General features: G+C 68.5%; 57 protein-coding genes and 1 tRNA gene (1 of these 58 running past the window's edge). 32 read left to right on the forward strand and 26 right to left on the reverse strand.

All coding sequences use genetic code 11. From position 1 onward, the window contains the following. The coding region (locus G531_RS0111940; RefSeq protein ID WP_026927433.1) for a heavy-metal-associated domain-containing protein at positions 1-267 on the reverse strand (267 nt) is incomplete at its 3' end. Between the two features lie 571 nt (positions 268-838). Continuing rightward, on the reverse strand, positions 839-1,759 hold the full coding sequence (locus G531_RS0111945; RefSeq protein ID WP_026927434.1) for a hypothetical protein: 921 nt from the start codon (positions 1,757-1,759) through the stop codon (positions 839-841). Positions 1,760-2,212: 453 nt separating this feature from the next. Between G531_RS0111945 and G531_RS22215 the strand changes: the two genes are divergently transcribed. From G531_RS22215 to G531_RS0111965, 3 genes are read left to right on the forward strand one after another with little or no spacing between them, the layout of a single operon-like run. Next, the gene (locus G531_RS22215; RefSeq protein WP_051215414.1) at positions 2,213-2,470 is read left to right on the forward strand and encodes a hypothetical protein; all 258 of its coding nucleotides are present in this window, start codon (positions 2,213-2,215) and stop codon (positions 2,468-2,470) included. A 13-nt stretch (positions 2,471-2,483) separates the two neighbouring features. Beyond that, positions 2,484-2,639, forward strand: coding sequence for a hypothetical protein (locus G531_RS26135; protein ID WP_162143174.1), 156 nt, complete (start codon positions 2,484-2,486; stop codon positions 2,637-2,639). Next, complete coding sequence (locus tag G531_RS0111965; RefSeq protein ID WP_051215415.1) at positions 2,608-3,012, forward strand: type II toxin-antitoxin system death-on-curing family toxin; 405 nt, start codon at positions 2,608-2,610, stop codon at positions 3,010-3,012. Before G531_RS26135 ends, G531_RS0111965 begins: the two co-directional genes overlap by 32 nt. 204 nt (positions 3,013-3,216) lie before the next feature. Here G531_RS0111965 and G531_RS0111970 read toward each other — a convergent pair. After that, a tRNA-Pro gene (locus tag G531_RS0111970) sits at positions 3,217-3,293 on the reverse strand. A gap of 401 nt (positions 3,294-3,694) precedes the next feature. Here G531_RS0111970 and G531_RS25235 point away from each other — a divergent pair. Both G531_RS25235 and G531_RS0111980 read left to right on the forward strand, forming a co-directional pair. After that, positions 3,695-3,910, forward strand: a complete 216-nt coding sequence (locus tag G531_RS25235) for a DUF6767 domain-containing protein (protein WP_081684077.1) — start codon at positions 3,695-3,697, stop codon at positions 3,908-3,910. Positions 3,911-3,936: 26 nt separating this feature from the next. After that, positions 3,937-5,268 (forward strand): hypothetical protein, encoded by a 1,332-nt coding sequence (locus G531_RS0111980; protein WP_145978684.1) that lies wholly within the window; start codon positions 3,937-3,939, stop codon positions 5,266-5,268. Here G531_RS0111980 and G531_RS0111985 read toward each other — a convergent pair. Both G531_RS0111985 and G531_RS0111990 read right to left on the reverse strand, forming a co-directional pair. Further along, positions 5,258-5,821 (reverse strand): hypothetical protein, encoded by a 564-nt coding sequence (locus tag G531_RS0111985; protein ID WP_026927436.1) that lies wholly within the window; start codon positions 5,819-5,821, stop codon positions 5,258-5,260. The two genes, G531_RS0111980 and G531_RS0111985, sit on opposite strands and share 11 nt — an antisense overlap. Next, positions 5,818-6,054: a hypothetical protein gene (locus tag G531_RS0111990; RefSeq protein WP_051215416.1), complete on the reverse strand. Its 237-nt coding sequence runs from the start codon at positions 6,052-6,054 to the stop codon at positions 5,818-5,820. The genes G531_RS0111985 and G531_RS0111990 overlap by 4 nt, the downstream gene beginning before the upstream one ends. Positions 6,055-6,212: 158 nt before the next feature. Here G531_RS0111990 and G531_RS26140 point away from each other — a divergent pair, with 158 nt between their 5' ends. Both G531_RS26140 and G531_RS0112000 read left to right on the forward strand, forming a co-directional pair. Next, positions 6,213-6,728, forward strand: a complete 516-nt coding sequence (locus tag G531_RS26140) for a DUF1269 domain-containing protein (protein ID WP_051215426.1) — start codon at positions 6,213-6,215, stop codon at positions 6,726-6,728. Positions 6,729-6,733: 5 nt separating this feature from the next. Next, complete coding sequence (locus G531_RS0112000) at positions 6,734-9,232, forward strand: P-type ATPase actuator domain-containing protein (protein ID WP_026927438.1); 2,499 nt, start codon at positions 6,734-6,736, stop codon at positions 9,230-9,232. Here the strand turns inward: G531_RS0112000 and G531_RS22225 are convergent. The 4 genes from G531_RS22225 to G531_RS0112020 form a co-directional block, all read right to left on the reverse strand. Next, a complete protein-coding gene (locus G531_RS22225; RefSeq protein WP_026927439.1) occupies positions 9,177-9,596 on the reverse strand; it encodes an META domain-containing protein in 420 nt (139 codons plus the stop codon). The two genes, G531_RS0112000 and G531_RS22225, sit on opposite strands and share 56 nt — an antisense overlap. 20 nt (positions 9,597-9,616) lie before the next feature. Beyond that, positions 9,617-10,171 (reverse strand): hypothetical protein, encoded by a 555-nt coding sequence (locus tag G531_RS0112010; protein WP_026927440.1) that lies wholly within the window; start codon positions 10,169-10,171, stop codon positions 9,617-9,619. Continuing rightward, complete coding sequence (locus G531_RS0112015; protein WP_026927441.1) at positions 10,168-10,785, reverse strand: hypothetical protein; 618 nt, start codon at positions 10,783-10,785, stop codon at positions 10,168-10,170. The genes G531_RS0112010 and G531_RS0112015 overlap by 4 nt, the downstream gene beginning before the upstream one ends. Before the next feature lie 838 nt (positions 10,786-11,623). Further along, positions 11,624-13,672 (reverse strand): glycoside hydrolase family 3 protein, encoded by a 2,049-nt coding sequence (locus G531_RS0112020; RefSeq protein ID WP_026927442.1) that lies wholly within the window; start codon positions 13,670-13,672, stop codon positions 11,624-11,626. A 213-nt stretch (positions 13,673-13,885) separates the two neighbouring features. Here G531_RS0112020 and thpR point away from each other — a divergent pair, with 213 nt between their 5' ends. The 4 genes from thpR to metW are packed head-to-tail and all read left to right on the forward strand — an operon-like array spanning position 13,886 to position 17,714. Further along, the gene (thpR, locus tag G531_RS22230) at positions 13,886-14,476 is read left to right on the forward strand and encodes an RNA 2',3'-cyclic phosphodiesterase (RefSeq protein WP_035758712.1); all 591 of its coding nucleotides are present in this window, start codon (positions 13,886-13,888) and stop codon (positions 14,474-14,476) included. 43 nt (positions 14,477-14,519) lie between these two features. Further along, positions 14,520-15,830 (forward strand): O-acetylhomoserine aminocarboxypropyltransferase/cysteine synthase family protein, encoded by a 1,311-nt coding sequence (locus tag G531_RS0112030; protein WP_026927443.1) that lies wholly within the window; start codon positions 14,520-14,522, stop codon positions 15,828-15,830. 22 nt (positions 15,831-15,852) lie between these two features. Next, complete coding sequence (gene metX, locus G531_RS0112035) at positions 15,853-17,070, forward strand: homoserine O-acetyltransferase MetX (RefSeq protein WP_081684079.1); 1,218 nt, start codon at positions 15,853-15,855, stop codon at positions 17,068-17,070. After that, a complete protein-coding gene (gene metW / locus G531_RS0112040) occupies positions 17,067-17,714 on the forward strand; it encodes a methionine biosynthesis protein MetW (RefSeq protein ID WP_026927445.1) in 648 nt (215 codons plus the stop codon). The genes metX and metW overlap by 4 nt, the downstream gene beginning before the upstream one ends. 36 nt (positions 17,715-17,750) lie before the next feature. Here metW and G531_RS0112045 read toward each other — a convergent pair whose 3' ends face one another. The 4 genes from G531_RS0112045 to G531_RS0112060 form a co-directional block, all read right to left on the reverse strand. Beyond that, on the reverse strand, positions 17,751-18,197 hold the full coding sequence (locus G531_RS0112045; RefSeq protein WP_026927446.1) for an HNH endonuclease: 447 nt from the start codon (positions 18,195-18,197) through the stop codon (positions 17,751-17,753). 447 nt (positions 18,198-18,644) lie between these two features. Next, positions 18,645-19,622, reverse strand: a complete 978-nt coding sequence (locus G531_RS0112050; protein WP_245630481.1) for a 5'-3' exonuclease — start codon at positions 19,620-19,622, stop codon at positions 18,645-18,647. Between the two features lie 92 nt (positions 19,623-19,714). After that, positions 19,715-20,062, reverse strand: coding sequence for a type II toxin-antitoxin system PemK/MazF family toxin (locus G531_RS0112055; RefSeq protein WP_211221840.1), 348 nt, complete (start codon positions 20,060-20,062; stop codon positions 19,715-19,717). Beyond that, complete coding sequence (locus tag G531_RS0112060) at positions 20,056-20,301, reverse strand: ribbon-helix-helix domain-containing protein (RefSeq protein WP_026927449.1); 246 nt, start codon at positions 20,299-20,301, stop codon at positions 20,056-20,058. Before G531_RS0112060 ends, G531_RS0112055 begins: the two co-directional genes overlap by 7 nt. Positions 20,302-20,428: 127 nt before the next feature. Between G531_RS0112060 and lnt the strand changes: the two genes are divergently transcribed. The 3 genes from lnt to G531_RS24675 are packed head-to-tail and all read left to right on the forward strand — an operon-like array spanning position 20,429 to position 23,490. Further along, on the forward strand, positions 20,429-22,063 hold the full coding sequence (gene lnt, locus G531_RS22235; protein ID WP_051215418.1) for an apolipoprotein N-acyltransferase: 1,635 nt from the start codon (positions 20,429-20,431) through the stop codon (positions 22,061-22,063). Between the two features lie 39 nt (positions 22,064-22,102). Beyond that, a complete protein-coding gene (locus G531_RS22240; protein WP_051215419.1) occupies positions 22,103-22,906 on the forward strand; it encodes a polyprenol monophosphomannose synthase in 804 nt (267 codons plus the stop codon). Beyond that, positions 22,906-23,490 carry an FxsA family protein gene (locus G531_RS24675; RefSeq protein ID WP_051215420.1) on the forward strand — a complete coding sequence of 195 codons (585 nt, stop codon included), beginning with the start codon at positions 22,906-22,908 and terminating at the stop codon, positions 23,488-23,490. The genes G531_RS22240 and G531_RS24675 overlap by 1 nt, the downstream gene beginning before the upstream one ends. Positions 23,491-23,618: 128 nt before the next feature. Here the strand turns inward: G531_RS24675 and G531_RS0112080 are convergent, their stop codons facing one another. From G531_RS0112080 to G531_RS24680, 3 genes are all read right to left on the reverse strand, one after another. Next, positions 23,619-23,951 (reverse strand): RNA polymerase-binding protein RbpA, encoded by a 333-nt coding sequence (locus tag G531_RS0112080; protein WP_026927450.1) that lies wholly within the window; start codon positions 23,949-23,951, stop codon positions 23,619-23,621. A 167-nt stretch (positions 23,952-24,118) separates the two neighbouring features. Then, positions 24,119-24,913: a glycerophosphodiester phosphodiesterase family protein gene (locus tag G531_RS0112085; RefSeq protein ID WP_245630482.1), complete on the reverse strand. Its 795-nt coding sequence runs from the start codon at positions 24,911-24,913 to the stop codon at positions 24,119-24,121. A 36-nt stretch (positions 24,914-24,949) separates the two neighbouring features. Then, a complete protein-coding gene (locus G531_RS24680) occupies positions 24,950-25,501 on the reverse strand; it encodes a PGPGW domain-containing protein (RefSeq protein WP_245630483.1) in 552 nt (183 codons plus the stop codon). Positions 25,502-25,639: 138 nt separating this feature from the next. Here G531_RS24680 and pdxY point away from each other — a divergent pair, with 138 nt between their 5' ends. After that, positions 25,640-26,500, forward strand: a complete 861-nt coding sequence (gene pdxY / locus G531_RS0112095; protein WP_026927452.1) for a pyridoxal kinase PdxY — start codon at positions 25,640-25,642, stop codon at positions 26,498-26,500. Positions 26,501-26,652: 152 nt separating this feature from the next. Here pdxY and G531_RS0112100 read toward each other — a convergent pair whose 3' ends face one another. Then, positions 26,653-28,206, reverse strand: a complete 1,554-nt coding sequence (locus G531_RS0112100; RefSeq protein ID WP_081684080.1) for a helix-turn-helix domain-containing protein — start codon at positions 28,204-28,206, stop codon at positions 26,653-26,655. A 67-nt stretch (positions 28,207-28,273) separates the two neighbouring features. On the opposite strand from G531_RS0112100, the gene lpdA reads away from it, so the two are divergent. The 6 genes from lpdA (at position 28,274) to adhP (ending at position 38,088) form a co-directional block, all read left to right on the forward strand. Next, on the forward strand, positions 28,274-29,674 hold the full coding sequence (gene lpdA / locus G531_RS0112105; RefSeq protein WP_026927454.1) for a dihydrolipoyl dehydrogenase: 1,401 nt from the start codon (positions 28,274-28,276) through the stop codon (positions 29,672-29,674). A 197-nt stretch (positions 29,675-29,871) separates the two neighbouring features. Then, positions 29,872-31,935, forward strand: coding sequence for a cytochrome c oxidase assembly protein (locus G531_RS22255; protein ID WP_051215422.1), 2,064 nt, complete (start codon positions 29,872-29,874; stop codon positions 31,933-31,935). Next, positions 31,932-34,154 carry a heavy metal translocating P-type ATPase gene (locus G531_RS0112115; protein WP_035758715.1) on the forward strand — a complete coding sequence of 741 codons (2,223 nt, stop codon included), beginning with the start codon at positions 31,932-31,934 and terminating at the stop codon, positions 34,152-34,154. Before G531_RS22255 ends, G531_RS0112115 begins: the two co-directional genes overlap by 4 nt. A gap of 46 nt (positions 34,155-34,200) precedes the next feature. Further along, positions 34,201-35,409 carry a GAF domain-containing protein gene (locus tag G531_RS22260; RefSeq protein ID WP_035758716.1) on the forward strand — a complete coding sequence of 403 codons (1,209 nt, stop codon included), beginning with the start codon at positions 34,201-34,203 and terminating at the stop codon, positions 35,407-35,409. 88 nt (positions 35,410-35,497) lie between these two features. Beyond that, entirely contained in the window at positions 35,498-37,021 is a 1,524-nt protein-coding gene (exaC, locus tag G531_RS0112125) for an acetaldehyde dehydrogenase ExaC (protein ID WP_026927456.1), read from the forward strand. Positions 37,022-37,065: 44 nt separating this feature from the next. Next, positions 37,066-38,088: an alcohol dehydrogenase AdhP gene (gene adhP, locus G531_RS0112130; protein WP_026927457.1), complete on the forward strand. Its 1,023-nt coding sequence runs from the start codon at positions 37,066-37,068 to the stop codon at positions 38,086-38,088. A gap of 99 nt (positions 38,089-38,187) precedes the next feature. Here adhP and G531_RS0112135 read toward each other — a convergent pair whose 3' ends face one another. Both G531_RS0112135 and G531_RS22265 read right to left on the reverse strand, forming a co-directional pair. Further along, positions 38,188-38,754 (reverse strand): hypothetical protein, encoded by a 567-nt coding sequence (locus G531_RS0112135; RefSeq protein ID WP_026927458.1) that lies wholly within the window; start codon positions 38,752-38,754, stop codon positions 38,188-38,190. 147 nt (positions 38,755-38,901) lie between these two features. Then, positions 38,902-40,215: an aromatic acid exporter family protein gene (locus G531_RS22265; protein ID WP_081684081.1), complete on the reverse strand. Its 1,314-nt coding sequence runs from the start codon at positions 40,213-40,215 to the stop codon at positions 38,902-38,904. A gap of 174 nt (positions 40,216-40,389) precedes the next feature. On the opposite strand from G531_RS22265, the gene G531_RS26145 reads away from it, so the two are divergent. The 7 genes from G531_RS26145 (at position 40,390) to G531_RS0112175 (ending at position 45,985) form a co-directional block, all read left to right on the forward strand. After that, a complete protein-coding gene (locus tag G531_RS26145) occupies positions 40,390-40,686 on the forward strand; it encodes a DUF4333 domain-containing protein (RefSeq protein ID WP_162143176.1) in 297 nt (98 codons plus the stop codon). A gap of 160 nt (positions 40,687-40,846) precedes the next feature. Further along, positions 40,847-42,238 carry a glucose-6-phosphate dehydrogenase gene (locus G531_RS0112150; protein WP_051215425.1) on the forward strand — a complete coding sequence of 464 codons (1,392 nt, stop codon included), beginning with the start codon at positions 40,847-40,849 and terminating at the stop codon, positions 42,236-42,238. 204 nt (positions 42,239-42,442) lie between these two features. After that, positions 42,443-43,330: a restriction endonuclease gene (locus tag G531_RS0112160; protein WP_035758744.1), complete on the forward strand. Its 888-nt coding sequence runs from the start codon at positions 42,443-42,445 to the stop codon at positions 43,328-43,330. Continuing rightward, positions 43,327-44,418 carry a hypothetical protein gene (locus G531_RS0112165; protein WP_145978685.1) on the forward strand — a complete coding sequence of 364 codons (1,092 nt, stop codon included), beginning with the start codon at positions 43,327-43,329 and terminating at the stop codon, positions 44,416-44,418. The genes G531_RS0112160 and G531_RS0112165 overlap by 4 nt, the downstream gene beginning before the upstream one ends. Further along, positions 44,415-44,543 carry a hypothetical protein gene (locus G531_RS26925; protein WP_281177507.1) on the forward strand — a complete coding sequence of 43 codons (129 nt, stop codon included), beginning with the start codon at positions 44,415-44,417 and terminating at the stop codon, positions 44,541-44,543. The genes G531_RS0112165 and G531_RS26925 overlap by 4 nt, the downstream gene beginning before the upstream one ends. Next, entirely contained in the window at positions 44,543-44,779 is a 237-nt protein-coding gene (locus G531_RS0112170; protein ID WP_026927463.1) for a type I restriction-modification enzyme R subunit C-terminal domain-containing protein, read from the forward strand. Before G531_RS26925 ends, G531_RS0112170 begins: the two co-directional genes overlap by 1 nt. Positions 44,780-44,839: 60 nt before the next feature. Next, positions 44,840-45,985: a PQQ-dependent sugar dehydrogenase gene (locus tag G531_RS0112175; RefSeq protein ID WP_026927464.1), complete on the forward strand. Its 1,146-nt coding sequence runs from the start codon at positions 44,840-44,842 to the stop codon at positions 45,983-45,985. Positions 45,986-45,987: 2 nt separating this feature from the next. On the opposite strand, the gene G531_RS0112180 is transcribed toward G531_RS0112175, so the two are convergent. Beyond that, complete coding sequence (locus tag G531_RS0112180; protein ID WP_026927465.1) at positions 45,988-46,626, reverse strand: alpha-ketoglutarate-dependent dioxygenase AlkB; 639 nt, start codon at positions 46,624-46,626, stop codon at positions 45,988-45,990. A gap of 143 nt (positions 46,627-46,769) precedes the next feature. On the opposite strand from G531_RS0112180, the gene G531_RS0112185 reads away from it, so the two are divergent. After that, positions 46,770-47,975: a MarP family serine protease gene (locus G531_RS0112185; RefSeq protein WP_026927466.1), complete on the forward strand. Its 1,206-nt coding sequence runs from the start codon at positions 46,770-46,772 to the stop codon at positions 47,973-47,975. Positions 47,976-48,029: 54 nt separating this feature from the next. On the opposite strand, the gene G531_RS22270 is transcribed toward G531_RS0112185, so the two are convergent. The 5 genes from G531_RS22270 to G531_RS0112210 all read right to left on the reverse strand — a co-directional run bounded on the left by G531_RS22270 (position 48,030) and on the right by G531_RS0112210 (position 52,399). Further along, positions 48,030-49,433: an MDR family MFS transporter gene (locus G531_RS22270; RefSeq protein ID WP_035758719.1), complete on the reverse strand. Its 1,404-nt coding sequence runs from the start codon at positions 49,431-49,433 to the stop codon at positions 48,030-48,032. A 143-nt stretch (positions 49,434-49,576) separates the two neighbouring features. Beyond that, complete coding sequence (locus G531_RS0112195) at positions 49,577-50,803, reverse strand: RNA polymerase sigma factor (RefSeq protein ID WP_026927467.1); 1,227 nt, start codon at positions 50,801-50,803, stop codon at positions 49,577-49,579. A gap of 4 nt (positions 50,804-50,807) precedes the next feature. Next, a complete protein-coding gene (locus G531_RS0112200) occupies positions 50,808-51,152 on the reverse strand; it encodes a YciI family protein (protein WP_026927468.1) in 345 nt (114 codons plus the stop codon). Between the two features lie 109 nt (positions 51,153-51,261). Beyond that, complete coding sequence (locus G531_RS0112205; RefSeq protein ID WP_026927469.1) at positions 51,262-51,867, reverse strand: M23 family metallopeptidase; 606 nt, start codon at positions 51,865-51,867, stop codon at positions 51,262-51,264. Between the two features lie 109 nt (positions 51,868-51,976). Beyond that, a complete protein-coding gene (locus G531_RS0112210) occupies positions 51,977-52,399 on the reverse strand; it encodes a DUF1622 domain-containing protein (protein WP_026927470.1) in 423 nt (140 codons plus the stop codon). A gap of 147 nt (positions 52,400-52,546) precedes the next feature. Between G531_RS0112210 and G531_RS0112220 the strand changes: the two genes are divergently transcribed. From G531_RS0112220 to G531_RS0112230, 3 genes are read left to right on the forward strand one after another with little or no spacing between them, the layout of a single operon-like run. Then, positions 52,547-53,338 carry an SDR family NAD(P)-dependent oxidoreductase gene (locus tag G531_RS0112220; protein ID WP_026927471.1) on the forward strand — a complete coding sequence of 264 codons (792 nt, stop codon included), beginning with the start codon at positions 52,547-52,549 and terminating at the stop codon, positions 53,336-53,338. 17 nt (positions 53,339-53,355) lie between these two features. Next, a complete protein-coding gene (locus tag G531_RS0112225) occupies positions 53,356-54,351 on the forward strand; it encodes a PLP-dependent cysteine synthase family protein (RefSeq protein ID WP_026927472.1) in 996 nt (331 codons plus the stop codon). Positions 54,352-54,356: 5 nt separating this feature from the next. Then, positions 54,357-55,760 (forward strand): lanthionine synthetase LanC family protein, encoded by a 1,404-nt coding sequence (locus G531_RS0112230; protein WP_026927473.1) that lies wholly within the window; start codon positions 54,357-54,359, stop codon positions 55,758-55,760. Positions 55,761-55,990: 230 nt separating this feature from the next. On the opposite strand, the gene G531_RS0112235 is transcribed toward G531_RS0112230, so the two are convergent. Continuing rightward, on the reverse strand, positions 55,991-56,276 hold the final stretch of the coding sequence (locus G531_RS0112235; RefSeq protein WP_026927474.1) for an IS481 family transposase. It continues 680 nt past the right edge of the window; only the last 286 of its 966 coding nucleotides appear in the window; its start codon lies beyond the right edge, outside the window; its stop codon occupies positions 55,991-55,993.

The raw sequence follows: 56,276 nt of genomic DNA on the forward strand, positions 1-56,276 counted from the left end.
CTTCGTGATGGCGGCACGGACCTCGTCGGGATCCACCGGACCGGTCACGGTGACCGTGGAGACGCCGCCGGAGGTCAGGTCGACCTCCACCGCCGTGGCCCCGTGTACGGCCGCTACCTGCTTCGTCACCGAGGCAACACAGTGCCCGCAGGTCAGCCCTCCCACCCGGTACGTCGTGGTGCCGGTCGCGGGCGTGGTGGTGCTTCGGATTTCCTGCAGACCGGTGGCGCGATCGGGGGTGCAGCAGGCGCAGCCTCCGGTAGCCATCGGTAGCAGTGTGCGCGTGGTGTTCGTCATAGGTGGTCTCCTTGATGAATCGGTGAGGGCGGTTCTTTCGCTAAGAGCATACCCCTTAGGGGTATATCACGTTTCGATGGCGGCGGACCCCAGATGGCCGTGCCTGCCCCGATCCCGGCCCTGATCCTCCCGGGAGGTCCGCGAGATCCGGCTCGTCATGGGCCTGAGCACCCTGCGGCTGGCACAGATCCTGGGGACACTCCGGCGGGGGAGCGGGTGGCCACCGACCGGTCCACGTCCCACCGGCCGGCGAGCCGGCGGCAGGTGCGCCTGGACGACTGGATCGACTGCGAGAACCTGGGTATGCCGGGCTGCTGGCCGGTCCTGGTGCAGCCCGGGCCGAGAGTGACGCGTGGCGCGTAGCTCGGGCGGAGGCGGTGGAGGCAGCGCGGGTGGAGCGCAGCCCTTCGTGTGGGTCGCTGCGGCAGCTTTGACCACCACAGATTGCGGGGCCCGGGTCAGCGGTGCGCCTGACGGCTCCTCTCCGGAAGATGGACGCCTCTATCCGGAAATGGAAGTGCACAAAAAGCCTGATGCCCCGTCATGCATTGGGCAGCAGGGGCCACTGGAACAGCCGCACCAGGAGATCGAAGGGATGTATCCAGTGGAAGGCTGTGCCTTCGAGTTGCACGTCGAACCGCACTTCCAACTCGGCCCAGATGGGAAGGCCCCCGAGGATGCTGGGAAGCACGACCGCCGGCATGGCTTGAAAGCCCGGCAACGTGAATTCCACGAAACGATGCGAATTCTCCTCATTGAAAACCGGTTGAACGTCGGTCGCCTCCCCGATAACGGTCGGTACCGGACCCGGGGACCCAAAAGCGTTCTGGACCAGTGTCTGCCTACGAATCATCCAACATTTGCTCCAGTAGTCACCATCGAACACACCAGAGTCACCGGTGTAACCCCCGAGCCGTCCGAATAGCTCGACGTGGGGGGCGGACACCCATCGCCCGGTGGAACTGGGTGGAATCCGGTCGTGGGAAATACTGTAGAGGCTTTTCACGCCGTAATGAAAAAACTGCAAAGAGCCGCTGTCGGATGTCTTCTTACCGGTGTAGTGAAGGCCGTCCGCCTGTTCGCTTACGCCATAAGGAGAGGTGCAGGATGTGGTGTAGGACGCAAACCAGAAGGTGGTGTCCACCGGTGCCGGAGGGCCGAAGTCAAGCGGGAATCGATGAAAGGAGGGGATGAACTCGGAGGCCTTATGGGTCCGTATCCGCTGCATCTCCGCCCGCCTGAGTCGGGCAGCCCTTTCCCTCAGTTCACGCGCATCAGAATCCGATCGGGTGAAGATCTGGAACTGGATATCTCGATCACCTTCAGTGGGCCGGGTGAGCCTGGTCAACTCCTGGGTCTCAGTGATCGCGGCCGTGCGTTCCGCCTCGATCCGGGCGAATGTTTCCGCCACCTCTGGCGGAACCGATTGGTGTGGATTGATGTGGATCTGCTGATCGGTCATGGATCCCCCGAGGCTCGCTCACGCCGATTTGTCAGCGTTTCCCGCCCGCCGTCAAGCTGGCGATCCGCGCAACAGTGAGCCTACGCTCGGCGCCGATCACGGGCAACAGTGCAATAGATATTCGGCCTATTCGGCATATTCGGCCCAGGCCATTACGGTTTCCGCTGGATGTCGTGCGGGCCTCCACCATCTTGGTGCATCCGCCCAGCCGGCCGGCCCGGTGCCGGAGCCCGGGTTTCAGCGGCCGCCGATGGGGAGGGCACTGCGGTCACAGGCCCATGCCCTGGTGCGCGCGATCGGCCTCCGGGTGGAGACGCCCGCCGATTTCGACCGGCGCGGCACGGAGAGTGACCCCCGGCGTCATGGGACGACGAGAACGGAGGCAGGTTCGATCCGTGGCCCGTGCCCGCCTCCCCGGGGTAGCGTGGTCTGTACCCGTGCAAAGGAGCACCGATGGCTGAGCAACTCGATTTTCTCAACGGCGTGAGCAAGCTGCACGCCATGTACACCGAGCAGGTCCGGATGCTCGCCCATGCCCACGGCATGTCGAATGAGCAGGCCGCGATCCTGTTGGACCAGTTCGGCTACTACAACGTGGCCCGGCAGATTCTGGTCGAGCCGCGGCACGACGTGACCAGGGACGGACTGGCCGAGATCGTCCGGGACGAGACTGTGCACAACCCGAAAGCGCACGACGAGGGCACTGCCTAGGGCGGGAGAAGGCGTGGATCCGTCCGACGTATCCCGCTCCATGCAAGATGTCGCGCGGCAGGCAGTCCGCGAGTACATCGAGAACCACAGCCGGGCCGATCTGCTTGATCAGGTGCTGGACCAGGAGTTGCCGCGCTATGCCGAAGCGCTGGAGCGACTCGGCCAGTGATCTACCTGACCTGTCCGAGTTGATGCATGTCGCTCACCGGATGCTGGGCCCCGAGGTGCCGGTGAGAGATCCAGGCTTGTTGCAGTCAGCGCTGGCGCGTCCGCAGACCACCGCCTTCGGAGCAGATGCCTACAGCACCTTGGAGGACAAGGCGGCGGCGTTCCTGCACTCCCTTGCGCGCAACCGTGCCCTGGTAGATGGGGACAAGCGACTCGCTCTGGCGGGGACGATTGCATTTCTGGGTGTCAATGGGCGCAGGCTCACCCTGACCAACGATCAGGCCTACGAGCTGGTGATGGCGGTCTCAACGGGGAAACTCGACGAGATCCCCGAAATCGCTCTCCGGATCAAGCGCGGCAGCCGACCCTGGTAGCTGCCCTCGATCCGTGACGAAACTCTTCCAGGACGGCGTGTCTTGAGGGAGCTTGCACAAGCCCGCACGCGCATGAGCACACTGGTCCGGGCCCGACACCGTGTGGTGTCGGGGCCTGCTGCTGAACTTGCGGTCACATCGGTCCGGTCGGGACCTCTCTCACCACGTCGGTGACCGCGTCTCCGCTGGTCAACCAACGGATTTTGGTCGGGCTGACAGGATTTGAACCTGCGACCCCTTGACCCCCAGTCAAGTGCGCTACCAAGCTGCGCTACAGCCCGCCATGGCCATCTCTGGCCACCCGGAGACTCTACACGATCACGGCCACCGGCGCACATCGACGCGTTGACTCATCCAGGATGCCCGCGTGGAGCGCTTCGTTGCCTCATCTCAACGTGCCCGCTGGAGTGACTTCCGGAGCTGTTCGGGAGGATCGAGCTTCGGTTCGGTCAGGCAGCGTCACCGTTGGGTACGCAGCTTCGGTGCGCCGTGACGCTGGTTCACCGAAACTGACGTTGGGTGGATGCGGTGAAGCTCGGTCCGGGGGCTGCGGCATCGGACCACCCGGCCCGCCCCTGGCCATGCTCATCAGCCAGCAGGATCGGCCCGATTGACCCATCTCACAGTCAGCCAGCGCCCTCCCGGCTCGGGGGATCCGGCCACCCGGATCTAGAATTGGGACATGAAGCGCCCGGAACCCAAGTGCCCCATTCGCCTCGGCGAATCGTGCAGCCTGTGTTACCCCGGAGCGAGCGGTCCCGAGGACTGCGGGTTGGTCTGGCTGGTCCGCGAGGACCCCGAGCTGATGGAACAACTCAATGAGTTGCGCCGCGAGCAGCAGGCCGAGACCCGCGCACGGAAGGACGCCGCCCACTCGGTAGCCACCTCGGCGCACTGAACCCCGCACCGGGTTATCGTTCCCCGGTGCGCAGGCTCCAGGAATTCGCCGTTCTGCCGGTGCGGACCGTACGGCTGTGGCTGTCCTACCTGCCCCAACTGGTGTCGATCTTCCTGATCGGCTGGATCATCCGTACGCTCGGCACCAACGCCGCTGTCACCATCGGGCAGGCCAACCGGGTCCTGGCCACCCTGCTGTACGTGGTCGGTGTGGTGGCCCAGGTCCTCGCGATGATCGCGATGATCCGACTGCTCAAGCCCGGGCTACGAATGGACCGGCTCACGGCGGGGGAGCGGCGCCCCGGCGTACCCGCTGAGGCCCTGCGGACCGAGCCGCTCGTCGACGTCCTCCTGCTCTCGATCGGACCGTTCCTCGCGGTGTACGCGGTCTGGAAGCTGATCGACGCCTGGGTCAGCGACCTGTTCCTGTGGAATATCGCACTCAAACCCGACCTGCGCGCCCAGGATGCCTGGTCCATCTCCACCGACGCCGGTCAACTGCCGCTGTTCCTCGCGATCGGAGGCAGCGCCTTCATCCTGCGGATCGCCTACCAATTCCTCACCCGCGGCCGCCGCAACCCCTGGATCCGCCTGCCGCTGGTGGTGCTGGAGAGCCTGTGGGCGTTCTGCCTGTTCCTGATCACGCTGATCGGGGTCGACCAGTTGAAGACCTGGCTGCAGACCCGCGCGGTGACCCGCTGGCTCCAGGTCGGCTGGCAGGGCTTCCTGGACCGGTTGCCGGATCTCACGCTCCCGTTCGGGCTGACGCTTCCCGCCGCGGTCGCCGAAGCAACCGGCTGGATCTGGGAAACGCTGCTCCCGGCGGTCTGGAACAGTTTCGCCCTGCCGCTGGCGTGGCTGGCCCTGGCCGCGACCGTGCTCGGCTGGCGCCATTTCCGCGTACGCGACGTGGTGACCGGTCGGCTGTCCGAACGGATCGACCGCTTCACCCCGACCTCCACGGCGGGCCGCTCGTTGCTCCGGGTCGGCAGCGTCCTCGGCGCCGACCTGCGCGACAAGTACGTCCCGGTCCTGCACGCGCTGAGTCTGATCCGGCGCGCCGGGCCGATCCTGCTGGGTGCCTTCATCGTCTGGTACGCCGTGCTCACCACCGGGCAGAGCCTGCTGCACCAACTGACCGTGGCGTGGTTCGGCCCCGGGGAGACCGACCGCTTCGTCGCGTTCATGCAGTGGGCCCAGCTGCCGTCCGAACTCCTCTGCCAGACCCTGCTGCCGGCGCTGCTGGTCACGACCCTCGACCGGGGCCTGAATCACCTCGCCGCCGAACCCGCCGAGGCACCCAGCGACCCCGAACCCGCGCTGACCCGAGCCCCGGCCGCCCGACCCGCTAGGTCGTGAACCGCCAGGACCGGCTCACCGGACGCTGCCCCTCGGTCACCACGACCTCGACGCTCAGTCCGGCCTCATCGCTGGGCCGGATCTCGTAGACCTGGGTGAGCGCGTACTGCCGGCCGGCCTCGATCGGGCGCACCACCGCGGTGCACCCGCCGACACTCCCGTCCGGGAGTTGCAGCCCCACCGCCGACGGGCCGATCTGCTCGTCGCGCCCATTGCGTACCGCCACGTCACAGGACAGGATGTCGGCATAGTTGTCCGCCGCGATGGATCGCGTCGGCTCGAGGGTCAGCTGCACCCGGGCCAGGCGCAGCCCGTCGATCCCGCGGACCGGCGCCCCACCGATGCCGGGCAACTCGTCGGACACCGCGACCCCGTCCACCCGCAGCCGGAATCCGTAGGCACTCAGGTCGGCCCATTCCCCGACCCGACTGGTTCCGATCACCCGTTCCTGCTGCCAGCGTCCACCGGCCACCGCACCCATCCCGACTGCGAGCAGGATCGCCACCAGCAGCAGTGCCCCGGCAACCAGCCAAGGGCGCCGCGACCGGCTCACTTGCGGCGGCGCAGCGCGAACCCGGTCAGCAGCCCGGCCAGGAACACCGCGGTCAGCATGATCCAGTGCGGGGCGGTAAAGGTCGCCGCGACGATGTGGAAGGTGGCCGGCTGCCGGTTCTGGGCGATGAACGCGATCGCCAGCACTGCGATGACGAGTCCGATCCAGAAGCGTGGGCTGGTCAGCAGGGCCTTGACGATACTGCGATTCTCCTCGGTCTTCGACCTGCTCATGACTGCCTCTCCGAAGGTGCGCCGACCGCACGGCGCGCTCGGTCCATTGTCCTCCCCCAGCCTCCTGCACTGAGGGTCACCTGCGCCAGCTGCCGCGCCCGGGGTGGCTAGGCTGAAGCCCTCAGTTGCAGGGGCAACTGGAAGATCGGGGGATCACTGTGTCAGAACTCATCATCATCGGCTACGACGACCACGAGACCGCCGAAAAGGCGTACCACCGGGTCCAGCAACTCCAGCACGACTTCGTCGTCGAACTGTCCGGCCTGGCCGTGGTCCGCGTCGACGAGGACGGCAAGCGGCATGTCGACACTCCCGGCAGCCTGGTCGGGGTCTCGGCCGCCTCCGGTGCCACCTGGGGCCTGCTGTTCGGGCTGATCTTCCTCACCCCGGGGGTGGGCCTGCTCCTGGGCGGGCTCTGGGGCGCGCTGCTGGGCAGGATCGGCAAGTCCGGGATCGATCGAGCCTTCAGCGAACGGGTCACCGGCATGCTCGGCAACGGCAAAGCCGCGCTGGTGCTGATGGCCACCAAACTCACCGAGGACAAGTTCAATGCCGGGATCGCCGAGTTCGGTGGTCAGGTGCTGAAGACCTCGCTGTCCGAGGCCGACGAGAAGGAACTGCAGCAGATGCTCGGCGTCCACGACAACGCCGCGACTGCCACCGAACCGAGCTGACCCAGGTGCCCGGCCTGACCGCGGCCGAGGCCGCGGCCAGGTTGGCCGCCGGCGACGGCAATACCACGGAGCTGAAGCAGCAGGTCGAGCGGCCCCGGCTGCGGAGCATCTTCACGATCTTCCAGCTGAACCTGCTCGGCCTGGTCGGCATCCAGCTCCTGCTGGGCGCTCCGATCGGTGCCCTGATCACGCTCGTCCTGGCGTTGGTGAGCATCGGGATCCGCGTCGGCAAGGAGGAGTACGCCCAGCGCCGCGTGGATCTCCTCGAGCAACGCATGCGTCCACGGGCCACCGTCATCCGCGACAACCGAGAGAGCAATATCGACGCCGACCGCATCGTGCTCGGCGACCTGGTCGTGATCGGACCCGGCGACCAGCTCCAGGTGGACGGCCCGGTGCTGGCCGGCGGCCCCCTGGTCATCGACAGTTCCGCGGTGACCGGGGAGCGCGCACCGCACCGGGCCCAGCCCGGCGATCTGCTGCTGGCCGGGAGCACCTGCCTGGCCGGACGCGGCACCATGCGCGCCGAGCGGGTGGGGGCGCACCGATCGACCCACGCCCGCGGTGCCCGTCGCCCCGCGCCGACCCGGCAACCGACCCCGCTGGAGCACCTGGTGGCCCGGATCCTGTTCGTGCTGCTGCTGGTGGTCGTGGGCTACGTCGCGATCCTGCTGGCCAAGTTCTTCCGGCTGGACGTGGGTACCCCGGGGGACGCACTGGTCGATGCCGCCCCGGTGGTGTTCAGCCTGCTGCCGACCGGGCTGTACCTGATGATCATTCACACCTACACGACCGGGACCGCGGAGCTGGCCCGGTCCGGCGCCCTGGTCCGCAGCGCCCGTTCGGTGGAGTCCCTGGCCGAGTCGAACGTCGTGTGCTTCACCGATGTCGGGATGCTGGCCGGGACCGCCGCGGAGATCGTGCCGGTTCCCGGGCACGACAATGATCCGGACTGGCCCTCGAGTTCGCAGCAGCGGCGGCTGGTCGGTGACCTGGCCCGGAACCTGCCCGAGCCGACGCCGCTGGCCACCATGATCGCCGACGCGTTCGACGGTGTCTCCCGGCCGGTACGCTTCTCCGCCGGTGCGCTGCTCCGGGACGGCTGGACGGCGCTGGCGTACGCGGGGGAGAGCGATCCCGACCTGTACGTGCTGGCCCGGCGCAGCGTCCTGGAACCCCTGCTCTCCGATGCCGAGGCGGCCCGGATCGCCGATGATTCCCCGGATCCGGCCGGTGTTGCGGCGGCCGACCGGTTGGTGCTGGCAGTGGCGCGCGCCGCAGCCGGTGACCCCGACTGGTCGGCGCGGCTCACCGGGCCGGACGGTACGCCGACGCTCCCGACCGGCCTGCTCCCGATCTGTGCGGTGGAGATCCGGCGCCGGATCCATCCCGACGCGCTCGAGGTGATCGCCGACTGGGTCGCCACCGGCGTCCGGATCAAGGTCTTCGCCGCCGGGGAACCGGACCAGGTGCTGGCGACATTGCGGGAAGCAGGACTGTCCCCGGCTGCCGAGGCCGACCTGCTTGCCGAGGGCGGCCTGTCCCGCGCGGCGTACGAGGCGCTGCCGCCGGAGCAGCGGGCCGAGGCGGTCGCCCGGCACCGATTGTTCGGCGGGTTCCGCCCCGACCAGGTCGCCGAGGTGGTCCGGACCCTGCGGAAGGCCGGCCGCCACGTCACCGTGGTCGGCGACGGGCTGACCGATCTGCCCGCCCTGCAGCAGGCCGATCTCGCGGTGACCCAGCCGGCCAGTACGCAGGCCGCGCTCGGGGCCGCCGACATCGTGCTGCTCAGCGATTCCCCGGCCGCGCTGCTCACGGTGCAACGCAAGGGGCAGGCGATGGTGCGCGGGCTGCTCGACATCCTGAAACTGAATCTGACCCTGGTGGTCTGCTCCGCGCTGCTCATTCTGGCGGTCCGGCTGCTCGATATCGGGTTCCCGTACCGGTCCGGCCAGGGGACGGTGATCTCCCTGCTGGCGGTCACCATCCCGTCGATCCTGCTGCCGCTGTGGACACCGCCCGGGGCGGTCGACCGGGACCGGCATCTGCGGGATCTGACTCGTTTCGTGCTCCCCACGGGGGTGAGTCTGGCCCTGGTCGCGACGGTGGTGTATCTGCTCGGCTATCGGTGGTCCGGCGACCGGTCAGTGGCCCAGTCGGCGGTGATGTACACGCTGCTGTACTGCGGGCTGCTGCTCTCGGTGCTGATTCATCCCCCGCACCGGGCCGGTGTTCGGGCGCAGTGGCGTCCGGTGATCATGACGGTCGCCCTGGCGGTGCTCGGCACCCTGCTGCCGCTGTCGGTCACCGCGCGGTTCTTCTGGTCGGTCCAATTCCTGCCCGGCCCGGCGGAGTATCTGCTCGTCGCGGTGGCGGTGGTGGGGTGGCTGGGCCTCGTCCTGGGCCTGGGGCGGTTGCTCCGGCTTCCGGGCCTGTCCGGGGCTGCGGTCAGGCGGTGGCGACGAAGGCAGCCAGCGCGTGGCCGGACCCGTCCAGCAGGGTGAGCCGGTCCCCGTCGAGGCGGTACGCGCGGGCGTCCCGCACGGCGGCCAGATAGGCGTACTCCTGGTCCATCACCGGGCCGTCACAGGCCATCAGGGTGGTCGCCAGCGCGTCCGACACCGAGATCGTGCCCACGCCCAGGGCCACCGGGCCGAAGTACCGGTTGCAGCCGGCCGACCCGGAGATCTGCTCGGTGGTGAACGCCGCGGTGATGCTGGTTCCGGCCACCGGGGGAGCCTGGTGCAACTCGGTCAACTCCCAGGAGGTGCCGGGCAACTGCGGCCCCGCGGCGGGCTGGGCGGTGTCGGCCCACCCGGTCAGCAGCAGCGCGGCCAGCACCGCCGAATACATCGGTCCGGACCGCATCGCGCGCCTCCTCGCCGGGCTCAGCGCCCCGCTTCGTACGTCGGTTCCTCGATCGTAACCGGGCCGGCCGCCGGGGGCACCGGGTCGGGCAGCACGAAGGTCGGGGCATCGCGGACCGGCACGATGCCGCCCGCCGCGTTCGAGCGTACGCTGAACCGCGCCCCGCGCAGTTTCGCGGCGGGTACCTCGAACACCGCCTGCGCCACGGCGGCCTGGGCGACCGGCACCTGCACCGATCCGGCCGGCAGCCCGATCCGGGTCACCGGGTCGTAGCGCTTCCCCTCGGCGGTGGTGATCCGGGGCAGCCCGGTCAGCAGGCGCTGGTGCGGCTGCACCCAATAGGTGACCACCAGGAACGGCTCCCAGGACTGCTGGGTGGCCCCGCTCGGAGTGCCCACCTCGGTCGCGGCGACCACTTGGAGCAGCCGGGCATCCAGCCGTGGGGTCCGTGCGATGCCGTCGGCCCCGGGCCCGGCCGGCCGGTCGATTTCGGTACCCTCCGGGCGCAGTGTCGCGATCCACCCGGCCAGGACCAGGCACAGCGCCAGGACGACGAACCCACCCAGCCGCTTCATCGGCGCACCTGCGCGGTCAGCGGGACCCGGGCCTTCGGGGGGAGTTGCGCTTTCAACTCACCGAGGCGCGCGAAGTCGTCGTCCGGTTTGCGCTGATCGAGGACCAGCACGTCGATCGCGTACGGGCCCCGGCCGTCGGGGACATAGTCGTTCGCGGCGAACTTGAACACGCACCCGGCGTTGGTCGCGACGTCCGGGTCGAACTTCGCTGCCTCCAGCGGGGCCCGGACGTGCCCGCAGGTGCTGATCCCGAGGGCGCGTCCGCCCGGCATCCGGACGATCATCACCTGCGGAGTCAGCGACGGGTGCGATGCGGTCAGTTTGCTGGTGATCGTGGCCAGCACCACCAGGTCCACCGGGGTCCCGGCCTGGGAGCGGACGTACGCCGAGCCGATGCGGATGTCCCAGCCCTTGGTCCGGATGAGTTGCCCCGGCGCCACGATCGGTCCCGGGTACGCCGAGGCCCGTCGGAACCCTCCCGCGGCGGTGATCACGGCGAGCAGCACCAGCGCCACGCCGGCCACGATCACCCAGCCGAGCAACCGGCCGCGTACCCCGAGCGCTGGCAGCGGAACCGGTCCGGCCGAGCGTCGCGGCGGGTCGTCGGGCTGCATGGGCGTCAGCCTAAGCAGCGATCGGTTCAGCCGTGGCTGTTGCTCGGATTCGGCGACGGTTGTGCCGGCCCCGGGTTCCCGCGACCACGTGGTGGTGGCGATCGGGCTTCCCGCGACAGCGACGGCGGCGCCCCGACTGCGACAGCAACACGGGCGCCGGGGCTTCCCGCGACAGCAACAGCGGCTCAGCGCATGGCCCGATCCTGGGCATCAGCGGTACCAGCCGGGTGCAGCCCGATTCCATGGCCCGGGGCCGTGGACCCGATGATCCAGGCCCCGGACGCCGAGGCGAGGGTTGCAGCGGGCCGAACAGCGGGCTGCTGGGAGTTCGTGCCCCAGGCGGAGGCTCACCCGGCGTCGCTCCGGGCACCCAGCGTCACAGCGGGCAACCCAGCTTCTGGGCGCCGTGAAGCTAGGTGGCCTTGGGTGACGCTGCGTTGGCCCGGTGGCCGCTGCCCTGCGAGGTCACTTCCTCCCCGCTGCTGGTGCAGCAGGTGCGGGAGCCCTACGGTCCGCGGGATGGACTTGACTGTCGCGGGAACGCCGGTGCCGGAACTCTCCGTCGCGAGAACGACGGTGCCCGGACCTGAGATCGCGGCCAGCGATACTTCCGGTTTCCCCGCGACACAAGGTGTACTTCCGCGACAGCAACAGCTGCGCCCCGGCTTCCCGCGATGACTACCGCGGCTCAGCGATGCCACTTCCTTCCCGCTGCTGGTGCAGCAGATGCGGGAAGCGTTACGGCCTGCGGGATGGGCGTACGTATCGCGGGAACGCCGGTGCCCGAACCATCCATCGCGGGAAGGCCCCCGCGTACCCCGCGAGCGACCGAACCCGCTCAGGCGTCGTAGCGCAACCCGAACCCGCTGACGTACCGGTTCCCGGCCGCGTCGACATACACGTACGGGCGACCGTCCATGTACTTCTCCTTGTCGAAGCCGGGCACATCGTTCGGGGACGCACACCGCCCGTTCTCGTCGACCGCGAGCGCCGCCTGGTTGATCGGCAGGGTCAGCGGCAGGCTGCCGGTGGGGGAGTTGCCACCCACCAACGTGTCGAACAGCACCTCCGCCCGGGTGTCGAAGCCGGCGATCAGGCCGTCGGCCAGCGGCTCGATCGTCCCCGGCAACCACGCCATCACCAGGTTCAGCGCCACCGCGACCGTGCCCACCTGCTCGCGGATCGCCCGGATCTTGGCCAGGTTCACATGGGAGTGCTCGTCGATGGTCAGATCGTTCAGCCCGGTGAACTCGAAGTACGCCCCGGTGAACGGCTTCACGATCAGAATGGCCGCGTCCGCATCCCGGTAGTCGGTGGTGAAGGTGAGTTCCGGATGCTGCTGGGCCACCAGGTCGCGGAAGGCGTCCAGTTCAGCGACCAGCAGATCCTGCTGGAACAACTCGACGTAGACCTTGCTGCCGGCCAGCTTGGCGGCGGTCAACGGCAGCAGGGGACCCTCCGCCGCGTCGACCCGCGGGCCGTTCTTGAGCAGCACGATCGAACGCCGATGGGCCTCCAGCGCCTGCGCCTCGAAGTCGGCGTTCGCGACCACGGCATCAGCCTGCTCCGGATCGACGTACGGATTGTCGAACAGGCCGAGGGCGAACATGTCGGTCAGCAGCCGGGTGGCGGCCTCGTTCAGCCGGTCCTCGGGGAACAGGCCGCGCACGTACGCCTCCCGGATCGAGGCGACATCGTTGGTGTCGGCGATGATGTCGGTCCCCACCGAGATCGCCACCCCGGCCCGCTCCACGGTGGACAGGTCCTCCACGCCCCAGGCCATCTTCGACAGAATCCCGGAGTCGGAGTTGACGTACCCGGTGAACCCCATCGAACGCAGCAGATCCTGCACCTCCCGGTTGAACGCGAAGCCGACCTCCTCGAACTCGACCAGGCGCCCCTGCGGCACGTGCGACTTCTCCTTCGACGGGGCCGCGTAGTACGGCATGATGCTGGAGGTCCCGGCATCGACGGCGGCCTGGAACGGCGGCAGGTGGTACGCCTCGAAGGAGCCCTCGGTCGGGTAGATGTTGAACCGCCCCTCCCGGTAATGCGGATCCATCCCGTTCTCCCGGGCCCCGCCGCCGGGGAAGTGTTTGGTGGTCAGCGCGACCCCCTCGCGGCCCAGCCCTTCGGCCCCCTGGAAGCCCCGGATCACCGTTCGGGTGGCCTCGGCGATGAACTGCGGATTCTCCCCGAAGGTGCCGTAGCTGCGGAACCAGCGCGGATCGGTGACGGTGTCGGCCATGTACATGTAGCCCTTGCGCAACCCGCTGGCCACCCACTCCTGCCGGGAGCAGTCCGCGAACCGACCGATCAGATCCAGGTCACCGGACGCCGCCAGGCCAAGGGTGCCCGGCCACTGGGTGAAGTCCTTGTCCTCGGCCGAGGCGCCCATCTTGAACCCGCCGTACTCGTTCTTCGAGTTCGCCGCGACCACGACCGGGATCCCCCAGCGGGTGCCCTCGGCCACCTCGTTCATCGCGTTCACCCAGTTCGCGATCCGGGATCCGGTCGGCGTCTCGCGCATGATGAAGTGCCGCATGTGCATTTCGGTGATCTGCTGGGTGGTGCCCTCATAGGGCAGCCCGGCGGAGTTGTGCGGGTCGTTCTTGATCCGGTGATACTGCTCGTCGAGCAGGCCGTCATGGCTGGTCTGCGCCGGGTCGTGCTGAGAGATGCCCATCGAGCGGGAGTTGATCACCATCAGGCCGATCTTCTCCTCCGGCGACATCCGGGCGACCAGGTCGGCCGCCCGTTCACCGGGCTCGCGGCGCCAGTCCTCGTAGGGGGTCAGTTGCCCGTCGCCGTCCAGATCCCGGAATTGCAGTCCGTCCACCTCGATGATCGGCTTCACTCGGGCTTCCACAGCCACCTGATCGGTCATGTCGCCACCTCTCACATCGCGAGCGGCCCCTGTGCCCCCGCCGTTCACCTGAGCGTAACCAGCCGCTTCCCGCGGCGGCACGTGGTTTCCGGAGGTTGCCACTGTGTGATCTGCACGGTCTCGTGGCGGCGCCGGGGGCATCCCGCTCAGCCCGCTCGGTCACCCCGACCCCGAGGTCCCGGCCCCGGCAGGTCCATCTACACTGGGTCTCTTATGGGTACTCGCATGTTCGCTGCCGTCTATCCGCCCGCCGAGGTCATCGAGGACCTGGCCGCCTACGTCGATCCGCGTCGCCAGGCCGATGACCGGCTGCGCTGGTCGGGGCCGGGCAACTGGCACATCACCACCTTGTTCGCCGACTCCGTTCCCGAGCGCAGCCTCGATCCGCTGATCGAGGGCCTGGCGGCACTGGCCGAACGGACCGCTCCCTTCGACGTGCGGATCGCCGGCTCGCTGGCCTTCCCCAATCCGTACGAGGCCCGCGTCCTGGGCCTCGACATCACCACCGGGGTGGCCCAACTGGGCCACCTGAGCCGGACCGCGCGGGCAGCCGCCAGCCACGCCGGAATCGTCCCCGACGGCTCCCGGTTCCATCCGCACCTGACCCTCGCCCGGGCCAAGCGACCCTTCGAGGCCACCAAATGGCTGACCGTCCTGGGGTCGTTCCCGGGCTGGACCTTCCGGGCCGCCGAACTGGTCCTCCTCGAGTCCTACCTGCGGCAGGGCCCCACCGGCGGCCCCCGGCACGTGGTGCTGGAGCGGTTCCGGTTCACCGCCGACGCGCCGGGCCCGGCCGTACCCTGAGACCCGCGTACGCCGGTACCGGCCGGGGGACTAGCGTGGCCCCATGTCCGCCGACCAGCACTCCGCCGCGCAGCCGAAGATCGAGACCCTGGCCATCCACGCCGGCCACCAACCCGATCCGACCACGAACGCGCTCGCTCAGCCGATCTACCAGACGACGTCCTACGCCTTCGATTCCGCCGAGCACGCCGCCGATCTGTTCGCGCTGCGCAAGCCGGGCAACATCTACTCCCGCATCATGAACCCGACCGAGGATCACTTCGAGGTCCGGATAAACGCCCTGGAGGGCGGCGTCGGGGCGCTGGCCACCTCCTCGGGCGCGGCAGCGGTCACCTACTCGGTGCTGACCCTGGCCGGAGCCGGGGACAACATCGTCGCGCTGTCCACCCTGTACGGCGGGACCTTCGCGCTGTTCGCGCACACCCTGCAGCAGTTCGGGATCGAGGCTCGCTTCGTCGACCCGACCAAGCCGGAGGACCTGGCCGCGCACGTCGACGAACGCACCAAGCTGGTCTTCGGGGAGTCGCTGTGCAACCCGGCGCTCAACGTTATCGACCTGGCTGCCTGGTCGGCCGCCGCGCATGCGGCGGGCCTGCCGTTCGTCGTGGACAACACCGTCGCCACCCCGGTGCTGGCCCAGCCGATCCAGCACGGCGTCGACATCGTGGTGCATTCGGCGACCAAGTACATCGGCGGCCACGGCACCACGCTCGGAGGCGTGATCATCGACTCCGGCAACTTCGACTGGGCCGCCCATGCCGAGCGCTACCCGCGGATGACCGGCCCCGATGGGGCGTACCACGGCGTGGTGTGGACCGATGCCGCGGGCCCGGCGGCGTACATCACCCGGGCCCGGACGGTGCTGCTGCGCAACACCGGCGCGACCATCGCCCCGATGAATGCGTGGCTGCTGAATCAGGGCCTGGAGACCCTCCCGCTGCGGATGGAGCGGCACAGCAGCAACGCGCTGACCGTCGCCGAACACCTGAGCAGCCATCCCGCGGTCAGCTGGGTCACCTACCCGGGCCTGCCCGATTCGCCGTACAAGCCGATCGCCGACCGGGTCTTCACCGGCAAGGGCTACTCCGGCCTGCTCGCCTTCGGCCTGAAGGCCGGCAAGGACGCGGCCGGCAAGCTGGTCGAATCGTTGGAGCTGTTCTCGCACGTGGCCAACATCGGGGACGCCAAGTCCCTGGCGATCCACCCGGCCACCACCACCCACTCCCAGCTCGACGATCAGGAACTGGAGGCCGCCGGCGTACCCGGCGACCTGGTCCGCCTGTCGATCGGCATCGAGCACGTCGACGACATCATCGCCGCCCTGGACAAGGGTCTGGCCGGCGTCGCGGGCTGACGGGGGTACGAGCGACGGCATCATGCCCGATTCCACACCAGTCACCGGTTTCACAGCAGCCGACGCCGTACCGGACGAATCCGATCGGCGGGAAACCACCGGGGAGGCCCCCGGCTCGGTGGGCCTGGTCACGACCCAGCAGGTGCAGTTGTTCGACGCAACGCACCCGCTGGGGCTCGCCAGCGGCAACACCCTCACCGAGGTCACCGTCGCCTACGAGACGTACGGCACCCTGAACGCGACGCGGGACAATGCCGTGTTCATCTGCCATGCGCTGACCGGGGACGCCCATGCGGCCGGCTATCACGCGGGCGACTCGAAACCCGGCTGGTGGGACAACCTGATCGGGCCCGGCAAGCCGGTGGACACCGACCGGTTCTTCGTGATCTGTCCGAATCTGCTGGGTGGCTGTCAGGGCACCACCGGGCCGGCCTCGCGCAACCCGGAGACCGGGGTCAGCTACGGGCTGGACTTCCCGCTGCTGCAGATGGCCGACTTCGTGACCGTGCACCGGGCGCTGCTGGCCCACCTGGGCATCGACCGGCTGCTCGCCGCGGTGGGCGGGTCCCTGGGTGGCATGCAGGTTCTGCAGTGGGCGCTGTCGGCCCCCGAGCAGGTGCGCAATGCGGTGATCGTCGCGGCGTCCTCGCGGCTGACCGCGCAGAACATCGCGTTCTCCGCGGTCGCGCGACAGGCGATCATCCGGGACCAGGGGTTCCATGGCGGCCGCTACCTCGAGGAGGGCACGCTGCCGGAGACCGGGCTGCGGATCGCCCGGATGATGGCGCACATCACCTACCTGTCGGAGGAGGCGATGTCGGAGAAGTTCGGCCGTCGGCTCCAGGATGCCGAGATCCCGCGGCACGGCTTCGGGGTCGATTTCGCTGTGGAGAGTTACCTGGACCATCAGGGCGAGAAGTTCCTCAATCGCTTCGATGCACTCAGTTATCTCTATCTGACCCGCGTGATGGACTACTTCGATCCCTTCGCCGACCCGGCGGCCACGGCCGCGGTGGCCCGCTCCGACAGCCGCTTCCTGGTGATGAGCTTCGACTCCGACTGGCGGTTCAACACCGAACATTCCCGGCAGATCGTGCGTACGCTGGAGCGCGCCGGCTGCGCGGTCAGCTTCCGGGAAATCTCCTCGGCCTGGGGACACGACTCCTTCCTGCTGGCCGATCCCATTTATCACGCCACGATCGAGGCGTTCCTGGATCGCGCCGCCGAGGAGGCCCGATGACCGCCCGGCGGACCACCGAGTTGCGTACCGACCTGACCCTGGTTGCCGAGCACATTACTCCGGGCTCCCGGGTGCTGGATCTGGGCTGCGGCTCCGGATCCCTGCTGCACTATCTGATTCATCAGCGCGGCTGCCAGGGCACCGGCGTGGAGATCGACGATGCGAAGGTGGTGGCCGCCATCCGGGCCGGGGTGTCGGTGATCGAGCTGGACCTGAACACCCAACTCGGCGAGTTCGCCGACGACTCCTACGACACGGTCGTGCTGTCGCGGACCCTGCAGGCGATCCGCTACCCGGCCCAGGTGCTGCAGCACATGGGCCGGATCGCGTCACGCTGCATCGTGTCGGTGCCGAACTTCGGGCAGTGGCGCAACCGGCTGGCCCTGATCTCCGGGCACATGCCGATCTCCCGGGACCTGCCGTGGCAGTGGTACGACTCGCCCAACGTGCGCTACACCACGCTGAAGGACCTGGAGACCTTCTTCGACACCAGCGGATTCCGGATCGACGAGCGGATCCCCCTGAACTCCGACGGCGAACCGCTCGGGCTGACCCGACGCAACCCGAACCTGTTCGCCGGCTCGGCCATCTACGTGCTCACCGCCGACCCCACCCGGGACTGGTCGCGGACGCGCGCCCACTGATCCTCGGCCCCGTCCGGGACTCCGGCGGGTCCGGGGTCAGCGGCTGAGCGCGAGTTCGGCCCGGCTGGGGGCGTACGGGGTGAACCGCAGGCGCATCCCGGCCTCGTCCGGGGTGCGGTCGGCCTTGCTCAGGTTGCACGGCCCACAGGCCGCGATGGTGTTCAGCCAGGAGTTCGGTCCACCGCGCGATTGCGGAATCAGGTGGTCCACGGTGCTGGCGTACCCGCCACAGTAGGCGCAGGTGTGCCGATCCCGCTTGAGGACCCCGCGCTTGGTCCAGCCGGGGGCCCGGGCGTACAGGAAGGCCGTCTTCACGTAGCGGATCAGGCGCAGCACCACCGGCCACGGGTAGGGGCCGATCGCGTGGCCCTCGCGGGCCTCCTCCACGATGGCGACCTCACGGACCAACATTCCGATCGCGTGCTTGATCGACACCGTGTGCAGGGCGGTGTTGTCGGAGTTCAGCACAAGCACACCGCTCATAGCCGCTCCTTCCTGGACAGCTGGACCCGGTGAGTCCTGGGTGAAACCGCCCGGACCGTGCGCCGGGCAACAAAAAACCGTCCCGCGCAAAGCGCGGAACGGCTGACTCGGAGACCCGCCACGGGGGCAGGAGAGGGCATCGCACACCCGTCGATCGTTCGCCGACGTAGCGGCGGCCACACCCGCGGACGCGGGTCGGCCTCACCGCGGTCGGCCCCGGGGTGGAGGCAGCCGGTGGACAGCGGGGAGCTACACCGCAGCAGGGCGCCGCGCGGGCTCGCCGACGGGTGCGACGGGTTCGACCCCGTCGTCAGCTGTTCGGTCATCGGGCGCCTCCTCTCTGCGGACCGTCCTCAGTTATGCGTCCCATGATTGCGTTCCTGGAAACAGGGTAGTGATCGGCGGGAAAACGGCAACTGAATTCTTCCCCAACAGGTGCCCCGGGCCTCAGGCCTCGTCCCGGGGCGCCCGCGCCAGCGCGGTCAGGATCCGGTCGGCGGAGGTGCCCAGGCCCAGTTCACGAGTCAGTACGCCGAACCGCTCCGGGTCAGCCGGGGTGGCTGGCAGCACCAGCTCGGCCAGGTCCGGCACCGGCAGATCCCGGACCACTTGGACCACCCGCGGCCCCACCGTCAGATAGTCCGCCCCGGCCAGCATCTTGGTCCGCTGCCCCTTGGTCAGCCCGGTCCCGCCGGACTCGGCCGCCGCCTGCAGGGTGGTGAGGTCACCGAAGGTCCCCAACAGGGTCGCCGCGGTCTTCTCCCCGATCCCGGCCACCCCGGGGATGCCGTCGGAGGTGTCTCCGCGCAGGGTGGCGAAGTCGGCGTACTGGGTGGATTCGATGGCGTACTTCTCCCGGATCCAGTCGGGGGTGACGATCTGCAGGTTGGACATCCCGCGCGCGGTGTAGAGCACCCGGATCCGGTCGGTGACCAGTTGGAACAGGTCCCGGTCCCCGGTGACCACATCCACCGGGACGCTGACCTGGGTGGCCAGCGAACCGATCACGTCGTCGGCCTCGTGGTGATCCGCGCCGACCACGGCCAGCCCGAGCGCGGCCAGGACGGCTTCGATCCAGGGGACCTGGACGCCGAGTTCGGCCGGCGCGGCCTCGGCCGCGGGTGCACCACCGGCCCCCGGAGCGGGCTTGTGGCCGTCGTCGGCCGAGGCCGCCGGGTCGGCGACCCGGTGGGTCTTGTAGCTGGGCAGCAGTTCCACCCGCCAGGCGGGGCGCCAGTCGTTGTCCCAGCAGCAGGCCAGGTGGGTGGGGGAGTAGTCGGTGATCAGCCGGGCGATGAAGTCGAGCAGCCCGCGTACCGCATTGTTGGGTTGCCCGGCCGGGGTGGTCAACGTCGACGGCATCCCGTAGAAGGCGCGGAAGTACAGCGAGGCGGTGTCCAGCAGCATCAGGCGCGATTCCGGCATGCCCACCATGGTCGCAGGTGGCGCAGCTGCCGACTCGGCCGGTCCGGGACCGCGCGCCGACAGCGGGCAGCGGAGAGCGCGCTCGAAGGCAATCAGATCCCCATCACCAGGCGCACGCCCGCTGCGATCTTCACCAGGATGAAGCTGGGAACGTGTCCGACCGGGTACGGATCAAGGAATTCGCGGCTGACCGGCCCCACCTGGGACACCACCGCTACCGAATCCTTGCCCAGGCCGGATGCATCGACCGGGACCAGTACGTTGCCCGGAAACGCTTCGAGCGCAACATTCGAGGTCAACGGCACGACCAGGACGGTGGCGATGCGAGTGGCGAGCAACCAGTCCTCCTGCAGTACGACCGCGGGTCGACGCTTCGCAGGCTCCGACTCCCGCGGCGAACCGAAATCCACCCACACCACATCCCCGTGGGAGATCACCACTGCGTCGACGCCAGGATGATTCGCTCGGACTCCGCGACAAAGAGGCCCTCCTGCGACGGCTGCCCGAGGCGAGCAATCACGGCATCGGCCTGAGCCGTCAGTTCGGCTTTGCCTTCCAGCTCCTCCACAAAGCGGAGACCTGCGCGCCGAAAGAACTCCGACCGGTTCATGCCGTGCCGGGCAGCGACCCGCTCGAAGTGCTCGAAGTCACCGTCCGGGATTGAAATTGCCGTCTTCATAGGGCGAGTATAACTGGTTATACCACGAGCGGGAACGCCTGCCTCGGGTTACGGCCTGCGCGTTGGGGACCCGCTCACCACCGTGCGCAGATCCGGAACCCCGGCGCGAGTGACGTAACCTTTCGGAGTGCATTGGAACCCGCCCCGTTTCGTCCCCCTCGGCGTTTCGCTGATCTGCGGGCTGCTCACCGGACTCGCGTTCGAACCGTTGGCGCTGTGGCCGTTGATGCCGCTGGGGATCGCCGCGTTCGTGGTGCTGGTCGCGGTGCTGCGGAATCGTCGGGCCTTCGGGATCGGCTACAGCTTCGGGTTCGGGCTGCTCGGGATCACCGTGTGGTGGCTGTCGGTGTTGCCGGTCGGGCCGGCCGCGCCGCTCGTGGCAGCGGCGGTGGTGGCGATCCAGGCGCTGTATTTCGGGTTGCTGGCGATCGGCGTACGCCTGGTCCGGCGTCTGCCCGGCTGGCCGGTCTGGGTGGCCTGCCTGTGGCTGGTCGCCGAGATCGGGCTGGCCCGGTTCCCGGTCGGCGGGTTCGGCTGGGTGCGGGCGGCGTACGCGATGGTGGACAGCCCGCTGAACGGATTCTTCCCGCTGCTCGGCGCCGGTGGGGTCAGCTGGCTGACGGCGCTGATGGGTGCGGGGCTGGCCTGGCTGGTCCTGACGGTGGGCGAGCGCCGCCGGCTGCTGCCGGCCCCCGCGGCCAAGCGGCTGATCGTGCGCCACAGCGCGCTGCTGGCCGTCGGATTGGTCCTGCTCGGGGTGGCCGGGATCGGGCTGCGCGGCTTCCAGGTGGAGTCCGCGGCCGGCTCGGGCACGATCGCGGTCGGCATGGTGCAGGGCAACATCGACGCGCCCCGGGGCTATCTCGGGCCGGCCCGCTCGGTCACCGCGAATCATGCCGCCGAGACCGGCCGGCTGATGGAGCGGGCCCGGGCCGGTGAGGTCGCCGTCCCGGACTTCATCCTGTGGCCGGAGAACTCCACCGACATGGATCCGACCCGGGACTACGGCACCGAACGGATCATCAGCGGAGCGGTCCGCGGTGCCGGGGTGCCCATTCTGGTCGGCGCCATCATGTCCGGACCGGGGCCCGACGAGCGGCAGACCAGCAGCCTGTGGTGGGAGCCCGGCGACCGGATCACCGCCCGCTACGACAAGCAGGATCTGGTGCCGTTCGGGGAGTACATCCCGCTGCGGGAGGTGCTGCTCCCGATGATCCCGCTGCTCGCGCTGACCGGCGAACAGGGTGTCCCGGGCACCGAGCCGGGCCGGCTGGCGGTCACCGTCGCCGGTCGGCCGGTGACCATCGGGACGGCGATCTGCTATGAGGTCGCCTACGACGACACCATGCGGGAAGCGGTGACCGGGTCGAACGTGCTGGTCGTCCAGTCCAACAACAACGCCTTCCGGCAGACCCCGCAGATCGAGCAGCAGTTCGCGATCACCCGGGTGCGGGCGATGGAAGCCCGCCGCGAAATCGTCGTGTCGACCACCACGTCGATCTCGGGCTACATCGACCGGAACGGGCAGGTGGTGCAGCAGACCCCGGACATGGTGGCCTTCTCCAACACCTACCAGGTCCCCCTGCGTACCGCCCTCACCCCGGCGACCCGGATCGGCGGCTGGTTGGATGCCGCCCTGTTCGCCATCGGCCTCGGGTCGGTGGTGGCGGCCCTGCTGGTCAGCCGTCGGCGGCGAAAGTCGGCCGGCACCGGCGGTTCCGCCACTGTGGACGCCGGTGTGATGGGAAACAATGCCGGATAGGACAGAATGGATGTCTCCCGCCGACCCCTGGAAGTGAGCATGACCGAACAGCCCGTCAGCCCCGACCGCTTTGACGATCTGGGGAAGATCCTGGTGATCATCCCCACCTACAACGAGGCCGACAACATCGGCATGATCGTCACCCGGCTGCGCGAGGCGGTACCGGAGGCGCACGTCCTGGTCACCGATGACAACTCCCCGGACGGTACCGGTGCCATCGCCGACGACATGGCCGCCCACGACGATCACATCCATGTGCTGCACCGCCAGGGCAAGGAAGGTCTGAGTGCGGCGTACCTGGCCAGCTTCCGCTGGGGGCTGGACCAAGGCTACGACGTGCTGGTCGAGCACGACGCCGACGGCTCCCACCAACCCGAGCAGTTGCCGCGCCTGCTGGAGGCGCTGCGCGGGGCGGACATGGTGAAGGGTTCGCGCTGGGTCCCCGGCGGCTCGGTGGTCAACTGGCCCAAGTCCCGGGAAGTGCTCTCCCGCGGCGGCGGACTGTGGACCCGGCTGATGCTGGGGATGCCGATCAAGGACGTCACCGGCGGATTCAATGCCTTCCGAGCCAGTACGCTGCGGGCGATCCTCGGCGACCTCGATTCCAAGGGGTACGGCATCCAGCGCGATCTGACCTGGGCCACCCATCAGCGTGGGATGAAGATCGTGGAAGTGCCGATCGAGTTCAAGGAGCGCGAGCGGGGCAACTCGAAGCTGGGCAAGGACGTGTTCGTCGAGGCGATCATGTCGACCACGAAGATGGGCCTGGCCCATCGCGGCCAACAGCTCCGATCCGCCCTGCGGCCCGGCCGCTCGGGGCAGGATTCCGGAAAGGGGCAGTGATGTCCGGGCAGCAGCGATCTCCCGCCCCGAAGCAGTCCCGCCGCTGGGTGGTGCCGGTGGTGGCCGGGGTGATCGTGCTGCCGGTGCTGGAGATCCTGCTGCTGATCCTGGTCGGCAACCAGATCGGGGCGCTGTGGCTGCTGTTCATCCTGCTGGTGATCGCGGTCGTCGGCGCCCTGCTGATCCGCCGGGAGGGGAGCAAGGCCTGGGCGGCCCTGCGGGACATGTTCCGGCCGGGTGCCGCCCCCAACGCCGAACTGGCCGATGCCGCGCTGCTGATGCTGGCGGGCATTCTGCTGGTGATCCCCGGCTTCCTCACCGACCTTGCCGCGGTGGGGCTGTTGGTACCGCCGATCCGCCGCGTCGTCCGGCGCCGGATCATGGTCGTGGTGGGTGACCCGATGGACCGGATCGGGTTCGACCCGACCACTGCCACCGGCTTCACCGTGCGTGGGCGGGGGAGTGTGATCCCCGGGGAGGTCGTGGAGGACCAGCCGTACGGGGACGATCCCTATCGCCAGCGGCGCGATCGTCCCGGTGGCGAGGACGACGGCGGAATCATCGAGGGCGAGATCGAACGCTGACCCGTCGCCCGCAGGCGCCGGGATCGCCCCGGGCAGGCCGGGCCAGGACAGAACAGCGCCGCCGCACGCAATGCGTACGGCGGCGCCGATGTGTGGGTCCGACGATTGATCCGGCCGGGTGGGCCCGATCAGTGCCGGGAGCGGAGCAGATCCAACCGCTCGGCGAGCAGATCCTCCAACTCCGCGATGCTGCGACGTTCGCGCAGCATGTCCCAGTGCGTACGCACCGGCTTGACCTCGCGCTCCTCCATCGGAACGCCATCGGACCGGACGGACTCGTGGCCGCACTTGGGGCAGGTCCAGCTGGTCGGCAACTCGGCCTCCTCAGCGAAGATCCGCGTGAAGTGGTGGCCCTGCGGACAGTCGAACCCGATCTCCTGACGGGGTGCGAACTCGATTCCGGACTCGTCCTCGAAGGACTTTGCGCCCAATCCCGAGCCGCGCAAGGAACGATCAGCCATGACAACCTCCCATTGTGTGAACACCAGACCAACCCGCTGGTGACTCACGCCTCTGAGTCATCAACGCGCGGCCTCGGCGCGATGTTCCCGTCTGTCGAGAATACCCGATCCGGATTTGACAAGCAGGCCCCGGGTTGCCCGCTTTCCGCACCTGACCGGGGCGGGGTCTAGTGCCACATCCCGCGGCCGACCAGGACCTGTTTGAGCAGGTCGATCCGGTCGGAGACCAGTCCGTCGACACCCATGTCGATCAGCTTCTCCATCTCCACCGGGTCGTTGATGGTCCACACGTGGACCTGCTTGCCGACACTGTGCGCGCGCTCGATCAGGCCGGGGCTGAGCACCCGGATCCGGCGCCCACGGACAGTCGTCTCGGTCGGGATCTGGAAGGCGACCCCGGGATCGGCGATCAGGCGACCCACCGGCAGGTACGCCCCGACCACCACCCCCAGCGGGCTGACTGAGGTGGCGACCTGGCGTCCCATCAGCCGGCGGAAGGCGGCCAGCCGCTCCTGACCGAAGGAGCCGACGCAGACCCGCTTGTGGGCCTTGTGCCGGTTGATCGCTCGGGCCAGGGCCGACACCGCACCGGCAGCCTTGATGTCGATGTTGAAGCGGGCGTCGGGAAAGGTCTCGAACAGCTCGTCCATGGTGGGGATCGGATCATGACCGCCGATCCGGGCCTGCTTCACCTCGTTCCAGGTGAGCTCGTCCACCCGTCCGGTGGCATCGGTGACCCGATCCAGGACCGAGTCATGAAAGGCGATCAGGGTCCCGTCGGCGGTGACGTGCACATCGGTCTCGAACCACCGGTAGCCCAGCCGGGCCGCCTCGGCGAAGGCGTGGACGGAGTTCTCCCGGCCCAGGTTGCGGGGCAGTTCGGCACCGCCGCGATGGGCCAGGGCGATGAATCCACCGTCGAAGTAGGGATAGTCGGCGGCAACCCGCGGCAACGACTTCACAGCGCTCACGATAGTCGGGTCAGGCGCGAACCCGGGTCACGAAGCGGTAACCCCCGGCAGCATCGCGAGCACCCCGGCGGCCGGGGCAGGGACCCAGGTGGGGACGCCGGTGGTGAGCAGGGCGACGTACCAGATCGCCAGAATTGCCAGGACCAGCCCGATCCAGAAAAGCGCCCGGACCGCAGTGGGCCACGAGTGGTACCAGTTCACCGCGGCATGGAACCAGCGGGTGATCCGGTGGGCCCAGTGGAATTCGCTGGCCCAGACCGCGAGGCCGGCCAGGGCCAGCGGGATGCCGCCCGGGCCGGGCAGGGGACCGGTGACCGCCGCCAGGATGAGCAGCAGTCCGCCGACCACCGCCACGCCGACCCGGTACCAGAGCCGGGTGTGCGGGTGGGCGCGCAGTTTCGCGCGCCAGCGCCAGCGGTCGGGCTGTTCGGTGGGGTGCTCGGTCGGTTCGGTCACTTCGGCAGGTTCGGTCGCGGCGGCGGGCTGCGGATCCGCGTCGGCGGGCCGGAGGACAGCCACGGTGTCCATGCTGAGCGCACCCGATATCCCGGACTGCAAGGACGCGGTGCTCTGTGCCATGGACCGATCCTAGACTCCCGCGCCAAGAGATCCCAGCCCTCGGCCCGGCGGCCCGCCGACCCCGTCCTCCGCGGGCTCCCGGCGCCCGCATCGTGACGGCCGCCCGCGACCCCGGCCCGGCACTGCACAATCGGATCCGTGCCTACAGTCCTCTCGATCCAGTCCAGCGTCGCCTACGGCCACGCCGGCAACTCCGCGGCCGTGTTCCCGATGCAGCGCATGGGCGTGGATGTCTGGCCGGTGATCACCGTCCACTTTTCCAACAACACCTCCTACGGGTCGTGGCGCGGGCCGCTGCTCACCCCGGAGAACATCGATGACGTGGTCACCGGGATCGGCGAGCGCGAGGTCCTGGACCGGGTCGACGCGGTGCTGTCGGGCTACCAGGGGGCGCCGGAGGTCGGGTATTCCATCCTGCGCGCGGTGGAGCTGGTGCGCGCGCAGAACCCGGATGCGCTGTACTGCTGCGATCCGGTGATGGGTGATGTCGGCCGCGGGTTCTTCGTCAAGCCTGGCGTACCGGAGTTTCTCCGGGACCAGGTCGTGCCGCGGGCCGATCTGGTGACGCCGAATCACTGGGAGCTCAACTACCTCACCGGTCACCAGGAGACGACCACGCTGCCGCAGATCCTCGCCGCGGTCGACGAGCTGCGCGCCCGCGGTCCGCGGACGGTGCTGGTCACCTCGGTGGTCTCGGATCAGACGGCCGCCGACGCGCTGGACATGCTGGCGGTCGACGATACGGGAGCGTGGTTGGTCACCACCCCGCGGCTGGATCGGGTGTTCACCGGGTCGGGGGACCTCACCACGGCGGCGTTCCTGACCGAGTACCTGGCCGCCGCGGGAAAGATCGCGCCGGCGCTGGGGCGGACCGCCGGCGAGGTCTACGGGGTGCTGAAGCACACCACCGAGGTCGGGGCGCGGGAGTTACGACTGGTCGAGGCGCAGGACGAACTGGTCGCGCCCTCCCACACCTTCGAGGTACGCCGGGTCCGCTGATCCCGACACACCCACCGACGGCCCACACCCACCGACGGCCCACACCCACCGACGGGCCCGCACCCACCGACCGGCCGGACGAGCCGCGAGGGCCCCGGGAGAATTCCCGGGGCCCTCGCACAATGGGCGGTCAGCGGCCGTGCCGCGGTCGCTCAGACGATGTGGTCGTGGAAGACGTAGATGTCGGCGCCCACCTGGTTCAGCCGGTTCGCCAGATCCTCGTAACCCCGGTTGATCACGTAGACGTCGCGCAGGATCGAGGTGCCCTTGGCCGCCAGCATCGCCAGCAGCAGGCAGACCGCCGGCCGCAGCGCGGGCGGGCAGATGATCTCCTGGGCACGCCACTTGGTCGGCCCGTTCACGATGATCCGGTGCGGGTCCAGCAACTGCACGTTCGCGCCGAGCTTGTTCAGCTCGGTCATCCGGATCGCCCGGTTCTCATAGACCCAGTCGTTGATCAGCGTACGGCCCTCGGCCTGGGCCGCGATCACGCCGAAGAACGGAAGGTTGTCGATGTTCACGCCCGGGAACGGCATCGGGTGGATCTTGTCGATCGGCGCCTTCAGCTTGGAGGGGCGTACGGTGACATCGACCAGCCGGGTGTGTCCGTTCTCGGCCTTGTACTCATCGGAGACGCTGAAGTCCAGACCCATCTCTCGCAGGATGGTGAGTTCGATCTCCAGGAACTCGATCGGGGTACGCCGGATGGTCAACTCCGAATCGGTCACGATCGCCGCGGTGATCAGGCTCATCGCCTCGATCGGATCCTCCGAGGGGGCGTACTCGACGTCCTGGGCGATGGACTCCACCCCGGTGATCGTCAGCGTGGTGGTGCCGATGCCCTCGATCTCGACGCCGAGGCGCTGCAGGAAGAAACACAGATCCTGAACCATGTAGTTGGAGGACGCGTTGCGCAGCACCGTGGTGCCGGGGATCAGCGAGGCCGCCATGATCGCGTTCTCGGTGACGGTGTCGCCGCGCTCGGTGAGCACGATCGGCCGTTCCGGCGCGTGGGCGTTCGAGGTGCACTGGTACGCGCCGTCGGTGGCGACCACGTCCAGGCCGAAGTGGCGCAGCAACTGCATGTGGGGCTCGACGGTCCGGGCGCCGAGGTCGCAGCCGCCGGCGTACGGAAGCTGGAACTCCTTGTAGAAGTGCAGCAGCGGGCCGAGGAACATGATGATCGAGCGGGTCCGGCGAGCGGCCTCGACATCCATCTTGTCCAGCCGCAGGGTGTCGGGCCGGGTGATGACCAGATCGCGTCCGTCCTCGCTCCAGGTGCAGTCGACCCCGATCGAGGTGAGCACTTCCACGATCCGGTTGACCTCCTCGATCCGGGCGATCCCGGTGAGGGTGGTGCGGCCGCGGTTCAGCAGGCTGGCGCACAGCAGGGCCACGGCCGCGTTCTTGGAGGAGCGCACGTCGATCGCCCCCGACAGCTTGGTCGGGCCGGTGACGCGCAGGTGTTCGGGGCCGGTGTTCCCGGGCGAGATCAATTCCGAACCGAGCGCTGCCGCGATCCGGTTGATCATGTCGAGGCTCAGATTCTGATTGCCGGTCTCGATGCGATGAATCGCACTCTGACTGGTGCCCAGAATGTCGGCGAGCTCATTCTGCGTCATCCCACGGTGCTTGCGCGCATCGCGGATGAGGCTGCCAATGGCGGTGGGAGTAGTCACAGTCACGAGCAGGACTCTATATCTCATATGCGAGATATTCCAATCTCGGGAGCCGGTCCGGCACTCCAGTGTGGGCAACCATACAGTTATGCCCATGAGTGCACACTTTGATGTCGTCGTCCTCGGCGCCGGCCCCGGTGGGTATGTCGCCGCGATTCGCGCCGCCCAACTCGGCCTGAAAACTGCCGTCATCGAGAAGAAGTACTGGGGCGGCGTCTGCCTCAACGTGGGATGTATCCCGACCAAGGCGCTGCTGCGCAACGCCGAGATCGCTCACATCGTCACCAAGGAGGCCGACACCTTCGGCATCTCCGGCGACATCAGCGTCGACTACGGCAAGGCCTTCTCCCGATCCCGCGGGGTCGCGGACAAGATGGTCAAGGGCGTGCACTTCCTGATGAAGAAGAACAAAATCACCGAGGTGGACGGCTGGGGCAGCTTCGTCGATGCCCATACCCTCCGGGTCGCGCTGAACGACGGGGCGGAGGAGACCATCACCTTCGACAGCTGCATCATCGCCGCCGGGTCGGTGACCCGCATGCTGCCGGGCATGCAGGTCTCGGCGAATGTGCTCACCTACGAGGAACTGATCCTGGCCGACACGCTGCCGAAGTCGATCATCGTCGGCGGTTCCGGGGCGATCGGGATCGAGTTCGCGTACGTGCTGCAGGCGTACGGGGTGGACGTCACCGTGGTCGAGTACGCCGACAAGATCGTGCCGACCGAGGACGACGAGGTCTCCAAGGAACTGACCAAGCACTACAAGAAGCTCGGGGTGAAGATCCTCACCGGGACCGGGGTGCAGACCGTCACCGACACCGGCTCCGGGGTCCGGGTCACGGTGAAGCCGGCCAAGGGCGGCGAGGAGCAGGTCCTCGAGGCCGACAAGATGCTGTCGGCCTTCGGGTTCGCCCCGCGCACCGAGGGGTACGGGCTGGAGAACACCGGGGTGGCGCTGACCGAGCGCGGCGCGATCGCGATCGACGACTCGATGCGCACCAACGTCGGGCACATCTACGCCATCGGTGACGTCACCGCGAAGCTGATGCTGGCGCACACCGCCGAGGCCCAGGGCGTGGTCGCCGCCGAGGTGATCGCCGGCCACCCGACCCAGGCGATGGACTACGCGATGATCCCGCGGGCGACCTACTGCCAGCCGCAGATCGCCACCTTCGGCTACTCCGAGAAGCAGGCCAAGGAACTGGGCTACGACGTCAAGATCGGCAAGTTCCCGTTCTCGGCCAACGGCAAGGCGAACGGCCTGGCCGACGGCACCGGCTTCGTGAAGATCATCGCCGACGCCACGCACGGGGAGTTCCTCGGCGCGACCTTGATCGGCCCGGATGTCACCGAGCTGCTGCCCGAACTGGTGCTCGCCCAGCAGTACGACCTCACCACCGAGGAGGTCGGCCGCGCGGTGCACGCCCACCCGACCCTGTCGGAGGCGATCAAGGAGGCCTGTGAGGGCGTCCTCGGGACCTCGATCAACATCTGATCGCGACCCACGCGAGGTACCCGACGGCGGGCGGCTGCGGCCGCCCGCCGTTGTCGTTCTCGGGGTGCTCGTCGGTCCCGGAGCGGCGCTCGTGCCCGGAACTGTGAGCCAGATCACCGGCTGCCCACCGGCACCCAGGATCGAAATTTTGTCGGTCGGGTGACGTACGCTCAAAGGCAGTGAGCAAGGGAGGACAGGTGTCCGAAGACAACGTGGGTCGGCCGGTCGTCACGACCGATCCGACTACGGTCGAGATGCGCCGACGATCCGGAAAACGACCCGTGTCGGGTCTGCTGTTCGTCGGGCTGGCCGCCACTGTCGGGGTGCTGCTGGTGTGGGTGATCGCCACCTACCAGGGCAGCGGGCCGCGACAGCTCCCGGGCCGGCAGAACGTCGACGTGCTGACCTACCAGGCCGGCGCGTTGCTGGAAGCCCTGGCCTGGTTGAGCGCCCTGGCCGCCTTCGGCCTGCTGTTCGCCGCCGCGGTGTTCTCCCCGATCAACCGGTCCCACCAGGAGCTGTCCCCGCAGACCCGGGCCGGGCTGCTGCCGTACGCCGGCCGGGCCGCGCAGTTGTGGTTCACCTTCGCGGTGCTGGTGGCCCCCTTCAATGCCGCGATCGTGAACGGGGTGAGCGTCGGCGCGGTGATTCCGCAGTTGGGGCAATTCCTGTGGGCGACCCCGTCAGCGATGGCCTGGCTGGTCACCGGCGTACTCGCGCTCGGCGCTTCGCTGTTGATCCGGTTCGCGACCCGACTGGGCAATCTGGGGGCCGCGCTGTACCTGATGCTGCTGGCCACGCTGCCGCCGGTGGTGACCGGCAATGTGACCGTGGGAGCCAACCACGACTGGGCCTCCGACGCGGGTGCCCTGTCCACCGTCGCGTTCGCGATCCTGGGGGGCGCGGCCCTGGCGCAGGTGGTCCGGGGCGGCACCGGCACTGGCGCGGACGCAGCCGCCGAGACGGGTGATCGGCTGCGTCGCTACCAGTGGATCTCCGGCATCTTCCTGATCCTGGCGATCGTCTTCCGCACGGTGGTCGCCTGGTGGGAACTGGCCGGCACCTCGCCGTTCGCCACCGCCTACGGCTGGCTGCTGCTGGGCATGGGCGCGCTGGCGCTGTTGCTGGTGGTCAGCCTGGTGCTGCGGCGCTTCCTGCTGCACGCCGGCCGGATCTCCGCGGCGTACGCGACCAGTGTGTTCGACGCCGCCGCGCTGGCCCTGATCACCGCGCTGAGTGCGGTCACCGCGTGGCTCGCCCCGCCGCGGTTCTGGGTGCCGCAGGACAGCATCCAGATCAACTACCTCGGCTACTCCATCGACACCCCGCCCTCCGTCGAGTCGGTAGCCGGACTGGGTCGGGTCAATCTGCTGTTCACCGTGATCGCCGTGGTGGCCCTGCTGGTCTACTGGGTCGCGTGGTGGCAGGCCCGCCGGATCCAGAAGCCGTACCCGATCAGCCGGCTGGTGTGCTGGACGATCGGCTGGGGGCTGGTGCTCTACCTCAACATCAGCGGGTTCTGGGAGTATTCGAGCGCCTCGTTCACCTTCCACATGGTCGAGCACATGTCGATCAACATGCTGGCACCGGTGCTGATCGTGGTCGGCGGTCCGATCACCCTGTTCCTGAACGTGCTGCCGGTCACCCGGGAAACCTCGATGCCGCGGGTGCGGGACGCCATTGTCGCAATGACGAACTGGAAGGCGCTGAAGGTCATTCTGCATCCGCTGGTGATCGGCTTCCTGTTCGTCGCCTCGCTGTACGTGATCTACTTCTCCGACCTGTTCGGGGCGATGATGCGCTACCACTGGGCGCACCAGTTCATGATGCTGCACTACCTGATCGTCGGGCTGCTGTTCTACAGCCAGATCATCGGGACCGACAAGGCCCCGGTCGAGGTCCCCCACGTCGGGCGGCTCGGGTTCATGATGGCGGTGATGCCGTTCCACGCGTTCTTCGCGGTGATCATCATGGGCGCCACCACCCTGGTGGGGGAACAGTTCTACCGTTCGCTGTCGGTGCCGTGGAACCAGGATCTGCACAAGGCCCAGGAACTGGGCGGTCAGTTGACCTGGGCGATCGGGGAGATTCCGATGCTGCTGGTGATCCTGATCCTGATGGCGCAATGGCTGGGCTCGGACCAGCGCGACGCCCGCCGCAAGGACCGCGCGATGGATGAAGGCCTGGACGACTCCTTCGACGCCTACAACGAAATGCTCGCCGAGCTCGCCCGGCGAGAGGAAGACAAGCTGCAGAAATGACCACCACGCAGGCACCCGCGCAGATCGAGACCTTCGAACTCGATGTCGACGGCATGACGTGTGCCGCCTGCGCCGCCCGGGTCGAGAAGAAGCTGAACAAACTCGACGGGGTCCGGGCCACGGTCAACTACGCCACCGAGCGGGCCGTGGTCACCGGTCCGATCACCCCCGGCGAAGCCATCGGGGCGGTCCGCAAGGCCGGCTACGACGCGGCCGAGCCTGCCACCGACGAGTCCGAGAGCGGCCGGGTCGGCAAGGACCGGGTGGGGATGCTCAAGCGCCGCCTGGTGATCGCCGCGGTGCTCACCGTGCCGCTGGCCGACCTGGCGATCGTGCTTGCGCTCGCGCCGGCCCTGCGCTTCCCGTACTGGGAGTGGGCGCTGCTGATCGGGGCGGCGCCGGTGGTGTTCTGGTGCGCGTGGCCCTTCCACAAGGCGGCCCTGCGCAACCTGCGGCACGGCACCACCTCGATGGACACCCTGGTGTCGCTGGGCGTGCTCGCGGCGTACCTGTGGTCGCTGATCTCGGTGGTGCTGGGGTCGTCCAACTCGCCGGGCTATTGGCTCATCTACGGGGACACCCCACCGGGCGCCGACGCGATCTACGTGGAGGTCGCGGCGGCGGTCACCACCTTCCTGCTGGCCGGGCGCTACTTCGAGGCCAAATCGCGGCAGTCCGCCCAGGCGGTGCTCGGGGCACTCAATGCGCTGGCCCCGACCGAGGTCCGCAAGCTGGTCGACGGGGTCGAACGGCTGGTTCCGATCGCCGAGTTGCGGCCCGGGGACGAGTTCGTCGTGCGGGCCGGGGAGCGGATCGCCGCCGACGGAACCGTCGCCGCCGGAGCCTCCTCGGTGGATACCTCGGCGATGACCGGCGAACCCGTTCCGGCCGAGGTGACCGAGGGCACCACGGTGCTCGGCGGCACCGTCAACATCACCGGCCGGCTGGTCGTGCGCACCGATCGGGTCGGCGCGCACACCCAACTCGCGCAGATGGCGGCCCTGGCCGACCAGGCGCAGGCCCGCAAGGCCCGGGTGCAGCGGTTGGTCGATCGGGTCGTCGGCTATTTCGTCCCGGTCGTGCTGGTGATCTCCGCCGGTACGCTCGCGGTCTGGCTGGCCACCGGGCATGCCCCGCGGGATTCCTTCAGCGCCGCGATCTCGGTGCTCATCATCGCCTGCCCGTGCGCGTTGGGGCTGGCCACGCCGACCGCGCTGATGGTCGGCGTGGGCCGTGGCGCCCAGCTGGGCCTGCTGATCAAGGGTCAGGACGCACTGGAGGCCAGCGGCCGGATCGACACCGTCGTGCTGGACAAGACCGGCACGCTGACCACCGGGGAGATGGTGCTCACCGACGTCGCGGTCACCGGCCACCCCGAAAAGATCGTGCGGCGGCTGGTCGGCATGGTCGAGAGCCACACCGAGCACCCGATCGCGCGGGCCCTGGCCGCCGACATCACCCCCGAGCAGGCCGCCGCGGTGACCGACTTCGAGGTCCTGCCCGGGCTGGGCGCGGCCGGCACCATCGAGGGCCGCCGCATCGTGATCGGGAACACCACCCTGATCGACGCCGCGATCCCCGAGGCGCTGGCCCCCACCCTGGAGCGGTCCCGCCAGGAGGGGAGCACCCCGGTCGTGGTGCGCATCGACGACGAGGTCGTCGCGGTCTTCGTGGTCGCCGACCAGATCAAGGACTCCGCCGCCGACAGTGTGGCGCGCCTGCGCAAGCTGGGGCTGCACACCGTGTTGCTCACCGGCGATCATGCCGCGGCCGCCCGGACCGTGGGGGACCGGCTGGGGGTCGACCAGGTCATCGCCGAGGTGTTGCCCAGCGAGAAGGCCGCCCGCATCGAACTACTGCAGGCCGAGGGCCGCAGTGTGGCGATGGTCGGTGACGGGATCAACGATGCCGCCGCGCTGGCGACCGCCAATCTGGGGATGGCGCTGGTCTCGGGCACCGAGATCGCGATGCGCTCGGCCGACATCATCCTGGTCCGGCGCAACCTGGGAGTCATCCCGGACGCCATCGAGCTGTCCCGGGCGACTCTGCGTACGATCCGGGGCAACCTGGTGTGGGCCTTCGGCTACAACATCGCGGCGATCCCGTTGGCCGCCCTGGGCCTGCTCAATCCGCTGATCGCGGGCCTGGCGATGTCGCTGTCGTCGGTGTTCGTGGTGACCAACAGCGTCCGGCTGCGCAGCTTCAAGCCGCGGCACTGAATCCGGTTCGGGCCCGGCGTTGGGCGGCACCGACTAGCATGTCCCCATGGTGCCCCCGACGATGCGGGCCGAAGTGGCAGACAGTTGGCGACGTTCGGTTGCCGCCGGTGTGCGCCCGGATTCCGGGGAGCCGCCGATCGGTGTGACCCCCGACGAGATCCAGGATCGGCGTCAGGGGCATCCGTTGGCGTCGGTCCAGCCGCTGCTCACCGAGGTGCTCGGGCCGGCCGCGGAGGACTGCGGCGCCATGCTGGCGATCTTCGATCAGACCGGATCGATGCTGTGGGCGTACGGACCGAACGCGGCCCGGCGCCGGGTCGAGGCGATCGGTTTCGTGGAGGGCACCCGGTGGGACGAGCCGGCCGTGGGCACCAGCGCGCCGGGCCTGGCCCTCTTGCTGCAGCGACCGGTCAGCGTCTCCGGGGCCGAACACTTCCGCGAGTCCGTGCAGCGGGTGAACTGTGTCGCCGCGCCGATCCGGGACCCGCGGACCGGGCTGGTCCTCGGGGTGCTGGACATCACCGGCGGCTCCAACGTTGCCGAACCGCAGACCCTGGCGATGATCCGCGCCGCGGCCCGGATGGCCGAATCCGAGCTGGTGCAGCACCTCACCGCGACCTTCGCCGGCCCGGTCACCCCGGTGCCGCCGGTCACCCTGCGTACGTCGGTCACCCTGCGTACGCTCGGGCGGGCGCAGGCCGAACTCACCCTCGGGTCCGGCCCGCAGGCCCGGGTGGTCCCGCTCACCCAGCGGCACAGCGACATCGTGGCGCTACTGGCCCGCTGCGGATCCGGCCTGTCGGGCGATGAGCTCTCGGTGCTCCTGTCGGAGGAGGAACTGGCGGAATCCACGACCCGGGCCGAACTGCAGCGGCTGCGTCGGCTGATCGGCAAGGATCTGCTCGCCTCCCGTCCCTACCGGCTCACCGCCGAGGTCCGCGCCGACTGGGTCGAGGTGGAGGAGTGCCTGGCCCGCGGCGACCTGGCCCGGGCGTTGGCCGCGTACGCCGGACCGCTGCTCCCGCGCTCGACCGCACCGGGCGTGGTTGCCCTGCGCGACGAACTCGCCGAGGCACTGCGCCGGGCTCTGCTGACCAGCGGCGATGCCGGCCTGCTGGGCACCTGGACCCGGTCCAGCTGGGGCGCCGATGACTACCCGCTGGTCCGGGCTCACCTGGCCGCCCTGCCGCGCAACTCTCCGATGCGACCGCTGGCCGAGAGCCAACTGCACCGGCTCGATCGCGAACTGCGCTGAGTCAAGGAGTCGTGCCGGTGACGGCAACGTGAATGCAACGTTGCCCCGCCTAGCGTGATCGTCATCACAGCGAATCAAGGAGGATTCCATGACGATCTACGCCCAGCCCGGCTCGGCCGACTCCCCGATCGAGGTCAAGTCGCGCTACGACCACTACATCGGTGGGGAATGGGTGGCCCCCGCCGGCGGCCAGTACTTCGAGAACGTCAGCCCGGTGACCGGCCGGCCGTTCACCGAGATCGCCCGCGGCACCGAGGCCGACATCGAGAAGGCCCTGGACGCCGCCCACGCCGCCGCGCCGGCCTGGGGCCGGACCAGCCCCGCCGATCGCGCCCTGGTCCTGCACCAGATCGCCGATCGGATCGCGGAGAACCTGATCGACATCGCCGTGATCGAGACCTGGGACAACGGCAAGGCCGTCCGGGAGACGCTGAACGCCGACATCCCGCTGGCCGTCGACCATTTCCGCTACTTCGCCGGCGCCATCCGGGCCCAGGAGGGCGGGATCAGCGAGATCGACGCCACGACCTACGCGTACCACTTCCACGAACCGCTCGGCGTGGTCGGCCAGATCATCCCGTGGAACTTCCCCATCCTGATGGCGGTGTGGAAGCTGGCCCCGGCGCTGGCCGCCGGCAACGCGGTCGTGCTCAAGCCGGCCGAGCAGACCCCCTGGTCGATCCTGAAGCTGTTCGAGATCATCGGCGACCTGCTGCCGGCCGGTGTGGTGAACATCGTCAACGGTTTCGGCGTGGAGGCGGGCAAGCCGCTGGCCTCCAGCAAGCGGATCGCGAAGATCGCCTTCACCGGCGAGACCACCACCGGCCGGCTGATCATGTCCTACGCCGCGCAGAACCTGATCCCGGTCACCCTGGAACTGGGCGGCAAGTCCCCGAACATCTTCTTCGCCGACGTGATGGCCGAACAGGACGCCTTCTACGACAAGGCGCTGGAGGGCTTCACCATGTTCGCCCTGAACCAGGGCGAGGTCTGCACCTGCCCGTCCCGGTCGCTGGTCCAGGCCTCGATCGCCGACGACTTCGTCGCCGCGGCCATCGAGCGGGTCAAGGCGATCAAGACCGGCAACCCGCTGGATGAGGCCACCATGATGGGCGCCCAGGCCAGCAACGAGCAGATGGACAAGATCAAGTCCTACCTGGAGATCGGCAAGCGGGAGGGCGCCAAGGTCCTGGTCGGCGGCGAACCGAACGCGCTGGAAGGTGACCTGAGCTCGGGCTTCTACATCCAGCCGACGGTCTTCCAGGGCACCAACAACATGCGGATCTTCCAGGAGGAGATCTTCGGCCCGGTGCTGTCGGTGACCACGTTCAACGATGAGGCCGAGGCCCTGCAGATCGCCAACGACACCCTGTACGGGCTGGGTGCGGGGCTGTGGACCCGCGACGGCTCCCGCGCCTTCCGGGTCGGTCGGGCCATCCAGGCCGGCCGGGTGTGGACCAACTGCTACCACGCCTATCCCGCCCACGCGGCCTTCGGCGGCTACAAGCAGTCCGGGATCGGCCGGGAGAACCACCTGATGATGCTCGACCACTACCAGCAGACCAAGAACCTGCTGGTCTCCTACTCCGACGACAAGCTCGGCTTCTTCTGAGCCGGCCCACCACTACTGAAGCCAAGAGACCAAGGAGACACATCATGTCCGACACCATGAAAGCCGCCGTCGTCACCGCCTTCGGTCAGCCGCTGACCGTCGGCGACACCGCCCGCCCCGAACCCGGCCCGGGCCAGGCCCTGGTCAAACTGATCGCCAGCGGGGTCTGCCACACCGACCTGCACGCCGCTCACGGCGACTGGCCGGTCAAACCCCAGCCCCCGTTCATCCCCGGCCACGAAGGCGTCGGTGAGGTGATCGCCGTCGGCGAAGGAGTGACCGATCTCAAGGTCGGCGACCTGGTCGGCAACGCCTGGCTCTGGTCGGCGTGCGGGACCTGCGAGTACTGCCGCAGCGGGTGGGAAACCCTCTGCGAGGCCCAGCTGAACGGCGGTTATGCCGTCGACGGGTCGTTCGGGGAGTACATGCTGGTCGATGCCCGCTTCGCGGCCCGGATCCCCGAGGGTGCCGATCCGGTCGAGGTGGCTCCGGTGCTGTGTGCCGGTGTCACGGTCTACAAGGGTCTCAAGGTGACCGACACCCGGCCCGGCCAGTGGGTGGTGATCTCCGGGATCGGCGGCCTGGGCCACATCGCGGTGCAGTACGCCGTGGCCATGGGCCTGCGGGTGGCCGCGGTCGACATCGCCGAGGACAAGCTGGCCCTGGCTCGCAAACACGGCGCCGAGGTCACCGTGAACGCCAGCCAGGAGGATCCGGCCGCCGCGATCCAGGCGGCCACCGGGGGAGCGCACGGGGTGCTGGTCACCGCCGTGCACCCGGCCGCCTTCGGCCAGGCCATCGGGATGGTACGCCGTGGCGGCACGATCGTGTTCAACGGGTTGCCGCCCGGGGAGTTCCCGGCCCCGATCTTCGATGTGGTGCTCAAGGGCATCACCATCCGGGGATCGATCGTGGGCACCCGCCAGGACATGGTCGAGGCGCTGGACTTCTATGCCCGCGGCCTGATCCACCCGACCGTGTCCACCCGGAAGGTGGAGGAGATCAATGAGATCTTCGACGAGATGATCCGCGGCGCCATCGACGGCCGGGTCGTCCTGGCGTACTGACCCGCCCGGAGTGACCCGGGTACGACGCCGAAGGGCTGCGGGCAACTGCCCGCAGCCCTTCAGCTGTGTTGTGATGCTCGGCTCAGCGATGCCGGGGTGTCATTCCACGGTCTCGGCACCGGCGGCGCGGGCATGCCGCAGCCCCAGGAAACCGAGGATGGCGAGCACGATACCGGCCACGAAAGCCACCGCGGCGGCGATCCCGGCGATGGTGCCGATGGTGGCGAAGGCGTACCCGTACAGCAGCAGGCCGCGCAGGGTGTTGCCCTGGAACAGGGTGTTGCGCAGCGCGGCGGCCTGCTGGGCCTCCGGCGTGGTCTTGTCCGGCATCGCCATGTACTCACCGGAGACCTGCTGGTAGGTGCGGCCACCCGAAGAGGCATTCATGTGCGCCAGGATGTAGTTGTCGGCGTACGCGCGGGCCTGCGGACCGGTGGTCAGTTTCTGACCGACGTAGGGCTGCAGGGCAGCCTTGTCGGCGGGGTTCTCCAGCTTGTCGATGTCCGACTGGCTGGGCATCGTGATGTCCTGAGCCGCGAACTGGGTCTGTACCTCACCGGCAACGAAGACGCTGGCCCAAGTCAGCAGGCCACCGGCGACCAGCATGACGGCGGCCAGGATGAGACCGACATAGGAAATGAGCTTGTCCAAAACGCTGCGACGCATGGGATCCTCCATCGAGATGGGCGGCGGCGCCTCCACGTCGCCGGCACCGGCACGGAATTCGTGGTTCCTCGGTGCATGAAAATATTCCCACAACGCGGCCCTGAATATGCGGGGTTCGGGGGCAACGGTTAGAAGAGTCACAGCTGGCTATTTCTCCGGCGGGACCACCCGCGGGCGGCGTACGCTCAGAGGGTCCTTTGCCAGCGCCACGAGGGATTCCCGGCTGAGTCCGGAGCGGGTGGCGACGATCCGTCCGGCCTGTTGGTGACGCCAGCGCTCCCGGCGTTCGGCCCGGGAATGCAGGTCGAGCGGGCCGAGCACCTGATCGAGTCCGGCCAGGATGGGTTCGCGCAGCAGCCACAGGCTGGGCACGTCGGAGACGTCGATCATCATCAGGTCGGTCAGCATCGCCCGGGCCTCGCCCAGGGCCTCGTCGGCGGCCCGGTAGCGGTGGGCGATTTCGCGTTCGTCGCCCGACATTTCTCCCTCCACCAGCCACCCGAAGCGGCCGACGGATTCCCCGACGGTATCCAGCAGTACCGCGAAGGCCTCATCCAGTTCCGGGCCGTCTCCCTGGGATTGCTGCCGGGGGCTTTCCCGCTCGATATCGAGATAAAGCGCGCGGACGGAGAACAGCACCTTCTCCAGCGCCTCGATCGCGCTCTGCAGCGGCGCCCGCATGTCGGCGGTGCCGATGGTGCGGGGATTGAACCGCCGCGCCTCACCCGCCTGGCGGACCGCGAGCTGCGCCCGGCCGAGCTCGGCGCTGATGGTGTTGACCTGATAGAGCCACGCGGTCACATCGTCACGGGTCAGGTCATGACTGCGGATGTCCTCCGCACTGCGGCGCAGACTGCTCTCCAACGCCGCCGCGACCCGGCGGATCGATGCGGCGGCCTGCCGGACCGGCACCGCGGCCGGCAGCAGGACGGCGAAGGCGATCCCGATCCCGGCCCCGATCAGAGTGGTCAGCACCCGCGTCTCGGCACCGACCGTGTGCGCGGTGGTGCCCAGGATCAACATCGCGCTGATCGGCGTCTCCAGGGCCTGATCGCCGAGTCGGAAAACTTTCGCCAGGGTGAGCGCGAGAAAGATCGCCAGGCCCAGGCTCCACCAGGTCAGGCCCACCCACAGGGACAGCCCGAGCGCCACACCGACGCCGATGAGCACCGCGCCGACGCGGACCATCCCCATCTTGAGCGTCCCGTAGGTCGAGGCCTGCAGCACCAGGATCGCGGTCAGCGCCCCGGTCAGGTCGATCGGCCCCTCGGTCAACCACACCGTCAACAGGTACGCGATCACCGCGGCGGCGGTCAGCCGCAGGGTCTGCCGCAGGAAGGGCAGCACGCGGCCCGGCACCTCGCGCCAGGTACGCGGGTGTCCGGGCCAGATCAGATTCAACAGATGGTGCGCCTCCAACCGATGCACTTTCAACCGGGGCACCCGCGCGCGGGACGACATAGCCCCCACGATAGTTGCGCCGTCGACCGCACCGGGAGCCCCGTGTCCGGCAAACACACGACGCAGGTATCCCGGAAACACTTGCCATTCGGGAACGCGCCGGGGGAGGGTGGAGGTCTGATGATTTACCGGCCGCGCCCCGGGGCGCGGCCCATCAGCCAAGGGGGAGATTCCATGTTTCGCAAGGTTCTGATCGGTGGGGCTGCGGCAATGACTGCAGTGCTGGCACTGTCGGCCTGCAGCACGTCGTTGACGGTCAGCAAGTCGACCGTCGAGGAGAAGATCAAGAGCAGCCTCGGCCCGCAGATCAGTGCGCCGATCGAATCGGTCTCCTGCCCGCAGGACCTCAAGGGCGAGGTCGGGGCGACGATGGACTGCACCATGGCGGTGAGCGGCCAGGACCACACCGTCCGGGTCACCGTCACCACCGTCGAGGGCAGCAACGTCAACTTCGACATGAAGACGGTGTGATCGCCACCCGCCCAGGATTCGCACCCGGTCAGCACTGAACTGATCCACCACGCCCCGGGGGCCGGCTCGCCAGCCGGCCCCCGGGGCGTACTGCTGGCGGACTTGTCGTACGCAGGCCCGTCCCGGGACGCCGACCGGCCGGGGGACTACGATCGGGCGCGTGGACTCCAACAAGCCTGCAAAAAGCTCGGTCAAGCCCGTCTCCCTGGTCATCCTCGGCGCCTCCGGTGACCTGACCCACCGGCTCCTGCTGCCGGGCCTGGGCACGTTGCTGAACCTGCACCCGGATTACCAAGTCACCCTGATCGGCGCCGCCGTCGAGGACGTCAGCGCCGCCGACTGGGAAAAGCGCGTCCGCGACGCCCTCGGCGAAGCGATGTGTCGCCAGGAGAAGATCGACGCGGTCGCCGAGCACACCCGCTATGTGCGGGCCGATGTCACCGATCCGCGGGCCCTGCAGGAGCTGATCAGCGGGCTGCCGGAGAACTCGGTGGTCTATTTCGCACTGCCGCCGGCGATCACCGAGAAAGCGATCGTCGCGATGGCGCAGGTCCCGCTCCCGGCAGGGCTGAAGTTGGCCCTGGAGAAGCCGTTCGGGACCAGCCTGGAGTCGGCTCGCGAACTGAATCGGGAACTGGCTGCGCTGGTGCCGGAGAAGCAGATCTACCGGGTGGACCACTTCCTGGGCAAGGCGACGGTGCTGAACCTGTTCGGGCTGCGGTTCACCAACCGGATCCTGGAGCCGGTCTGGAACGCGCAGAACATCGACCGGGTGGTGATCGCCGCCGACGAGACCCTGGCGCTGGAGGGCCGCGCGGGCTACTACGACCACAACGGGGCCCTGCGGGACATGATCCAGTCGCACCTGCTGCAGGTGCTGGCGATGTTCGCGATGGAGCAGCCGGCGAGCCTGGACGAGCGGGAGGTGCGCGACCTGATCTCGCACACCCTGCGCGCCACCCAGCTGTGGGACGGGGATCCGAAGACCAGTTCCCGGCGCGCTCGCTACAAGGCCGGCCACATCGGGGATCGGGCGATCCCCAGCTATGTCGACGAGCCGGGGGTGGACCCGGCGCGCAACACCGAGACCCTGGCGGAGATCGATCTGCGCATCTGCAACGCCCGCTGGCACAACGTGAAGTTCACCCTGCGCAGCGGGAAGGCGCTGGGGGACATGCGCAACGGGATGTCGGTGGCGTTCAAGCCGGTGGAGTACGTGCCCGGCGGGCTGGAGAACAAGCCGCCGCTGAACGTGCTGTGGATCGGGATGAAGCCGCAGAACATGTACCTGCAACTGTCGACCAACAGTGCCGGGGACAAGTTCGACCTGGAACCGACGGTGCTGTCCGGTGAGGTGGATGACGGTCCGCTGCGGCCCTACGGCGAAATCCTGAACGAGATCTTCCGCGGCGACCCGATCCTGAGCGTCCGCGGGGATGTCGCGGAGGAGTGCTGGCGGATCGTCGGCCCGGTGCTCGATGCATGGGCGAACAACGAGGTCCCGCTGGAGGAGTACGCCGCGGGCTGGGCCGGGCCGACCGTCTGGGCCTGAACCGGCCGCCGAACCACAGGCTCTATCGGGCAAAGTCACCGGATTTCCGCCGTTCGCTGCTGCGATCACTACACTGACGTTGGTGATCACCGGGGATTTGAAGGGCAAGATCGACCGCGATGCCGACGACGAGTTGTTCGCCTCGCTCCAGGCCAGCGCATTCCGAGAAGAGCTGTAGTGTCCGCGCCCACCTGGGATCAATACATGGCTCCCTCCCTCCGCGTGCTCCTCGACGGCCAGATCGAACGATCCCGACGCATCATCGAGGGTGCCGCAGATTTGCTTGGCCTGACCGAGGAGCAGCGGCAGATCACGATCCCGTCCGGCCAGGAGCAGTGGATCAACCGCGGCGGCTGGGCCCTGTCCTATCTTGCCCGGGTCGGCGCCATTGAACGCACCAGCCGAGCGCACTACCTGATCACCGATATCGGACGAAAGCTCCTCGCCGACCATCCGGACGGAATCACGGAGAAGGACCTCCGGGCCCTCTCCGGGGATCCGAATGCCCCGCACACCTGGAAGGCGTTCCCCACACCTGCGGCTGTCGCTCAACCCCCGCCCGAAGCGGAGACCGCACTGGATCCGCAGGAGCAGATCGAGTCAGGCGTCGCTCGAATCAACGCCGCGGTCGCCGATCAGCTCCTGGTCCGGCTCCATGCCCAGGAGCCCGCCTTCTTCGAACAGGCCGTGCTCGATCTCATCATCGCGATGGGCTACGGCGGGGCCGAGGGGACCGCCACCCGAACGCAGCTTTCCGGTGACGGCGGCATCGACGGCATCATCGACCAGGATGCGCTGGGCCTGTCCCGGATCTACCTCCAGGCCAAACGCTATGCGTCCGACAACATCGTCGGGCGCCCCGCAATCCAGGCATTCGTCGGCGCCTTGGCCGGGAACCAGGCCAACCAGGGCGTCTTCCTCACCACCAGCCGGTTCAGCGCCGAAGCCCGCCACTATGCCGAAGCAGTGCCCACCCGGGTCGTCCTCATCGACGGCGACCGGCTCACCCGCCTGATGATCCGCTACGGCGTCGGGGTTCAGGTCAAACGCACCATCCAGGTTGTCGAGATCGACGAGGACTTCTTCGAATGAGCCAGTTCAACCGGCGTGGCCATTGGCGCACCAACCAGTACGGGACCACTCATTGGGTGCGAGAACATGCGGTCGATCGCGACCAATGGGGCGCCGAAGGCCCGCGTCTGCCGCCTGTCAATTGGCGTCGGATGCCGGACGGCCCGAACTCGAAGTGTCCTGTTTGCGGCGCCGCGGTGTGGTTCTTTCGGAATGAGGACGGTGGGTGTGCCTACTTCGACGCTGTTGGCGCACCTTGGCCGAAACACCCTTGCATGGACCGGCGCTCCGGCCCGGCACTTGCTGCGGAGTATCAAGCCCGCCAAGCCTACAACCGGCACAAGGAACAACAGGAAAGGGAGGCAGAGGCCGAACGGCTGCGTGCCCGGCAAGCAGCAGCGGCGGAGCAGCAGGAGCGGGAAGCCGAAGCCGCGCGGCTCCTCGCCCAGCAAGAAGCAGCGAAGCAACAAGAAGCAGAAGCCGACGCCACGCGGCTCCGCTCCCAGGAGTCAGCGGCAGCAATCATGGCGGAGTTGGAGAAGCGGGACTCCAAAGTCACCCGGATCCGCACGCAGAAGGGGGACGCAATACGGGAGGAGATGACTGGGGCTCAGGGAGCAAAGCCGGCGGCCCGGCCCAAGAGGCAGGAACATCGGAGTAATCAGACCGTGCAACCAACTCCCCGTCTGGCGAACCAGAAGGCGAAGCAGCACGCGAAGGAAGAGCCACAGCAGGAGAAGGATCAACCGCTCGACTGGTCCGTCGCCTTCTGGGGGCTGCTGGCCTGGATCGGGTCGATCCCCTTGTCGCTCACCACGTACGGCCTTCTCGTCGATCACCTGCCGGCCGGGGTCTTTGTGTGGTTCCTGCTGATACCGACCGTCGTTACGCTCCCGGCCCTGTTGTGGTTTCTGCTCCGCGTCCGCCCGGGCTCATTCGGAGTCGGCGACTTCATCACGTCGCTATTCTTCGCGCCCTTCTTGCTGGCCGCTGTCGCCATCGCGAATGTGCTGACGGTGGGCCTGCTCCTGCTCTTCGGCACCTACTTCCTGGTGAGCGAGGCGAACAAGCATCCGGGTCGTCGAGGTGCCCGATCGGACATGACATGAGCAACTTCGAATTCATCCGGGCGACGCTCCCAGCGGTCCATGCCGACTGCGCCCGGGCACCGAGCGAACGGGTGCCCTGGGCCCGTTCATCCGGTCGCTGGTCGGTCTCGACCGCGGCGCCGTGATGGACTCCTTCGCTGCCTTTCTCGATGGGTCGAAGTTCTCGGCCACCCAGATCCGGTTCATCACGCTGATCATCGATGAACTCACCGCCAACGGGATGATGGAGCCGGCGCGACTGTTCGAGTCACCGTACGTCGATCAGGGCCATGCCGACGTGATCTTTCCTGCCGACTTCGACATCATCGTGAACATCCTTCGCGACGTGAATGCCAATGCTCGGCCGCAGGGCGCTGCCTGAGGTTCCTCCGGCGCCGGCGCGAGCACCCCGTTAAGGTGGAGGGCACCGGAAGGAGCCCGCATGCCCACTCGTCGCACCGTACTCCTCGGCGCCCTCGCCGTGGGGCTGAGCGCCTGCACCAACCCCGAACGCGGCACCGCGCCGACCCCGGCGAGCACGCCGACCCCGAGCGCCGGGGGCTCGCCCAGTGCCTCGGCCGAGCCGTCCGCCACCCCCACCGGTACGCCGGAGCCGTCCCCCGAGGGTCCGCTGCGGGTGGGGGAGCCGCAGGAGATCATCACCGGGCTGACCACCCCCTGGGGCGTACGCGCGCTCGATCAGGACCGGCTGCTGGTCAGTGAACGCGACACCGGCCAGATCAAACTCGTGCAGGGCGGTGCCGCGACGTCGGTCGGGGAGGTGGCCGGCGTACGGGCGAACAATGAGGCGGGGCTGCTCGGGATCGAGCTCAGTGCCGACCAGCAGACCCTGTTCGTCTACACCACGACCAGCTCGGACAACCGCGTGCTGGCCTACAGCTTCAATGGCTCTGCGATCGCGAACCCGCGGGTGCTGCTGCAGGGGATTCCGTCGGCGGGGATCCACAACGGCGGCCAGTTGAAGCTGGGTCCCGACGGCCACCTGTACATCTCCACCGGGGACGCGTCCCAGCGCCAACAGGCCCAGAACCAACAGTCGGTGGCGGGCAAGATTCTGCGGATCGCCACCGACGGCAGCATCCCAGGCGACAATCCGTTCGGCAATGCGGTGTGGAGTCTGGGTCACCGCAACGTGCAGGGCCTGACCTTCGCACCGAACGGGGATCTGTGGTCGGCCGAGTTCGGCGAGAAGAGCGCCGACGAGATCAACCTGATCGTGCGCGGCGGGAACTACGGCTGGCCCGATGTCGAGGGCAACAACGGGCAGCGCGTGCCCTACCTGGCGCCGAAGAAGACCTGGGAGCCCACGGCCACCAGTTCGCCGTCCGCGCTGGCGTACGCCCGGGGCAACCTGTGGGTGGCCGCCCTGATGGGCCACTGCCTGTTCCAGGTCCCGGTCAACGGGACCGAGCTGGGGGAGCAGGTGATCCATTTCCAGAACCGGTACGGGCGGATCCGGGCGGTCACCCCGTGGCGGGACGGGATCGTGTTCGGCTCCTCGAACACCGACGGCCGGGCCACGCCACGGGCCGGGGACGACCGGCTGCTCTACCTGCCGTTGAGCTGACCTCAGCGGACGCCGGCGGGCCGGAACTGGATCGAGATCCGTGGTCCGACCGGTTTCCGGGTCTTGGCGATCCCGTGCTCCCAGGTGCGCTGGCAGGATCCGCCCATCACCAGCAGGTCACCGTGCCCCAGTTCGAAGCGGCGGGCGAGCGCGCCGCGTTTGCCGCCGGCGCGGGGGCGCAGCGCCAGGGTCCGGGCCGCGCCCACCGACAGGATCGCCACCATCGTGTCCTCCGTACTGCCGCGCCCGATCGTGTCCCCGTGCCAGGCCACCGAGTCGCGGCCGTCGCGATACCAGCACAGGCCGCAGCTGACGAACTCCTCACCGAGTTCGGCGCGGTAGTGCCGGTTCAGCAGCTTCCGGGCGCGGTCCAGCCACGGATTGGGCAGCGCCTCGCCGGGTTCGTAGTGCTTCACCAGGCGGGGGACGTCGACGACCCGTTCGTACATCGGGCGACGCTCGGCGATCCAGGGCACGCGCTCGGTGAGATCGGCATACACCTCATCGGCGCCGGCCAACCAGCCCTCCCGGTAGTCGACCCAGGCACCGGCGGTCAGCGGGTGCCGCACGATCCGCGCCAGCGAGCCGAACTCGGGCTCACCCGCATCGAGCAGGGACCCCTGGAACATCGGGAAGGACATGGGTCCAGGCTAACAGAATTCGAACACAGCCACTATTAAGCGTCCCGGCGAGTCGACGCGGCACACCGGGTTTCCGGGTTCCTTTCGGTAACGGAACCGCTCGCCCGGGGGGCGCAGTTGGTCCGATCGACCACAATGGGCTCGTGCTCGTGGCCTCAGTGATTCTTGACATCGTCCTGGCAGCCTTCCTGATCGCGGAGATCATCGGGGGCTACCGCAAGGGGCTGGTGACGACCGCACTCGGCCTGCTCGGCGTGGTGGCCGGCGTCGCGCTGAGCCTGGCGGCCGCCCCGTGGTTGCTCGGGTTCGTGCCCGCACTGGCCCGCGATGCCCTGTGGCGCTCGGTGATCATCCTGTTCGTGGTGCTGTTCCTGGCCCTGCTCGGCCAGAGCCTGGGACAGACCGTCGGAAACCGGCTGTCGCTGCGCTGGACCCGGGTGATCGGGGCGGTGAACCGGCTCCTCGGTGCGGTGCTCAGCGGGGTGGTCAGCGCGGTGATCATCGGCCTGATCGGCCTCAGTGTGCTGCCCGTGCTGCCGATCACCTGGCGGGACACGGTCAATCAGTCCCGGCTGGTCAGCACCCTGATGCGGGCGGTGCCGGAGCCGGTGGTGAACGGGGCCGCCGAGGTCACCAAGGGGCTCTACGACATGGGCTTTCCCCGCGTGTTCGGGGATCCGAGCACCGAGCCGACGCTGCCCCGCCAGCAGCCCGCCGATGATGTGACCGGGACCGCAGGCGTACGCCAGGCGGCGGCGAGCATCACCAAGATCGAGGCAGTGATGACCTCCTGCAACCGGGCCTCCACCGGCTCGGGCTGGGTGGTCTCACCCGAACGCGTGGTGACCAATGCCCACGTCGTCGCCGGGGCGTCCCGGGTGAGCCTGCAGATCGGTGGGACCGGGCGGTCCTACCCGGCCGAGGTGGTCGCCTTCGACCCCGAACTCGACCTGGCCATCCTCGACGTGCCGGGGCTGCGCGCGGCCGCACTGGAGCGGGACTCCACGCTGGCGACCGGGCAGAACGCGGTGGTCGCGGGCTTCCCGCGCGGCGGCCCCTACCACACCGAGCCCGTGCGGGCGGCCGGTGAGGTGAACGCACTGGGTCGTGACATCCACGACCAGAACGCGGTGGCCCGGCACATCTACGTGCTGCACGGGGTGGTTCAGCCGGGCAACAGCGGGGGACCGCTGCTGACCGCCGAGGGCCGGGTGGCCGGGACCGTGTTCGCCAAGTCCCTGGCCGACGACCAGACCGGGTTCGCGCTGACCGACGGGGCCACCGAATCGTTGCTGCGGCAGGCCCCCAGCCTCAGTTCCCCGGTCTCGACCGGAACCTGCGCCGCCTGACCGCACCCGGGACGGGCCGCGGTCGACGGATTCGGCACCCGGTCGAAAGCCGGCTCAGGACCGCGCGGCCGGCCGGATGAACAGGGCGGCAATGAGGGCGACCGAGACCGCACAGATGCCGACCACGAAGGCCGGGGCGACGGTGCCCCCGAGGGTCATCGCGGCGATGAATCCGGCCGTACCGGCGGCGCCGCCCAGCTGCTGCAGGGTGTTCAGGATGGCCGAGCCGTGACCGTATTCCTTCATCGGCAGCGACGCCAGCGAAGCGGTCATCAGCGAAGTCATCACCAGGGCCATGCCGACCGAGAACACCACGTGGACGACGATGATGTACCCGATCGAGGTGGTCTCGTTCAGCCCGAGGAACAGGGCGATCTGGGCGGCCAGCATGAGAACGGTCCCGGGGATCGCCAGCGGACGCGGGCCGACCCGGTCGTACAGTCGGCCGATCGCCGGGGAGAGGGCAGCCTGCACCAGACCGCCGGGCAGCATCATCATGCCGGTGGTCATCGCCGACAGGTGCAGCGTCTGCTGCAGATAGATCGGCAACACGGTCACCGTGCCCAACATGGTGCCGAAGGCGCCGACCACGGTGATCACCGACAGAGTGAACGTGCGCGAGCGGAACGGATTCATGCTCAACAGGGCCCGGTCGGAGCGCTGCAGCACGATCTGGCGGTACACGAACGCGGCCAGGGCCAACAGTCCCACGATCAGTGCCGCCAGGGGGATCAGCGAGCCGCCGGCCAGCATCGCGCTGATGCTGCTCAGCGCGTACACCAGCCCCCCGAAGGCCAGGGCGGACAGGATGACCGAGGCCACATCGAAGGGCGCGGGACGAGGTTCGGCGACGTTGCGGATCACCAGTCCGCCGACGACCAGGCAGATCAGCGAGATCGGCACCATCATCCAGAACAGCCAGTGCCAGGTGAAGGAGGACAAGATGATGCCGGAGATGGTCGGGCCGATCGCCGGGGCGACCGAGATGACCACGGAGATGATGCCCATCATCACTCCGCGCCGCTCGGGGGCCACCACGGTCAGGGCGACCGTCATCAGCAGCGGCATGATCATCGCGGTACCGATGGCCTGCACGACGCGGGCCAGCAGCAGTACGCCGAAGGTCGGGGCCAGCGCGCCGACCACCGTCCCGAGAGTGAAGAAGGTGAGCGCGGCGAGGAACAGCGTCCGGGTCGAGAAGCGCTGCATCAGGAAGCCGGTGGTCGGGATGACCACCGCCATGGTGAGCATGAAGCCCGTGGTCAGCCACTGGGCCAGGTCGGCCCCGACATTGAAGTCGGCCATGATCGAGGGCAGTGCGACCGACAGGATCGTCTCATTGAGGATCATCACCATCGCCGAGACGACGAGGGCGCCGATCAGCAGGCCGGTGTGCTTGGAGGTTTGGGTGGGTTGAGCGCCCGAGTTTTTGGGCGCAGTCGATTCAGCGGCCGTCATAAGGGGACCGTCTTTCTGGGTGACTTACCGTCCTTCGAGTGACCCACAGCGTGACACAACGTCCCGAGGCCGCAAAGGCGGTTGCAAGAAGTTTAACATGCAACTGTCGAACTTTGAAAATCTCAGCGATACGGGACTTGGGGCTACCCGTCGGGGGAGAGGTGGCGGTCGATGAAGCGCCGCTGGGCCTGATTGTCGACCAGGTCCCGGGCCCGAATCCAGGCCCGGCGGGACCCGGCAGGGTCGGCGCATTCGGCCCGGAAGAGGGCCAGGGCGACGTGGTACGGGTGGTGCCGGGCCAGGATCGGTTCGTCGGCCATCGCTTCCAGCAGGGCCAGGCCCGCCTGCGGGGTGTCCCGGCGGCCGACCGCGATCGCTCGGTTCATCGCGGCCACCGGGTCGGGACCGTGGCGCAGCAGCAAGTCGTACAGGGCGACGATCTGGGGCCAGTCGGTGTCGGCGAAGGTCGCTGCCTCGCTGTGCACCGCCGCGATCGCTGCCAGGGCGGTGAGGCGGCCGGCGTCCGGGAGGCCTGCCGCGCGCTCCACCAGCGCCAGTCCCTCGCTGATCAGGTCCGGGTCCCAGCGGGTGCGGTCCTGCTCCTCCAGCGCGATGGGTACGCCCTCTGCGTCGACCCGGGCGGCGCGCCGGGCGTCGGTGAGCAGCAGCAGGGCGAGCAGGCCGAGCGGTTCGGCGCGTGGGGGAGTCGGGGCGGCGACGATCCGGGCCAGCCGGATCGCCTCCTCGGTGAGGTCGGCCCGCAGCGTGTTCGTGCCGCCGGTGGCGTCGTAGCCCTCGGTGAACACCAACGAGATTGCGGTCAGGATCAGCGGCAACCGGCGCTGCTGTTCGGCGGGATCCTCGGGCACCCGCAGCGGGATCCGGTTCACCCGGATCCGGCGCTTCGCGCGGGTGATCCGCGCCTGGATCGTGGGCAGCGGCAGCAGCAGCGACTGCGCCACCTCCGCGCTGGTGAGCCCGCCGACGAACCGCAGCATCAGCGCGATCCGGTCGGCCGGCGCGATGGCCGGGTGGCAGCAGCCCATCAGCATGGCGAGTCGTTCGTCGGTCGGGCCCGGGGCCGGGACCGGTTCATCGGGCTGCCGCTCGAGCGCCAGTTCGGCGAGCCGCCGGGCCAGGACCGCATCGCGCCGGACCCGGTCCAGGGCCTTGCGTCGTGCGGTGGTGATCAGCCAGGCGAGGGGATGGTCCGGGACGCCGGCCGACGGCCAGGTGGCGAGGGCGGCTGCCATCGCCTCCTGGGCCGACTCCTCGGCGAGATCCAGGTCGCCGAACCGGGCAACCAGGGCCGCCAGCAGCCGGCTGTGCTCCTCGCGGTAGAAGCGGGCGAGCACATCGTCGACCGACATCGGGCTACATCTCCAGCAGTGCCCGGATCTCCACCCGTCCGCCGCCGAGCGCCCCGGGGCACCTCTTGGCCCAGGCGAGCGCCCGGTCGAAATCGGGGACGTCGATGACGAAGGTGCCACCCACGTACTCGCGGCTCTCGGCGTACGGGCCCGCGGTGACCACCGGCTCGGCCTCCCGGGACTGCTTGGTCACCGAGGTTCCCTCCTCCGGGCCGAACAGCGCAAAGCCGCCGGCGTGCACGCCGGCCTGCTGCAGTTCGGTGTCGAAGTCGATGAACTCCTGTTCGGTGGCGCCGTCGGCGGCCGGGTCGGGATCGACCGGGCCCATCATCAGCAGAACGTACTTCATGGCTGTCTCCTTGTTCGTCGGGGCGACCCGCCCACGGGGGAGGGGTCACCCGGTAGACGAACCGGAGTACGGCCGATCGACAGCCGGCTGCGAACTTTCTGCTCGGCCCTCACGCGTGCACCACGTCGCCGTTGTGCGGGAGGGCTCCGCGGAAGCTCAGCGGAACCGCCCGGGCCTGTTCCACCCGGGCGGTGTCCAGGGCCTGCAGGTGCAGGTGGGGTTCGGTGCTGTTCCCGGAGTTGCCGCAGCGGCCGAGCATCTCGCCGATGCCGACGCGCCGGCCCGGGCGTACGCGGGCACTGCCGCGCTGCAGGTGGCACAGTGCGACCACCGCGGTCCCGGTGTCGATCAGCACGTGGTTCCCGGCGAGCGCGATCCAGCCCTGCCGGACCCGGCTCGCCTGGGTCAGCGCATAGCCGACCGACGGGATACCGCGGTAGGCCCGATGGTCGGGTTCCAGATCATGGGCGGCCACCACAACACCGGCGACCGGGGCCAGAATCGGCCGCCCGAAGCCGGGGAAGCGTTCGGCCGGATCGGGGCGCAGCAGCGAGGCGAGGGTGAACGGCGCGGTCCGCTCGCCCTCGTCGACGGGCACGAAGTCGATGGCGTACGCGGTGGCGAACATCGTCGTGCCGTGACTGGGGACGTGGTCGGCGGGACTGTTCTGGGTCAGCCAGGAGCCGGTGAAGGGATAGGCCAGATCGAGGGTCATCCTGGTTCCTCCCGAAGGGTGCGAGGTCAGCACCGATCACGGTACCCGGTGTGCCCCCAGGTTCCGGGGCAGGGGAGTGCGGGAGCGGGCAGGGGAGTCCGAACTCGGGTCAGGCCCGGTCGCGCTGTCGGGCCTCGGCGGCCCCGTCCCTGGCGAGCGCGGCGCCCATCAGCTGGCCCCCGCTGGTCAGCAGGGCCCGGCGCCAGGGCAGAACCCCTTCGATCTCGATCTGGATGGACATCGACAGCACCGTCCGGATCAACACGATGATGCCGAGGATGACGGCGTCGGTGATCGACGGCTTGGAGGTGATGGTGCGGATCAGGTCCGCGGCCACCAGCACCTCCAGGCCGAGCAGGATCGCCGATCCCAGCGTCGTCCGCAGTACGCCGAAGGCAACCTGGCCACCCTCGTGGCGGCGCAGCGCGCGCAGGGCCAGGACCACGGCGATCACGAAGCCGACCACCATCGCGAGCGCGCCGACGATCTCGAAGGCCACCGCGACCCCGGTGAACACCGCCTCGAAGTCCATGGCGGGAGCCTATCGGCTGTCCAGAACCGACCCGCCGTCAACGGTCGTGCTCACGGTGAGTAGCGTGAACTGGCTGAGCGCACCCGGCGTCAGGTCAGCGCAGTACGCTGCCCGCAGCGACACTTGAATCGAGGAGAACGCGACCATATGAGCAACAAAGTCGTCATCATCACCGGAGCTGCGCAGGGGATCGGGCTCGCCGCAGCCAGGCGGTTCGCCGAAGGTGGGTATTCGGTCGCCATGACCGACCTGAAGGTCGACGAGCTGAACGCGGCCGTCGCCCAGCTGCAGTCCGAGGGTTTCGAGGTCAGCGGCCACGAGCTCGACGTCGCCAATCACGCCCAGGGCGCCCAGGTGGTCGCCGAGATCATTGCCCACTACGGACGCCTCGACGCGCTGTTCAACAACGCCGGGATCACCGGGCACCGCAAGAACGTCCTCAACTTCGACCCCGAGGAGATCAAGCAGGCCGAGGAGGTCAACCTCTGGGGCAGCCTGTACATGATCCAGCACGTCGCGCGGTACTGGGTGGAGAACAAGATCGAGGGCGCGGTGGTGAACGTGTCCTCCTTCGTCGCCTCGTTCGCCGAGTGGTCGCCGTTCGCGTACGGCATCTCCAAGACCTCGGTCGACGGGCTCACCCGCACCGCGGCGTTCCAGCTCGGCAAGTACGGCATCCGGGTCAACTCGGTCGCGCCGGGTTACACCAAGACCGAGATGGCGATCAAGTACGACTACTCCGATCCGAAGCTGCGCAAGGCCGCGGAGGACAAGAGCCTGCTGAACCGCTGGATCGAGCCGCGGGAGATCGCCAACGCGGCCTTCTTCCTGGCCGGCGACCAGGCGAGCGCGATCACCGGGGTGAAGCTGCCGGTCGATGCCGGCTACACCACTACCAAGGAAGACAACAAGGTCAGCCTCTACGGCGAGAACGAATAAGGATCGGAGACAGCATCATGGCAAATATTCACAAGTCCATCGTTGAGCTGGTCGGCAACACCCCGTTGGTCGAGCTGACCAACTACCAGGCCGATCACGGGCTCAAGGCGCACATCATCGGCAAGCTGGAGTACCTCAATCCGACCGGCAGCGTGAAGGACCGTCTCGCGGTCGCGCTGATCGAGGAGGCGCTGGCCAACGGCACGATCCAGGAGGGCAGCACCCTCATCGACGTCACCAGCGGCAACACCGGCATCTCGCTGGCCGCGCTCGGGCACGCCCAGCGGCTGAAGTTCATCCCCTACCTCGAGCCGGGGACCACCGAGGAGCGAACCAAGATCTACAAGGGCTACGGCCTGGAGGTCCGCTCCTTCCATGACATCGCCGAGGTGGCCGACTTCGAGGAGAAGGGCCTGGTCCTCGACGATCTGATCGCCGGTATCCAGCGCATCGCCGACGAGAACGGCTACTACTACACCGGCCAGACCGTCCGCGAGTCGAATCAGCAGTACCACTACAAGACCACCGGTCCGGAGATCTGGCGCGACACCGACGGCAAGGTCGACTACTTCGTCGCCATGGGCGGCACCGCCGGCACCCTGGTGGGCACCGGACGCTACCTGCGCGAGCAGAACCCCGACGTCAAGATCATCGGCGTCCAGGGTGCCCCGCAGTCGCGCCCGGAGAGCCCCGACTTCACCGGCAACATCGTCGACGGGACCCTGCCGCTGGGCCGGGTGGATCGCCAGTTCGTCCCCACCCTGATCATCTCCAACGAGGACAACGGCTTCTCCTTCGACGAGATCATCGACGTCAAGGCCGAGGACGCGTTCCTCACCGCCCAGGCCACCGCCGAGTCCGACGGCCTGTTCCTGGGCACCTCCGCCGCGGCGGCCCTGACCGCCGCGATCGAGATCGCCAAGCGGCCGGAGGCCGAGGGCAAGAACATCGTGGTGATCTACCCCGACAACGGCTACAAGTACCTGTCCACCGACCTGTACAAGCGGGACTGAGGCTGATGACCAGCAACACTCAGGCCGAGCCCGAGGCCTTCCAGGAGAACACCGACCAGGACTACCTCAGCGCCGTCCTCGAGATCGTCAGCTACCTGCGGCACAACGAGGTGGTGACCCCGGAGGGCAAGTACTGGAAGGTCAGCCCCGAACCGGGCAACGAGTACGAGGGCGACCTGCTGATCAACCGCAAGGGCCTGTACGCGGGCTCCTCGGGGATCGGGCAGTTCTTCCTGCAACTGCATGACGTCACCGGGGAGGACCAGTACCTCCAAGAGGCGAAGGACGCCGCGGAGTACATCCTCAACACCTATGAGGGGGTCGACTTCTTCACCAAGGTGCTCGAGGGGGACGCCGGCGGCATCTGGCCGCTGCCGGGCTGGGGGACCAGCGTGTACGTGGGCCCGGCCGGGGAGGCCATCTTCCTGGACCAGTTGTACGACAAGGTCCCCGATGAGCGATATCGCGCCTTCCTCACCCGGGCCGCCGACGATGCGATCGCCGCGGGCACCGAGGACGAGAAGGGTCTGCACTGGACCGAGCAGTCCGACCTGATGGCCGACGGTTCGTATGTGTTCTTCTTCCTGTACGTCTATCGGCGCACCGGCGAGCAGAAGTATCTGGACGCGGCGCTGAAGGTGCTGGCCTTTGCCGAGACGAAGGCCGTCCGGTCGCCGGTCGGCGGGGTCTACTACAAGAATCTCGACCTCACTCTGGCCGGGTTCGACTCCAGCGACACGGTGTTTCCGAACTTCACCCACGGCGCGGCGGGTACGGCGTACCTGAACGCGCTGGTGTACGAGGTGACGGGGGAGCAGCAGTACCTCGATCGGGCCAAGGAGGTGGTGAAGTTCCTCTCCGCGATCGCCCAGGGTGACGAGGACGGGAAGCTGATTCCGTACCTCTACAACCCCGACACCGGCAGCTTCACCGATTTCTTCTACCTGTCGACCTGTCACGGGCCGGTGGGCACCACGGTGTTGTTCCGCAAGCTGTACGAGCTCACCGGGGACGACGAGTACCGCACCTGGGTCGATCAGTTGTCCCAGGGGATCCTGCGGACCGGTGCGCCGCTGGTCCATTCGCCGGGGTACTGGAACAGCTTCTGCTTGTGTTGCGGGGCTCCCGGCGTCCTGTCCCATTTCGTGCAGGCCGGCGAGTTCCTCGAGCAGGACAACTACCTCGGCGAGGCGAAGATCACCGCGGACAAGCTGCTCGGTGACTCCTACCACGACGAGACCGGGCGCCGTTGGTTCGCCGCCTGGACCCGGAAGAACCCCGGGTTCGTCGAGACCTACACCGGCCTGTACCTGGGCGCGGCCGGGGCCGGCACGTCGCTGCTCTACCTGTACGCGCATGATCGGGGCATCACGATCACGCCGACGTTGGAGTATCTGTTCCTCAAGTAGGGCAAGACCGAACAACACCAAGGAGGGCGTCCGCCGCAGCGGGCGCCCTCCTTGTGTCTCGGCCGGGATCTCTCCCGGGGCACTCGTCGTTCTGGATGTAGCAAACCGGCTGCCGCCGGCCCTCGAAATTTGTTTCCCCTGGTCAGCGCGATTCGGATTTCGGCGACCGGATTCTGCTACATCCAAAACGATGGTCGGCGAGACCTAGCTGTACCCGGCCATGAGGTTGGTTACAGGCGGCTGATCGGGGGCTGGTCTCTGAGTGCGGTGTGGCGTCGTTCAGTGTTGTAGTACTCCAGCCAGGGTGCAAGAGCGGCGGCACGTTCGTTGTTGCTGGTGAAGACCTGTCGGTAGGCCCACTCGGTCTGCAGGGTGCGGTTGAACCGTTCCACCTTCCCGTTCTGCCAGGGGCAGTGCGGTTTGATGAACAGGTGCCGCGCCCCGAGCAGGCCGAGCGCTTCGGCGAAGGCGTGGGCGTGGCGGTAGGAGAAGTGGTTATCGGTGATCACCTGCTCG

Origin of the sequence: Granulicoccus phenolivorans DSM 17626 = NBRC 107789 = JCM 15570, from assembly GCF_000423085.1 — a bacterium.
GTDB lineage: Bacteria > Actinomycetota > Actinomycetes > Propionibacteriales > Propionibacteriaceae > Granulicoccus > Granulicoccus phenolivorans.

Coding starts and splice junctions, on each gene's coding strand:
- G531_RS0112210 (WP_026927470.1), bottom strand. CDS start 52,399: ATGGACTTCGAGGCGGTGTTCACCGGGGTCGCGGTGGCCTTCGAGATC.
- G531_RS0112030 (WP_026927443.1), top strand. CDS start 14,520: ATGTCCGCCGACCAGCACTCCGCCGCGCAGCCGAAGATCGAGACCCTG.
- G531_RS22260 (WP_035758716.1), top strand. CDS start 34,201: ATGGTGCCCCCGACGATGCGGGCCGAAGTGGCAGACAGTTGGCGACGT.
- G531_RS22225 (WP_026927439.1), bottom strand. CDS start 9,596: ATGCGGTCCGGACCGATGTATTCGGCGGTGCTGGCCGCGCTGCTGCTG.
- G531_RS24675 (WP_051215420.1), top strand. CDS start 22,906: ATGTCCGGGCAGCAGCGATCTCCCGCCCCGAAGCAGTCCCGCCGCTGG.
- lpdA (WP_026927454.1), top strand. CDS start 28,274: ATGAGTGCACACTTTGATGTCGTCGTCCTCGGCGCCGGCCCCGGTGGG.
- G531_RS25235 (WP_081684077.1), top strand. CDS start 3,695: ATGAAGCGCCCGGAACCCAAGTGCCCCATTCGCCTCGGCGAATCGTGC.
- G531_RS0112230 (WP_026927473.1), top strand. CDS start 54,357: ATGACCAGCAACACTCAGGCCGAGCCCGAGGCCTTCCAGGAGAACACC.
- G531_RS0112115 (WP_035758715.1), top strand. CDS start 31,932: ATGACCACCACGCAGGCACCCGCGCAGATCGAGACCTTCGAACTCGAT.
- G531_RS0112020 (WP_026927442.1), bottom strand. CDS start 13,672: ATGACCGATCAGGTGGCTGTGGAAGCCCGAGTGAAGCCGATCATCGAG.
- G531_RS22270 (WP_035758719.1), bottom strand. CDS start 49,433: ATGACGGCCGCTGAATCGACTGCGCCCAAAAACTCGGGCGCTCAACCC.
- metX (WP_081684079.1), top strand. CDS start 15,853: ATGCCCGATTCCACACCAGTCACCGGTTTCACAGCAGCCGACGCCGTA.
- G531_RS0112010 (WP_026927440.1), bottom strand. CDS start 10,171: ATGAAGCGGCTGGGTGGGTTCGTCGTCCTGGCGCTGTGCCTGGTCCTG.
- G531_RS0112015 (WP_026927441.1), bottom strand. CDS start 10,785: ATGCAGCCCGACGACCCGCCGCGACGCTCGGCCGGACCGGTTCCGCTG.
- G531_RS0112220 (WP_026927471.1), top strand. CDS start 52,547: ATGAGCAACAAAGTCGTCATCATCACCGGAGCTGCGCAGGGGATCGGG.
- G531_RS0112080 (WP_026927450.1), bottom strand. CDS start 23,951: ATGGCTGATCGTTCCTTGCGCGGCTCGGGATTGGGCGCAAAGTCCTTC.
- G531_RS0112050 (WP_245630481.1), bottom strand. CDS start 19,622: ATGCCGGAATCGCGCCTGATGCTGCTGGACACCGCCTCGCTGTACTTC.
- G531_RS24680 (WP_245630483.1), bottom strand. CDS start 25,501: ATGGCACAGAGCACCGCGTCCTTGCAGTCCGGGATATCGGGTGCGCTC.
- adhP (WP_026927457.1), top strand. CDS start 37,066: ATGTCCGACACCATGAAAGCCGCCGTCGTCACCGCCTTCGGTCAGCCG.
- G531_RS22240 (WP_051215419.1), top strand. CDS start 22,103: ATGACCGAACAGCCCGTCAGCCCCGACCGCTTTGACGATCTGGGGAAG.
- G531_RS0112045 (WP_026927446.1), bottom strand. CDS start 18,197: ATGAGCGGTGTGCTTGTGCTGAACTCCGACAACACCGCCCTGCACACG.
- G531_RS0111965 (WP_051215415.1), top strand. CDS start 2,608: ATGCCGAAGCGCTGGAGCGACTCGGCCAGTGATCTACCTGACCTGTCC.
- thpR (WP_035758712.1), top strand. CDS start 13,886: ATGGGTACTCGCATGTTCGCTGCCGTCTATCCGCCCGCCGAGGTCATC.
- G531_RS0111990 (WP_051215416.1), bottom strand. CDS start 6,054: ATGAGCAGGTCGAAGACCGAGGAGAATCGCAGTATCGTCAAGGCCCTG.
- G531_RS22215 (WP_051215414.1), top strand. CDS start 2,213: ATGGCTGAGCAACTCGATTTTCTCAACGGCGTGAGCAAGCTGCACGCC.
- G531_RS0112200 (WP_026927468.1), bottom strand. CDS start 51,152: ATGAAGTACGTTCTGCTGATGATGGGCCCGGTCGATCCCGACCCGGCC.
- exaC (WP_026927456.1), top strand. CDS start 35,498: ATGACGATCTACGCCCAGCCCGGCTCGGCCGACTCCCCGATCGAGGTC.
- G531_RS0112165 (WP_145978685.1), top strand. CDS start 43,327: ATGAGCCAGTTCAACCGGCGTGGCCATTGGCGCACCAACCAGTACGGG.
- G531_RS26925 (WP_281177507.1), top strand. CDS start 44,415: ATGAGCAACTTCGAATTCATCCGGGCGACGCTCCCAGCGGTCCATGCC.
- G531_RS0112180 (WP_026927465.1), bottom strand. CDS start 46,626: ATGTCCTTCCCGATGTTCCAGGGGTCCCTGCTCGATGCGGGTGAGCCC.
- G531_RS0112135 (WP_026927458.1), bottom strand. CDS start 38,754: ATGCGTCGCAGCGTTTTGGACAAGCTCATTTCCTATGTCGGTCTCATC.
- G531_RS0112205 (WP_026927469.1), bottom strand. CDS start 51,867: ATGACCCTCGATCTGGCCTATCCCTTCACCGGCTCCTGGCTGACCCAG.
- G531_RS0112170 (WP_026927463.1), top strand. CDS start 44,543: ATGGACTCCTTCGCTGCCTTTCTCGATGGGTCGAAGTTCTCGGCCACC.
- G531_RS0112060 (WP_026927449.1), bottom strand. CDS start 20,301: ATGAAGACGGCAATTTCAATCCCGGACGGTGACTTCGAGCACTTCGAG.
- G531_RS26145 (WP_162143176.1), top strand. CDS start 40,390: ATGTTTCGCAAGGTTCTGATCGGTGGGGCTGCGGCAATGACTGCAGTG.
- G531_RS0112195 (WP_026927467.1), bottom strand. CDS start 50,803: ATGTCGGTCGACGATGTGCTCGCCCGCTTCTACCGCGAGGAGCACAGC.
- G531_RS0112225 (WP_026927472.1), top strand. CDS start 53,356: ATGGCAAATATTCACAAGTCCATCGTTGAGCTGGTCGGCAACACCCCG.
- G531_RS22265 (WP_081684081.1), bottom strand. CDS start 40,215: ATGTCGTCCCGCGCGCGGGTGCCCCGGTTGAAAGTGCATCGGTTGGAG.
- G531_RS0112100 (WP_081684080.1), bottom strand. CDS start 28,206: ATGAGATATAGAGTCCTGCTCGTGACTGTGACTACTCCCACCGCCATT.
- G531_RS0112160 (WP_035758744.1), top strand. CDS start 42,443: ATGGCTCCCTCCCTCCGCGTGCTCCTCGACGGCCAGATCGAACGATCC.
- metW (WP_026927445.1), top strand. CDS start 17,067: ATGACCGCCCGGCGGACCACCGAGTTGCGTACCGACCTGACCCTGGTT.
- G531_RS0112175 (WP_026927464.1), top strand. CDS start 44,840: ATGCCCACTCGTCGCACCGTACTCCTCGGCGCCCTCGCCGTGGGGCTG.
- G531_RS0111945 (WP_026927434.1), bottom strand. CDS start 1,759: ATGACCGATCAGCAGATCCACATCAATCCACACCAATCGGTTCCGCCA.